This window comes from Acidovorax sp. MR-S7 (assembly GCF_000400995.2).
Classification (GTDB): domain Bacteria; phylum Pseudomonadota; class Gammaproteobacteria; order Burkholderiales; family Burkholderiaceae_C; genus MR-S7.
Window position 1 is genome coordinate 1 of record NZ_DF238896.1, and the last position, 43,861, is coordinate 43,861.

Annotated in this window: 40 protein-coding genes; 19 read left to right on the forward strand and 21 right to left on the reverse strand. The window is 66.9% G+C overall.

Annotation, left to right across the window (positions count from 1 at the left end; translation table 11 throughout):
* From gspD to gspG, 9 genes are all read right to left on the reverse strand, one after another.
* Positions 1-2,275, reverse strand: a 2,275-nt coding sequence (gene gspD / locus AVS7_RS02035; protein ID WP_034689765.1) for a type II secretion system secretin GspD, incomplete at its 3' end; no start/stop codon positions are given.
* Positions 2,276-2,280: 5 nt separating this feature from the next.
* Positions 2,281-3,081 (reverse strand): type II secretion system protein N, encoded by an 801-nt coding sequence (locus AVS7_RS02040; RefSeq protein ID WP_020226845.1) that lies wholly within the window; start codon positions 3,079-3,081, stop codon positions 2,281-2,283.
* Between the two features lie 12 nt (positions 3,082-3,093).
* Positions 3,094-3,597: a type II secretion system protein GspM gene (gspM, locus tag AVS7_RS02045; protein WP_020226846.1), complete on the reverse strand. Its 504-nt coding sequence runs from the start codon at positions 3,595-3,597 to the stop codon at positions 3,094-3,096.
* Positions 3,594-4,826, reverse strand: a complete 1,233-nt coding sequence (gene gspL, locus AVS7_RS02050) for a type II secretion system protein GspL (protein ID WP_020226847.1) — start codon at positions 4,824-4,826, stop codon at positions 3,594-3,596. The genes gspM and gspL overlap by 4 nt, the downstream gene beginning before the upstream one ends.
* Positions 4,827-4,868: 42 nt before the next feature.
* Positions 4,869-5,828, reverse strand: a complete 960-nt coding sequence (gene gspK / locus AVS7_RS02055) for a type II secretion system minor pseudopilin GspK (RefSeq protein ID WP_020226848.1) — start codon at positions 5,826-5,828, stop codon at positions 4,869-4,871.
* Positions 5,829-5,971: 143 nt separating this feature from the next.
* Entirely contained in the window at positions 5,972-6,646 is a 675-nt protein-coding gene (locus AVS7_RS02060; RefSeq protein ID WP_020226849.1) for a type II secretion system protein J, read from the reverse strand.
* Position 6,647: 1 nt separating this feature from the next.
* Positions 6,648-7,004, reverse strand: a complete 357-nt coding sequence (gene gspI / locus AVS7_RS02065) for a type II secretion system minor pseudopilin GspI (protein ID WP_024000804.1) — start codon at positions 7,002-7,004, stop codon at positions 6,648-6,650.
* On the reverse strand, positions 7,001-7,441 hold the full coding sequence (locus AVS7_RS02070) for a prepilin-type N-terminal cleavage/methylation domain-containing protein (RefSeq protein ID WP_020226851.1): 441 nt from the start codon (positions 7,439-7,441) through the stop codon (positions 7,001-7,003). The genes gspI and AVS7_RS02070 overlap by 4 nt, the downstream gene beginning before the upstream one ends.
* Entirely contained in the window at positions 7,416-7,862 is a 447-nt protein-coding gene (gspG, locus tag AVS7_RS02075) for a type II secretion system major pseudopilin GspG (protein WP_020226852.1), read from the reverse strand. The genes AVS7_RS02070 and gspG overlap by 26 nt, the downstream gene beginning before the upstream one ends.
* 23 nt (positions 7,863-7,885) lie before the next feature.
* On the opposite strand from gspG, the gene AVS7_RS02080 reads away from it, so the two are divergent.
* The gene (locus tag AVS7_RS02080; RefSeq protein ID WP_020226853.1) at positions 7,886-8,332 is read left to right on the forward strand and encodes a type II secretion system protein N; all 447 of its coding nucleotides are present in this window, start codon (positions 7,886-7,888) and stop codon (positions 8,330-8,332) included.
* 11 nt (positions 8,333-8,343) lie between these two features.
* On the opposite strand, the gene AVS7_RS02085 is transcribed toward AVS7_RS02080, so the two are convergent.
* The 3 genes from AVS7_RS02085 to ilvA form a co-directional block, all read right to left on the reverse strand.
* Positions 8,344-8,898: a histidine phosphatase family protein gene (locus AVS7_RS02085; protein ID WP_020226854.1), complete on the reverse strand. Its 555-nt coding sequence runs from the start codon at positions 8,896-8,898 to the stop codon at positions 8,344-8,346.
* Complete coding sequence (locus AVS7_RS02090) at positions 8,895-9,698, reverse strand: adenosylcobinamide-GDP ribazoletransferase (RefSeq protein ID WP_020226855.1); 804 nt, start codon at positions 9,696-9,698, stop codon at positions 8,895-8,897. The genes AVS7_RS02085 and AVS7_RS02090 overlap by 4 nt, the downstream gene beginning before the upstream one ends.
* 68 nt (positions 9,699-9,766) lie before the next feature.
* Positions 9,767-11,332, reverse strand: coding sequence for a threonine ammonia-lyase, biosynthetic (gene ilvA, locus AVS7_RS02095; RefSeq protein WP_020226856.1), 1,566 nt, complete (start codon positions 11,330-11,332; stop codon positions 9,767-9,769).
* A 212-nt stretch (positions 11,333-11,544) separates the two neighbouring features.
* Between ilvA and AVS7_RS02100 the strand changes: the two genes are divergently transcribed.
* The gene (locus tag AVS7_RS02100) at positions 11,545-11,994 is read left to right on the forward strand and encodes an OsmC family protein (protein ID WP_020226857.1); all 450 of its coding nucleotides are present in this window, start codon (positions 11,545-11,547) and stop codon (positions 11,992-11,994) included.
* Positions 11,995-12,000: 6 nt separating this feature from the next.
* Here the strand turns inward: AVS7_RS02100 and coq7 are convergent, their stop codons facing one another.
* The gene (coq7, locus tag AVS7_RS02105; RefSeq protein ID WP_020226858.1) at positions 12,001-12,618 is read right to left on the reverse strand and encodes a 2-polyprenyl-3-methyl-6-methoxy-1,4-benzoquinone monooxygenase; all 618 of its coding nucleotides are present in this window, start codon (positions 12,616-12,618) and stop codon (positions 12,001-12,003) included.
* A gap of 309 nt (positions 12,619-12,927) precedes the next feature.
* Here coq7 and AVS7_RS02110 point away from each other — a divergent pair, with 309 nt between their 5' ends.
* From AVS7_RS02110 to AVS7_RS02150, 9 genes are all read left to right on the forward strand, one after another.
* Positions 12,928-14,010 (forward strand): porin, encoded by a 1,083-nt coding sequence (locus AVS7_RS02110; protein WP_024000805.1) that lies wholly within the window; start codon positions 12,928-12,930, stop codon positions 14,008-14,010.
* Between the two features lie 223 nt (positions 14,011-14,233).
* A complete protein-coding gene (locus tag AVS7_RS02115; RefSeq protein ID WP_034689754.1) occupies positions 14,234-15,466 on the forward strand; it encodes a porin in 1,233 nt (410 codons plus the stop codon).
* Positions 15,467-15,569: 103 nt separating this feature from the next.
* The gene (locus AVS7_RS02120) at positions 15,570-16,553 is read left to right on the forward strand and encodes an ABC transporter permease (RefSeq protein ID WP_020226861.1); all 984 of its coding nucleotides are present in this window, start codon (positions 15,570-15,572) and stop codon (positions 16,551-16,553) included.
* A 2-nt stretch (positions 16,554-16,555) separates the two neighbouring features.
* Positions 16,556-17,776 carry a M20 aminoacylase family protein gene (locus AVS7_RS02125; protein WP_024000807.1) on the forward strand — a complete coding sequence of 407 codons (1,221 nt, stop codon included), beginning with the start codon at positions 16,556-16,558 and terminating at the stop codon, positions 17,774-17,776.
* Between the two features lie 37 nt (positions 17,777-17,813).
* Positions 17,814-19,352 (forward strand): ABC transporter substrate-binding protein, encoded by a 1,539-nt coding sequence (locus AVS7_RS02130; protein ID WP_034689769.1) that lies wholly within the window; start codon positions 17,814-17,816, stop codon positions 19,350-19,352.
* A gap of 19 nt (positions 19,353-19,371) precedes the next feature.
* Positions 19,372-20,292: an ABC transporter permease gene (locus AVS7_RS02135; RefSeq protein ID WP_034689756.1), complete on the forward strand. Its 921-nt coding sequence runs from the start codon at positions 19,372-19,374 to the stop codon at positions 20,290-20,292.
* Between the two features lies 1 nt (position 20,293).
* Positions 20,294-21,262, forward strand: coding sequence for an ABC transporter ATP-binding protein (locus AVS7_RS02140; RefSeq protein WP_024000809.1), 969 nt, complete (start codon positions 20,294-20,296; stop codon positions 21,260-21,262).
* Positions 21,259-22,275, forward strand: a complete 1,017-nt coding sequence (locus tag AVS7_RS02145) for an ABC transporter ATP-binding protein (protein WP_024000810.1) — start codon at positions 21,259-21,261, stop codon at positions 22,273-22,275. The genes AVS7_RS02140 and AVS7_RS02145 overlap by 4 nt, the downstream gene beginning before the upstream one ends.
* A gap of 18 nt (positions 22,276-22,293) precedes the next feature.
* Positions 22,294-22,785: a YbhB/YbcL family Raf kinase inhibitor-like protein gene (locus tag AVS7_RS02150; RefSeq protein WP_020226867.1), complete on the forward strand. Its 492-nt coding sequence runs from the start codon at positions 22,294-22,296 to the stop codon at positions 22,783-22,785.
* Between the two features lie 52 nt (positions 22,786-22,837).
* Here the strand turns inward: AVS7_RS02150 and AVS7_RS02155 are convergent, their stop codons facing one another.
* Positions 22,838-23,683 carry a MurR/RpiR family transcriptional regulator gene (locus AVS7_RS02155; RefSeq protein WP_020226868.1) on the reverse strand — a complete coding sequence of 282 codons (846 nt, stop codon included), beginning with the start codon at positions 23,681-23,683 and terminating at the stop codon, positions 22,838-22,840.
* Complete coding sequence (gene zwf, locus AVS7_RS02160) at positions 23,677-25,143, reverse strand: glucose-6-phosphate dehydrogenase (RefSeq protein WP_024000811.1); 1,467 nt, start codon at positions 25,141-25,143, stop codon at positions 23,677-23,679. The genes AVS7_RS02155 and zwf overlap by 7 nt, the downstream gene beginning before the upstream one ends.
* A 106-nt stretch (positions 25,144-25,249) precedes the next feature.
* On the opposite strand from zwf, the gene tal reads away from it, so the two are divergent.
* Together tal and pgi are read left to right on the forward strand one after the other, a co-directional pair.
* Positions 25,250-26,200 carry a transaldolase gene (tal, locus tag AVS7_RS02165; RefSeq protein WP_020226870.1) on the forward strand — a complete coding sequence of 317 codons (951 nt, stop codon included), beginning with the start codon at positions 25,250-25,252 and terminating at the stop codon, positions 26,198-26,200.
* A complete protein-coding gene (gene pgi, locus AVS7_RS02170; protein ID WP_020226871.1) occupies positions 26,197-27,780 on the forward strand; it encodes a glucose-6-phosphate isomerase in 1,584 nt (527 codons plus the stop codon). Before tal ends, pgi begins: the two co-directional genes overlap by 4 nt.
* A gap of 92 nt (positions 27,781-27,872) precedes the next feature.
* Here the strand turns inward: pgi and AVS7_RS02175 are convergent, their stop codons facing one another.
* From AVS7_RS02175 to groES, 6 genes are all read right to left on the reverse strand, one after another.
* Positions 27,873-30,005 carry a TonB-dependent siderophore receptor gene (locus tag AVS7_RS02175; protein WP_020226872.1) on the reverse strand — a complete coding sequence of 711 codons (2,133 nt, stop codon included), beginning with the start codon at positions 30,003-30,005 and terminating at the stop codon, positions 27,873-27,875.
* A 76-nt stretch (positions 30,006-30,081) separates the two neighbouring features.
* Positions 30,082-31,581: a PepSY domain-containing protein gene (locus AVS7_RS02180; protein ID WP_020226873.1), complete on the reverse strand. Its 1,500-nt coding sequence runs from the start codon at positions 31,579-31,581 to the stop codon at positions 30,082-30,084.
* Entirely contained in the window at positions 31,578-31,868 is a 291-nt protein-coding gene (locus tag AVS7_RS02185) for a hypothetical protein (protein ID WP_020226874.1), read from the reverse strand. The genes AVS7_RS02180 and AVS7_RS02185 overlap by 4 nt, the downstream gene beginning before the upstream one ends.
* Positions 31,865-32,128, reverse strand: a complete 264-nt coding sequence (locus AVS7_RS02190; RefSeq protein ID WP_020226875.1) for a hypothetical protein — start codon at positions 32,126-32,128, stop codon at positions 31,865-31,867. Before AVS7_RS02190 ends, AVS7_RS02185 begins: the two co-directional genes overlap by 4 nt.
* A gap of 191 nt (positions 32,129-32,319) precedes the next feature.
* A complete protein-coding gene (gene groL / locus AVS7_RS02195; RefSeq protein WP_024000812.1) occupies positions 32,320-33,960 on the reverse strand; it encodes a chaperonin GroEL in 1,641 nt (546 codons plus the stop codon).
* Between the two features lie 88 nt (positions 33,961-34,048).
* Entirely contained in the window at positions 34,049-34,339 is a 291-nt protein-coding gene (gene groES / locus AVS7_RS02200) for a co-chaperone GroES (protein WP_020226877.1), read from the reverse strand.
* A gap of 282 nt (positions 34,340-34,621) precedes the next feature.
* Between groES and AVS7_RS02205 the strand changes: the two genes are divergently transcribed.
* The 6 genes from AVS7_RS02205 to AVS7_RS25000 form a co-directional block, all read left to right on the forward strand.
* Complete coding sequence (locus AVS7_RS02205; protein ID WP_024000814.1) at positions 34,622-35,002, forward strand: DUF2304 domain-containing protein; 381 nt, start codon at positions 34,622-34,624, stop codon at positions 35,000-35,002.
* 36 nt (positions 35,003-35,038) lie between these two features.
* Positions 35,039-36,151: a glycosyltransferase family 2 protein gene (locus AVS7_RS02210; protein WP_024000815.1), complete on the forward strand. Its 1,113-nt coding sequence runs from the start codon at positions 35,039-35,041 to the stop codon at positions 36,149-36,151.
* A gap of 55 nt (positions 36,152-36,206) precedes the next feature.
* Entirely contained in the window at positions 36,207-37,025 is an 819-nt protein-coding gene (locus AVS7_RS02215) for an ABC transporter permease (protein ID WP_034689761.1), read from the forward strand.
* Positions 37,015-38,352: an ABC transporter ATP-binding protein gene (locus tag AVS7_RS02220; RefSeq protein ID WP_034689763.1), complete on the forward strand. Its 1,338-nt coding sequence runs from the start codon at positions 37,015-37,017 to the stop codon at positions 38,350-38,352. The genes AVS7_RS02215 and AVS7_RS02220 overlap by 11 nt, the downstream gene beginning before the upstream one ends.
* A complete protein-coding gene (locus tag AVS7_RS02225) occupies positions 38,352-43,634 on the forward strand; it encodes a glycoside hydrolase family 99-like domain-containing protein (RefSeq protein ID WP_020226882.1) in 5,283 nt (1,760 codons plus the stop codon). Before AVS7_RS02220 ends, AVS7_RS02225 begins: the two co-directional genes overlap by 1 nt.
* A 23-nt stretch (positions 43,635-43,657) precedes the next feature.
* Positions 43,658-43,861 (forward strand): hypothetical protein (locus AVS7_RS25000; RefSeq protein ID WP_234449960.1); only part of this gene is annotated, 204 nt, incomplete at its 3' end.

Genomic DNA, 43,861 nt, shown 5'->3' on the forward strand with positions numbered 1-43,861 from the left:
CGGCGGGGCGGGGCGGGGCGGGCGGGGGCGCGGGCACCACGGGGGCCAGCGGCGCGGGCCCGGCGCCCGGGCGCAGCGGCGGCAGCACGGGCGCGTCGGACACCGCGCGCATGACGGCGCTGGGCGCCGGTTGGGTGCCTTGCTGCAGCGCGCGGATGGCCTCGTAGCGGTCCATCACCAGCGCCTCGCTGGTGGCGGCGTCGCGGATCACCATGGGGCGCAGGAAGACCATCAGGTTGGTCTTCTTGCGCGAGCGGTTCTCGTTGCGGAACAGCGCGCCCACCACCGGCAGGTCGCCCATCACGGGCACCTTGTCCTGGCCCAGGGCGTAGCTGTCTTCCAGCAGGCCGCCGAGCACGATGACGTTGCCGTCGTCCACCATCACCGTGGACTCGATGGAGCGCTTGCTGGTGGTGGGGCCGTTGGTGTCCTTGAGCGTGCCCTCGTTGACCTTGGAGACTTCCTGGTACAGCGTGAGCTTGACGGTGCCGTTCTCGTTGATCGTGGGGCGCACGCGCAGCATCAGGCCCACGTCCTTGCGCTCCACGGTGGTGAAGGGGTTCACCGCGCCGTTGTTGCCGCCGGTGTTGGCGTAGGAGCCCGTGGGGAAGGGCACGTTGTTGCCGATGATGATCTGCGCTTCCTCGTTGTCCAGCGTCAGCAGGTTGGGGGTGGACAGCACGTTGGCGTCGCCCGTGTTCTCCAGGAAGTTGGCCAGCGCGCCCAGGTAGTACTTGCCGTTGATGCGCGGGGCGATGGCCACGTTCATGCCGTTGCCGAGCGTCTGGCTGGAAATCCCCGCGGCGTTGCCCGTGGCGGCGGCCACCGCCAGGTCGATGATGTTGCCGCCGGTGACGCTGGAGTTGGTGCCGATCACGCCCACGGCGCCGCTGCCGTAGTTGCCGAAGGCGGTCTGCCACTGGATGCCGAACTCGGCCACCTTGTTGGCGCTCACCTCCACGATCAGGCTCTCGATGAGCACCTGCGCGCGGCGGCCGTCGAGCTTGTCGATCACCGCGCGGATCTGGCGGTACTGCGGTTCGGGCGCGGTGATGATGAGCGAGTTGGTGGTCGGGTCCGCCTGGATCATGCCGCCCGTGGAGGGCTGGTTGGCGTTGCCGCCGTTCAGGCCGCCGCTGCCGGTGCCCGTGCCCAGGCCGCCGCTGGTGCTGCCCGCGCCCAGGCCGCCGCTTTGCCCCAGCGTGGAGCCGCCGCCGGTCTGCGTGAGTCCGCCGGACAGACCGGTGCCGAGCCCGCCGCCCACGCCCGTGGCACCGCCGGCGGCGGAGGCGCCGCCCGAGGCGGCCGCCAGCGCGGCGCGCAGCGTGGTGGCGAGCTTCACCGCGTCGGCGTTCTTCAGGTAGACCACGTGGATGTTGCCGCTGGCCGCGCTGCTGCCCGGCAGGGCCGGCTGGTCCAGCTTGGCCACCAGCGAGCGCACCAGCGCCACGCGCGCCGGGTTGGCCGCGCGCACGATCAGCGCGTTGCTGCGCGGCTCGGCCAGCAGGGTGGTCTTGAACGCGGTGTCCGCCTGGCCCTGCGCGCCGGCCGGCGGCACGCCAGCGGTGGCGGCGGTGCCGGCGCCTTCGACCAGGCGGGAGAGCAGCGGCGCCAGGTCGGCGGCGACGGCGTGCTGCAGCGGGATCACCTCCACGTCGCTCGCGTTGGAGACGTCCATCGCCGCCACGATGCGCGCCAGGCGCTGCAGGTTGTCGGCGTAGTCGGTGATCACCAGCGAGTTGTTGCCGGGGTTCACGTTGATGGTGTTGTTCGGGCTGATGAGCGGGCGCAGCACAGGCACGAGGTTGGCCGCGTTCTCGAAGTTCAGCTTGAAGATCTGCGTGACGATCTGCCCGCCCGAGGGCGTGCCGCCCACGCCGCCCTGCGACACGCTCACGCTGCCGGTCTGCAGCTTGGCGTCGGCCTCGGGCACCACCTTGTACAGGCCCGCCGACTCCACCACCGTGAAGCCCTGCAGCCGCAGCGCTGCCAGGAACTGCTGGAACGCCGCCTGGGGCGGCACGGCCTTTTCCGTCACCAGCGAGAGCTGGCCCTTCACGCGCGGGTCCACCACCACGTTCTTGCCGGTGATGGTGGCCATGGTGCGTGCCACGGCCTCGATGTCGGCGCCAGCGAAGTTGAGCGTCACCGGCTCGCCCGGCTGCACACTGCCGGTTTGCGCATGAATTGTGCCGCTAGTGCTTACCAGGCAAGCGCAAGCAGCTATGAGATTGAGAGCGAACCGCAGGGAATGGGGGCGGGGTGGAAGATGCATAGGGGTCAGCCCACGGTGATGACGGAGCGCGCGCCGCTGCGCCGCCCGATGATATTCAGAAGATTGGCGAGCGCGGCCTCGCGCCCCGGCGCGGCGCTGGCCTCGCCGGTGAAGCGCAGGCGCTGCCCCACCCATTGGCCGCTGCCCGACAGTAGCAGCGCGCCGTCCAGCGTCGAGAGCTGCAGCGTGGGCGCTTCGCCGCCCGCGAGCTGCAGCCGGTAGCTGCCCATGGGGCGCAGCGTGGACAGGCGCGAGGACATGTCCAGCGCATCCAGCCGCACCTGCCCCTGCAGGCGCATGCGGCCGGCCGACCACTCCAGCGCCAGGCCCTGCGTGCCCAGCTGCAGGCGGCCCTGGGGCTGCACCGTGTTCCAGGGCGTGCCCAGGCCGCTGAGCACCGCCGCCGGCCAGCGGCTGTCGCCGTCGGCCACGGCCAGGTGCAGCCGGCCCCAGCCGGGCGTGGCGCGCAGGTGCAGCGGCGCGGGGGTGCAGCAGTCGGCCGACAGCTGCGCCTGCGCGCCGGTCCAGGCCGGGCGCAGCCGCCAGTGCAGCCGCCCGGGCAGCGCCGTGTGGTCGCGGCTGTCGGCGCCGCCGGTCAGCACCAGCTGGGCGGAGCCGTTCCACACCGTGCCGCGCGCCTGCTGCAGCAGCACCTGCCCGCCGCTGGCGCGCGCGACGCCCGCGGCCAGCCAGTGCGCGGGCGCGCACAGCAGCAGCGTGGCCAGCGCGCCCAGGCCCAGCCCGGCCACGGCCCAGGGCCACGGGGCGCGCGGCGGGGCGGAGGAGGGGGCGGAGCGGCGGAACATGATGGGTCGTGGCTATTCGGCGGGCAGGGCCAGCACCAGCGTGCCGTCCCAGCGCGCGGGCGTGTCCGGCGCGCCGGCGGTGCGCACCAGGCGCGCCTCCAGCGGCACGGCGCGCGCGCCGGCGCGCGCCTGAGCCAGCCAGTGCGCCAGCGCCTCGGCGGGCACGCCCTTGAGCGTGACGGTGGCGCGGTCGCCGGCCACGGACAGCTGCGCTGCTGCGCCGAGCTGCTGGGTGAGCGTGCCGCGCAGCGTGCGCAGCGCCTCGCCGCCCTGGGCGCGGGGCGCGTCCTTGAGCTGCAGCGCCTCGGCCTGCAGCGCGTGCATGCGCTGCAGTTGCGCGTCCAGCGCGGCATGGCGGGCGGGGGCCTCGCGCAGCGTGTGCAGCGCGGGCGCCAGCAGCAGCCACCACAGCACGGCCAGGCCGACGACGGCGGCGGCGGCCAGTACCAGCGCCTGCTCGCGCGGTGCGAGCGTGGCCCAGTGCGTGCGCAGCCGCGTGGTCAGCGGAGATGTCATGGCTGTCCCTCCGCGCGCACCAGCAGCGCTTCGTCCTGCATGCGGGCCGAGAAGCCTTGGGCGGCCAAGGCCTGGTTCAGTGCCGTGAGTTCTTCGGGCGCCAGCGCCATGCCGCGCAGGCGCAGCTCGCCGCTGGCGTATTCGATCTGCGCGGGCATGCGCGATGCGGGCAGGGCGCCGGCCGCGGCGGCCATCAGCGGCTCCAGGTCGCGTGGCGCCATGCTGCCGGCGGCCTGGCGCAGTTGGGCCAGCTCGCGCTCCATCTGCACCGGCGCGTCCACCACCACCTTCACGTGCGCAAAGGTCTGGGTGAGCGCGCCGCGCACGCCGGCCTGCTTGGCCGCGAGCGCCTGGCGCTCCTGCCAGGCCCAGGCGTTGAGGCCCACCACCTGCACCGCCACGGCCAGGCCCAGGGCCCAGCGCGCGGCGCGCCACTGCGGCGCGCGCAGGAAGGCGTTGGCGGCGCTGCCCAGCTTGCGCAGCGCGCGGGTGCGGCCGCTGCTGGCCAGGTCGAACTGGGCCAGGTCCCAGTCGCCGCGCGCCGCATCGAGCATGCGCTGGCTGGCCGTCTGGATCTGCACGGGGCGGCCCAGCACGCGCTCGGCCAGTGCGGCCACGGCGGGTTCGGCGCGCACGGGCGCAGGATCGGCATCGCCGCCAGCGGGCGGCAGCAGCGCGGGGGCCGAGGCGAGCGGCAGCACGGCCACGGCCTGGTGCGGACCGTGGCCGCAGAGCACGGCCAGCGCGTCCTCGGGCGTGCCGAGCACGGTGCATTCCACCTGGCCGCTGGCCGTGGGGCCGGGGGCGGCTTCGGGCACCACGCGGTCCACGGGGCGGCCGGCCGCCTCTAGCGCCTGCAGTGCGCCGCGCAGCCAGGCGCGGTCGCACACGGCGACCCAGGCTGGCGTGCCGTTGCTGGCGCCGGGCTGCAACGCGAAGTGCAGCAGCGCGGGATCGTCGAGCAGGCGCTCTTCCAGCAGCCCTTCGAGGATGGCGCGCAGGCGCGGCGCCTGGGATAGCGCGCCCTGGGGCAGCGTCACGCGCTGCCACGACAGCGCGTGCGCAGGCACCACGGCCACGGTCTCGCCGGCCCGGCCCGGGTCGGGCAGCAGGGCCGCGGGGGCGCTGGCATGGCGGGTGGCGGTGTGGCCGTCGGCCGTGAGCGTGTAGCCGTACTCGGCGGCGGGCTCCGGCGAGCCCAGGGGCAGGGTGAGGACGAGGGTGCTCATGGATGGATTTCGCGGGGCATTGTAGGGGGCCGGGGTGACGCCTCAGCGCGCCGGCGCCGTGGCGGCCTGCAGCAGGTTGCCGCGCTCGCGCCACAGCGTGCGCACCTCCCCGCGCTGCTTGAGGACGAGCGAGCGCTCCTCCACCACGGCCGTGTCCAGCCGCAGGCGCCCGCGCACCTCGAAATAGCTGGACGCCACGGTGTGCGTAGCGGTGCCGATGCGCGCGCCGTCGCCGCCGCTGCCCTCGCCGATGAGGCGCGCTGCGTCCGATTCGCTGCGGAAGTGCTGCGCGTCGCGCGCCTGCACGAGGCGCTGCGCGTCGGCCATGTCCAGCCCGTCGGCGCTGGCCCACAGCACGATGGCGCTGGCGGTGTTCAGGTTGACCTTGGTGGCCACGGGCAGCAGCGTGACGTGGGGGGCCAGGGCGGCCACGGTGTCCTGCGGCAGGCCCAGCCAGCCGAGCTGCTCCACGCTCTGCGGCAGCAGCGGCGCGGTGCGCGCGTCGCCGCCCTCGGCCAGCGCGCGCTGCAGCTGCACGGCCAGGGCGGCGAGCTGCTGCTGGGGCAGGCCCAGATAGTCGAACAGGCGCGCGAACTGGCGCCGCGCCACGGCGTTGACCTGGCCGCCGCCGGCCGCGCCGGTGTCCACCAGGTTGCGCAGGTTCAGCCGGGCCTGCATGTCGGCGATGCTGCCGGCCAGGAAGGCGTTGGTCGTGTCGGTGCTCGCGTCCTGCACCTGGGCCACGCCGCGTTCGGCGGCCAGGAAGGTGGACAGGCGCGCTTCCTCCAGCGGCACGGACCAGGGCTCGGTGAGGTTGTCGGTGCCGTCGCCGCCGCGCGCGAGCGAGTCCTCGCGCAGGATCAGGCGCGCCCAGTCCAGCGCGCCCACGAGGATCCAGGCCGACTGCACGCGCGCGCGCTCGGCCGTCTCCACCTCGATGGCGCGCCACTGCCGCCACATGGCGGACGCGGCGAAGGCGGCCACCAGCGTCACCGTCAGCATGGCCGCGAGTAGAGCAGCACCCCCCTGAGCGGCTGCGCCGCTTCCCCCCAGGGGGACGCCGCCAGTGCCGCGGGGCGGCCCTTGCACGGCGGCCCTCGCATGGGGCGCGCCAGTTGCATGGGCCGTGGGCGATGGCGGCGTCGTCATGACTTGCCTCCGCCCTGCAGCGGGCTGATCCAGTCGCGTGTGACCACGCCCGCCACCGCGCCGCCCGGCGGCAGCGTGAGCTGCACGCGCACGCCTTCGGGAATGCTCGCGGCCGCCTCGGTGAGTCCGCCCGCCGTGCGCGGCGTGCCGGCGCTGGCCGCGCTGGACAGGGCGTTGGCCCAGGCGCCGCCGCGGTAGTAGAAAAGCTGCCAGTTCTGCAGAGGCATCAGCACGGTTTCCAGGCGGCGCTCGGCTTCGCCCGGGGTGCGCGCCCACTGGGCAGCGCGCTGCCAGGCCTCCTGCCATTCGGCGCGGGTGCGCACGGGCAGCGACTGCCAGCGCAGCCATTGGCCCGAGCGCAAGGCCCAGGCGACGACGACGGCGCCCTCCTGCGGAGCGCGTGTGCCGCGGCGCGTGAGGCGCAGCGCCTGCCCGTCCCAGGCGAGCGGCTCCGTGTGATCGATGGCCTGCAGCGCGTCCAGGTCGGCGGCCCACTGCGCCAGCACGGTCTGCAGCGCCAGCACTTCGTCGGCATGCGCGCGCGTGCGCTCCTGCGAGCGCACCATGCCGTCCAGGCCGCGCCAGCTCACCAGGGCCAGCAGCGCCATGACGGAGATGGCCACGAGCAATTCGACGAGCGTGAAGCCGCGTGGGCGGGGGCTGCTGCGCATGTCAGTAGCGGCCCACGATGGTGGAGAGTTTCAGCACCGGGAGCTGCTGCGCGTCGAACACCTGCGCGTCCACGCGGCGGAACTGCGGGTTGGGCGTGGGCGAGACGGTCACCGCCACCTGGTAGGCCTGCCCGGCCTGCTCGCAGCCCAGGCGGGCATCGCCGATGGAGGGCATCTGGCTGGACAGGCGCACCTTGGCCAGCTCGTTCTCGGCGCACAGGTGGGCCAGTACCACGTCGGTCTGGCGCACGGCGTTGCGCGTGAGCGCCGACGTGGCCTGCAGCCCCGCCATGAGCGCGATGGCGACGATGGCCAGCGCCACCAGCACTTCGACCAGCGTGAATCCCCGGGCCCTCACTGCAGCGCCTCCGCCGCGAAGGGGTGGAGCCCGTCGGTGGCCACGCGCACGGCGCGCTGCGGGTAGGACGGGCTCACGATCACGACTTGCTGCGGGCCGATCAGCGGCTCGGGCCCCAGCCACAGCACGCCCGGGCCGCGCACACCCGTGGCGCTGTCGAGCCAGCGGCTGGGCAGGGCCAGGGAGGGCAGCCCTTCGAAGCGGAAGCCCTGCGCATCGGCGCGCCAGCGCACGGCAGCGCCGGAGGCGCGCGACTGGGCGCGGGCCGACTCCAGCAGCGCGGCCAGGCGTTCGCCCTCGCGCTGCAGCTGGGTGGCACCGCTGTCGCGCAGGGCCAAGCCCACGCCGGCGGTGGCGAGGGCCATGATGGCGATGACGACCAGCAGCTCCAGCAGCGTGAAGCCGCCGGCCCTACTGCCAGCTGCCGATGTCGGCATCCTTGCCCTCGCCCCCCGACTGGCCGTCCGCGCCGAAGGACATCACGTCCACCTCGCCCTTGATACCGGGGCTCAGGTACTGGTAGGGGCGGCCCCAGGGGTCGCCCGGCAGCTTTTCCAGGTAGGGGCGCCAGTTGCCGGGCACGGGGCCGGAAGAGGGCTTGGCGATGAGCGCCTGCAGGCCCTGCTCGGCCGTGGGGTAGCGCTGGTTGTCCAGCCGGTAGAGCTTGAGCGCCTGCATGATGTTGGTGACGTCCGTGCGTGCGGCAGTGCTGCGCGCGTCGTCGGCGCGGTCAAGCACGTTGGGCACGATGAGCGCGGCCAGCACGCCGATGATGACCAGCACCACCATCAGCTCGATCAAGGTGAAGCCGGCGGCGGCGCGGCGCATGAGGGGGGTGAAGCGGCTCTGGATGGACATAGCCGGTCAATGATAATCGCGCGATGGTGACGAACATACACAGCCCATGGGGTCTGCGCCTGGCGACGCTGGCGCTCTGGGCGCTGGCCGGTGCCAGCGCGGTCTATTGGGGGCTGCGGCTGTCGGCGCCCGCCGCCGGCCCGGCCTTCGCCCCGCCGGCGTCCGCGCCCGTGGCGGCCGATCCGCAGGCCCTGGCGCGGCTGCTGGGCGCGAACCCCGTGGTGGCGGCGGCCAGCGCGGCGCCCGCGGCAGCCAGCCGTTTCGTGCTGCTGGGCGTGCTGTCCGGCACGGCCAGCGGCGGCGGCGCGGCCTTGATCGCCGTGGACGGCAAGCCTGCCAAGCCCTACCGCGTGGGCGCCACGGTGGAGCCGGGCCTGGTGCTGCAGTCGCTGGGCAGGCGCGAGGCGCGGCTGGGCGCCTCCATGGACGGCGCGGCCACGCTGGCGCTGGAAGTGGCGCGCAAGAAATAGCTTCAGTAGCTTCAGGCGAGCAGTACGGTGGCCCAGGCGCCGAAGGCGGGCGCCTCCTTCGGCCATTCGTGGGACTGGGGCATGCGCTGCGTGCCATGCGCCTGGAGCCACCGCACGCAGCGCGCCACGCCGGCGTGCGTGATCCAGACCACGTCGCGCTCCAGCGCGGCGGCGTCCCGCAGTGCGGCGTCCACGCGCGCCAGCATGGCGGCCAGCGGCTCGCCGCCGCCCGGGGCGTGCTCGCAGAACCGGGCGGTCCAGGCGTCGATGTCGGTGCGGGCGATGGCGCTCCAGGCGCGTCCCTCCCAGGTGCCAAAGTCCATCTCGGCGATGCGCGGCTCCGGGTTCAGTGCCAAATCGGGCCGCAGCGCTTGCAGGGAAAGTGCGAGCAGCTCACATCTTTGTAGCGGAGAATGCTGCACCCACACACCGTTGGGCAGGGCGCGGGCCAGCGCGGCGGCGGCATCGCGCGTGGCCTGGGTGTCGGCGGGCATATCCAGTTGGCCGTAGCAGATGCCGGCCCCCACGAGGGGGCGCGCATGGCGCACCAGCCACAGCGTGCTCATCGTGCCAGGGCGAGGGCCGCGCCCAGGTAGAAACCGATCTCTGCGACCTGCTGCGCCGCTCCCAGGCAGTCGCCCGTGAAGCCCTGCAGCCGCCGCGCGAAGCGCCAGCCCATCCAGGCTGCGCCCAGCGCGCTGCAGGCCATGGATGCTATCAGTGCAGGAGCGCCTAGCGCTTGCTGGGCAAGCGCCAGAGGCACAAGACACCACAAGGCTGCCACGGCCAGCGCGCGGGCGGAGATCTGGTCGGCCAGCGGCTTGCTCTTGGACGTGGCGGTGTCGCCCACGTGGGGCAGCGTGCGCACGATGCACAGCGGCCACAGGCGCGAGAGCACGTGCGCGCCCACGATCGCGCCCAGCGCGGCGGCCAGCCCGTGGCTGCCCAGGTGCGCGAGCAGCGCCACCTTGGCCAGCAGCGCCAGCACCAGCGCCATCGCGCCGAAGGCGCCGATGCGCGAGTCCTTCATGATCTCCAGCGCGCGCTCGCGCTGGTAGGCGCCGCCCAGGCCGTCGGCCACGTCGGCGAGGCCGTCTTCATGGAAGCCGCCGGTCATGAGCACGGTGGCGGCGGTGGAGAGCACGGCCGCCACGGCCGGGGCGAACGGGCCCGGCCCCAGCGCCAGCAGCAGCGCGCCGTACACCAGTGCCGCCAGCGCCGCCGCGAGCCAGCCCACGCCGGGAAAATGCGCGCTGGCCGCGCGCAGCATGGCGGGGCTGTAGCCCACCCACGCGGCCAGCCGCCCGGTGACGGGGATGCGCGTGAAGAACTGCACGGCCAGCAGGTAGTGGCGCAGGGCTTGCACTGGTTGCTACTTAAGTAATAGCTGATTGCGCTTGATGGGCGGGCGCTGGAGGCCGGTTCGGCTTGAAATCAGCCGCCGCCCGCCTGCAGGAACAGGCGGTACGCGGGGTTCTGCGTTTCCTCGACGTAGGGGTAGTCCAGCGCCTGCAGGAAGGCGTCGAACGCGGCCGTGTCGTCCGGCGGCACCTGCATGCCCACGAGGATGCGGCCGTAGTCCGCGCCCTGGTTGCGGTAGTGGAACAGCGAGATGTTCCAGGTGGGCTGCATCAGGCTCAGGAACTTGAACAGCGCGCCGGGCCGCTCGGGAAAGGTGAAGCGCATCAGGCGCTCGTCCTGCGCCAGGGCCGAGTGGCCGCCCACGAGGTGGCGCAGGTGTTCCTTGGCGAGTTCGTCGTGCGTGAGGTCCAGCGACTCGAAGCCGTTCCTCTGGAAGTTCCTGGCGATCTTTTCCGACTCGCCCCGCCCATGGGTGGACAGGCCCACGAAGACGTGGGCGCGTCGCGCGTCGCTGATGCGGTAGTTGAACTCGGTCACGCTGCGCGGGCCGCCGGGCAGGGCGCCCACCACCTCGCAGAAGCGCCGGAACGAGCCGCGCTCCTCGGGGATGGTGACGGCGAACAGCGCCTCGCGCTCCTCGCCCACCTCGGCGCGCTCGGCCACGAAGCGCAGGCGGTCGAAGTTCATGTTGGCGCCGCAGAGGATGGCGGCGTAGGTCTCGCCCTTGGTCTTGTGCTGGGCGACGTACTGCTTGATGGCCGCCACGGCCAGCGCGCCCGCGGGCTCGACGATGCTGCGGGTGTCCACGAAGATGTCTTTGATCGCGGCGCAGACGGCGTCGGTGTCGACGATCACGAAATCGTCCACCAGGCCGCTGGTGACCCGGAAGGTCTCCTCGCCCACCAGCTTGACGGCCGTGCCGTCGGAGAACAGGCCCACGTCGGGCAGTTGCACACGCCCCTGCGCGCGCACCGACTGGGCCATGGCGTCGGAGTCGTTCATCTGCACGCCGATGACCTTGATCTCCGGCCGCACGGCCTTGATGTAGTTCGCCACGCCGGAAATCAGTCCGCCGCCGCCGATGGCGACGAACACCGCGTCGAGCCGGTTGCTGCCCAGCGCCTGGAGCTGGCGCAGCATCTCCATGGCGATGGTGCCCTGGCCGGCGATCACGTCCGGGTCGTCGAAGGGGTGCACGAAGGTCAGGCCCTCGTCCTGCTGAAGGCGGGCGGCGTGCTCGTAGGCGTCGGAATAGCTCTCGCCGGCCAGCACCACCTCGCCGCCGAGGGTCTTCACCGCGTCGATCTTGAGCTGCGGCGTGGTCGTGGGCATCACGATCACGGCGCGCGTGCCCAGCTTGCTGGCGCTCATCGCCACGCCCTGCGCGTGGTTGCCGGCCGAGGCGCAGATCACCCCGCGCGCGAGCTGCTCGGGCGAGAGCTGCGCCATCTTGTTGTAGGCGCCGCGCAGCTTGAAGCTGAACACCGGCTGCTGGTCCTCGCGCTTGAGCAGCACCTTGTTGTGCAGGCGGCGCGAGAGTGCCTTGGCGGGCTGCAGCTCGGACTCCACCGCCACGTCGTAGACGCGGGCCGTGAGGATCTTCTTCAGGTAGTCGAAGGGGGTGAGGGGCTGGGTCATGGGGCGCACATCATAGAACCGACCCACCGGGGGGCTGTTCGGGCGAAAAAAAAGCCCCGGGCCGGAGGCCTGGGGCTTAATCCATCCTTTTGAGGAGATGGAGGAGACAATCGGTGCGAAGCATCGAGCAACGCATGGCCGCATTGTAGCGCGTTGGTTGTTGCGTTGCAGCAAAATCGCACATTCGTTCTATTCTTTGGAGAAAAAACAACATGGAATGCACCGTCACCTGGACCGGCGCCGCCGGTACGCGCTCCGGCATGGGCTTCATCGCCGAAACCGGCAGCGGCCACGTGCTGGCCATGGATGGCGCGCCGGATGCCGTGCGCCCCGAGAACGGCGGCCAGAACCTGGCGCCGCGCCCCATGGAAACCGTGCTCGCGGGCACGGGCGGCTGCACCGCCTACGACGTGGTGCTGATCCTCAAGCGCGGCCGGCACGACGTGCGCGGCTGCAGCGTGCGGCTCACCTCCGAGCGTGCCGAGACCGATCCCAAGGTATTCACCCAGATCCACATGCACTTCACGGTGACAGGCCGGGGCCTGCCGGCCGAGGCCGTGGAGCGCGCCATCGCCATGAGCCACGACAAGTACTGCTCGGCCAGCATCATGCTGGGCAAGACGGCGCAGATCACCACGGGGTTCGAGATCGTCGAGGGCTGAGCCCCCCTATATGTAGTGCGCCGTCGTCGTCATGAACTTGGCGGCAGCCCGCATCAGCCACTGCGCCGGTGCGGGCAGCGGCGCTGCCCCGGCGGCCAGCGCCTGAGTGGCGTGGCGCTCCTCGTCCTCCTGCATGCGCGCGACGATGGCGCGCGAGGGCGCATCCTCCTCGGGCAGGCGGTGCAGATGGCTTTGCAGATGTGCAGACACCTGCTTTTCCGTCTCCACGACGAAACCCAGGCTGGCGCGGTCGCTCACGCCGGCTGCCGCCAGGCCGATGCAGAAGGCGCCGGTGAACCAGAGCGGGTTCAGCAGGCTGGGGCGGCTGTGCAGGATGTCGAGGCGCTCGCGGGTCCAGGCGAGATGGTCCGTCTCCTCCTTGGCCGCCACCAGCAGGTCCTGGCGAAGAGCTTCATCGCGCGTCACGCAGGCCTGGGCCATGTACAGGGCCTGGGCACACACTTCGCCGACATGGTTGACGCGCATCAGCGCGCCTGACAGGCGCGCCTGTGGTGCAGCGAGCTGGACAGGGGGCAGGGCGGCGGCGGGCGACGGCTGCGAGGCCTGCGGCGTTGCGAACAGGGTTCTCAAGGCGCTGTCGGCAGCGATCAGGAAGCGGTCCATAAAAGCACAATGTTGGTCAAAACGCACAAAGTGCGGCGTACTGGCGCAAAAAACAGCACATCGCTGCCTGCGCGGAGCAACAATAAGCCAGTTTTGCCGCGCCTCTGGGCATGTTGCGGTACAGCAACGAAAACCCGCTTTTCGCCCGATTGTGCGGGAATTCCTTTGCGAAACCCGGCGGCGTCTGTTGCAATAGGAGGAACTTCCCCACCAGGAGGTTGGCCCGGGGAACCGGCGGGGCTGTGCGTGAGCTGCACCCCATAGTCCTCTCGATCCGGGGCCCTCTGTTTAACCTTGGAGTAACTCGCAATGAAAAAATCCCTGATTGCCCTGGCAGTGCTGGCCGCTTCTGGCGCCGCAATGGCCCAGTCCTCCGTGACCCTGTACGGCGTGGCTGACGCCGGCGTGACCTTCATCAACGGCAAGGACAACTGGTCTGGCCTGACCTCCGGCAATAACCTGACCAGCCGTATCGGTTTCCGCGGCGTGGAAGATCTGGGTGGCGGCCTGAAGGCCAACTTCCGCCTGGAAGGCGGCGTGAACCTGGACAGCGGCGACGGCGCTTCCGGCTATGCAGGTGCCAAGGCTGGCGAAGGCTTCGTGTTCAAGCGTAACGCGACCGTGGGCCTGGAAGGTGGTTTCGGTGAAGTGCGTCTGGGTCGCGAACTGACCGCAGCCTACAACGCCACCGCTCGTTACGACGTGTTCGGCAGCGTGGGTCTGGCACAGTCCCGCCTGTGGGCTGACGGTGGTGTGGTCGACGCAACGGGCAACCCCGCTGCTGTGACGACGAACCAGCGCGTGAGCAACGCCATCACCTACGTGTCCCCCAACATCGCTGGTTTCAAGGCTGCCGTGAACTACGGCTTCGGCGAAGTGGCTGGCAAGAACGGCGACAGCCGTTACCTGGGCGCTGGCCTGACCTATGACAACGGCCCCCTGAGCCTGGGTCTGGGTCTGGAGCGTCTGAGCAAGGGCGTGAACTCCTCCGTGAACGGCGACATCGACGCCTGGAGCCTGGGCGGTTCGTTCGACCTCGGCGTGGCCAAGCTGCTGGGTGGCTATCGTCAGTCCACCTCCGACAACTACGCCGCTTCCGGCAACGACAACAAGCGCAAGGGCTACATGCTGGCTGTGACCGCTCCCGTGGGCCCCGGCCTGGTGCGTGCTGCCTACGACCGTTACGAAAACAACTTCAACGGCAACAAGGCCAAGGCTGACCAGTTCGGCATCGGCTACGTGTACAGCCTGTCCAAGCGCACTTCCGTGTACGGCACCTACGCCTACCTGAAGAACAAGGACGGCGCCAACCTGTACACCCTGGGTTCCGGTGGCCTGAAGGACAACGGTTCGCAGCAAGGTCTGCAAGTCGGCATCAGCCACACGTTCTAATGCCCGGCTGGCGTATGCCAGCTTTGCATGAACGGCAAAAACCGCTGCCTTCGGGCAGCGGTTTTTTTTTCGTCTGTCCTATGAAGCCCGCACGGGCCAGCGTCACGCACGCAACAAAGAACTAGGGAAAACGCCTGTGGCTGGGAGGTGATACGGGCTTGTCCCCCAAGGGGCTATTTCTAAGAATGCAAGTTCCATCATCCTTAGAAGAGAGAGAGCACCTATGCATTTGTTTGCAAAGAAAAATATCGTCCTGGCTGCCATGGCCGTGTGTAGCGCGGGTGCTTCCATGGCCCAGACTGCCAATACCAGCAAGGTCCAGCTGTGGGGCATCGTGGACGTCGCCGTGCGCCACACCAACAACGAAGGTGCGGCGAAGGGGAGCAAGACGCAAATGATGGGCGGCGGCATGTCGCAAAGCCGCTGGGGCATCAAGGTCGAGGAAGACCTGGGCGGAGGCAGCAAGGCGCTGGTGGAGCTGGAAAACCGCTTCGACGCCGATGCGGGCAATGCCGCAGTCAACGCGCCGTTCTTCCAGCTGGCCAACGTCGGTCTGCAGGGTGCCTATGGCCGCCTGACGGCGGGTCGCCAGTGGAACGTGCTGTTCGACGTGGTGACCAGCACCTACGCCTCGTTCCCCTACTCACCGTACATGGAGGCCTACAAGCCCGAGCTGGGCATGGCCGTGGGCGCGCGCAACAGCAATTCGCTGAAGTACATGTTCGCCACGCCGGACCGCAGCTTCGTCGGTGGTCTGCAATACTCGTTCGACGAGAACAACGACACATCGGCCATTGAAGCGGGCTTCCCCGGCAATGCCGCCAGCCTGCCGGCCCTCGTAGGAGCGCAGGCGCTGAGCACGGTCAATGGCGGTGCATGGAAAACCCTCGGTGGCTATCTGCGCTACTCCACCGGAGGCCTCGCAGTCGGCGGTGGCTTCCTGCGCACCGAACTGCCTGGCGGCACCGACGTGGATGCCTGGACGGTGGGCGGCTCCTACCGTACCGGCCCCTGGTATTTCATGACGGGCTATGCACAGAACAAGGCCAAGTTCGCCACGCCGGGCAGCGCCCTCGATCCAGTGAATATCCGCAATGCGGTGGACAAGGCGATCCTGGGCGCGTTCTGGGCCGGCCAGACCAATGGCGGCTTCCAGCCGGGCGATGCCAACAAGCGCCAGCTGGTAAAGCTGGGCGTGGGCTACCAGCTCACCTCCCAGTTGAACCTGGGCATGCACTACTACCGCGGCAAGCAGTCCGGCTCGGCCTCGGGCCTGTCCAACGGCAATTCCGACTTCCTGGTGGCCGTGGCGGACTACGCCTTCAGCAAGCGCACCGACGCCTACTTCGGCGTGGACCACACCAAGATCAGCGGCGGCAGCGCCGTGGTGCTGGATGCGGCCAGCGGTGCACGCAAGCGCACGGGCATCACCGTCGGCCTGCGCCACCGCTTCTGACACCTTTTGCGCCGGCTTCGCAAGAACCTCCCTCGGGAGGTTTTTGTGTTTTGGGCCGGGCGCTTCCTGCTAGCATGGCCCGACTATTGCGTGGTTTATCCGAATGCTTGCCTTCATCCTGCGCCGACTCCTCCAGGCCGTGATCGTGATGGTCACCGTGGCCTTCATCGCGTTCATGCTGTTCCAGTTCGTGGGCGACCCGGTGGCCATCCTGCTGGGGCAGGATGCGACGCCCGAGCAGATCGCGGAGATGCGTGCCGCGCTGGGGCTGGACAAGCCGTTCTTCGTGCAGTTCTGGCACTTCCTCGTGAATGCCGCGCAGGGCGAGTTCGGCCTCTCCCTGCGCCAGGGCGCGAAGGTGTCGCGGCTGATCGCGGAACGCTTTCCCGCCACGCTGGAGCTGGCGCTGGTGGCCGCCGTCATCGCGCTGGTCGTTGGCGTGCCCATGGGCGTGTATGCGGCGCTGCGGCGCGGCACCTTTACCAGCCAGGTGTTCATGACGCTGTCGCTGCTGGGCGTGTCGCTGCCCACGTTCCTCATCGGCATCCTGCTGATCCTGGTGTTCTCGGTCACGCTGGGCTGGTTTCCCAGCTTCGGCCGCGGCGAGGTGGTGCAACTGGGCTGGTGGAGCACGGGGCTGCTCACGGCCAAGGGCTGGCACCACATGGTGCTGCCGGCGGTGACACTGGCGATCTTCCAGCTCACGCTCATCATGCGCCTGGTGCGCGCCGAGATGCTGGAGGTGCTGCGCACCGACTACATCAAGTTCGCCCGCGCGCGCGGCCTGACGGACCGGGCCATCCACTTCGGCCATGCGCTCAAGAACACGCTGGTGCCGGTGATGACCATCACCGGCCTGCAGCTCGGCGGCCTGATCGCCTTCGCCATCATCACGGAGACGGTGTTCCAGTGGCCCGGCATGGGCCTGCTGTTCATTCAGGCCGTCACCTTCGCCGACATTCCCGTGATGGCCGCCTACCTGTGCCTGATCGCGCTGATCTTCGTGGTCATCAACCTGGTGGTGGATCTGCTCTATTTCGCCGTCGACCCGCGCCTGCGCATCGGCGGCAAGGCCGGGGGGCATTGACCATGCAGCCCCCGCGGTTCAAGGCGGGCGGACGCGCCTTCGCGCACATCGCCCAGTACCACCCGGAACTCACGGCGCTGCGGCGCGACCTGCACGCGCACCCCGAGCTGGGCTTCGAGGAGGTCTACACCGCCGCCCGCGTGCGCGAGGCGCTGCGCGCCTGCGGCGTGGACGAGGTGCACGAGGGCATCGGCCGCACCGGAGTCGTGGGCGTGATCCATGGGCAGGGGCGCGGCAGCGGCGCCATGATCGGCCTGCGCGCCGACATGGACGCGCTGCCCATGGCCGAGCACAACGACTTCGCCTGGAAGTCCTGCAAGAGCGGCCTCATGCACGGCTGCGGCCACGACGGGCACACCGCCATGCTGGTGGGCGCGGCGCGCTACCTGGCGGCCACGCGCCACTTCGACGGCACGGCGGTGCTGATCTTCCAGCCGGGCGAAGAAGGCCTGGGCGGCGCGCGTGTGATGATCGAGGACGGCCTGTTCGAGCGCTTCCCAGTCCAGTCGGTCTACGCCATGCACAACTGGCCGGCCATGAAGCCGGGCACGGTGGGCATCAACGACGGCGCCATGATGGCCGCGGCCGACCGCGTGACCATCGAGATCACCGGTCGGGGCGGCCACGGCGCGCATGCCTACCAGACGGTGGACGTGGTGCTGGTGGCCGCGCACATCATCACGGCGGTGCAGGGCATCGTCTCGCGCAACGTGCGGCCGCTGGACAGCGCCGTCCTCAGCCTGTGCGCCGTGCAGGCGGGCGACCTGGGCGCGTTCAGCGTGCTGCCGGGCACGGCCACGCTGGTGGGTACGGTGCGCGCGTTCGACCCCTCCGTGCAGGACATGGTCGAGCGCCGCATCCAGGAGCTGTGCAACGCCGTCGCCCTGGGCTTCGGCGCCACGGCCAACGTGCGCTACGAGCGCATCTACCCCGCCACCATCAACACCGAGGCCGAGGCCCGCTTCGCCGGCGACGTGGCCGAGGCGCTGGTGGGCGCCGAGAACCTGGTGCGCGACCTGGAGCCGAGCATGGGCGCGGAGGATTTCTCCTTCATGCTGCAGGCCAAGCCGGGCGCCTACCTGCGCCTGGGGCAGGGCATGGGTGCGGGCAACAGCACGCTGCACAACAGCCGCTACGACTTCAACGACGACATCCTGCCCCTGGGGGCGGCGCTGCATGCCGGTCTGGTCGAGCAGGCGATGTCGCTGGCGGCGGCGCAATGAGGCCGTGAAGATGCCGTCGCTGCGATTCAAGCAAAAAATGGCTCTAGCGCTTGCCGGGCAAGCGCTGGCAGCTATTTTTACGGTAGCAAGCGCGCAGACCATCCGCGTGGCCAACCAGGGCGATGCGCCGTCGATGGACCCGCACGTGCTCAACGAATCGCTGCAGCTCAGCCTCACGGGCAACGTGTACGAGCCCCTGGTGGGCCGCAACAAGGACCTGCGCCTGGCGCCGGCGCTGGCCGTGGCCTGGCGCATGCAGGCGCCCACCGTCTGGCGCTTCGAGCTGCGCCGGGGCGTGCGCTTCCACGACGGCACGCCCTTCACCGCCGACGACGCGGTGTTCTCCCTGCACCGCGCGCAGGGAGAGGGCTCGGGCCTGAAGAACTACCTGAGCGACGTGCGGCAGGTGCGCAAGATCGACGCGCACACCATCGAGGTGGAAACCCGCGCGCCCTCCCTGCTGCTGCCCGATGCGCTGTCGCACGTCTACATGGTGAGTCGGCGCTGGAGCGAATCCCTCGGCGCCGCCCGGCCCGACGCGGCCCTGCAGCGCGCCAACGGCACTGGCCCCTTCCGCCTGCAGGAGCGCCAGCCCAACCAGCGCACCGTGTTCGCGCGCCATGACGGCTACTGGGGGCGCATGGAAAGCAACGCGCAGCAGATCGTCTTCACGCCCCTGCCCGACGACGCCGAGCGCGTGCAGGCCCTGCTCGACGGGCGCGTGGACGTGGCCGAGCCCGTGCCCGTGCAGGAGATCGACCGCGTGAACGCCGCGGGCGGCGCGCGCGTGGTGACCGGGGCGGAGCTGCGCACGCTGTTCCTGGGCATGGACCAGCGCAGCGACGAGCTGCCGTATTCCAGCGTCCGGGGCGCCAACCCCTTCAAGGACAAGCGCGTGCGCCAGGCCTTCTACCAGGCCATCGACATCGACGCGATCCGCAAGGACGTGATGGGCGGCGCATCCACGCCCGCGGCCCTGATCGTGGGGCCCGGCATCAACGGCTTCCAGCCCGACGCCAAGCGCCTGCCCGCCGACGTGGCCGCTGCGCGCGCCCTCATGGCGCAGGCGGGCTATGCCGATGGCTTCGACCTCACCCTGCACTGCCCCGCGGGCCGCTACGTGCGGGACGCCGCCGTCTGCGCCGCGGTGGCCGAGCAGCTCGCCGCCCTCCAGGTGCGCGTGACGGTGCAGGCCGAGCCCAAGGAAGCCTATTTCCCGCGCATCCTGCGGCGCGACACGGCCTTCTACCTGCTCGGCTGGACACCCTCCACCTACGATGCGCAGAGCGCCTTGCACGCGCTCGCCGCCTGCCCGGACGGGCAGGGCGCAGGCCAGTTCAACCTGGGGGGCTATTGCAACCCGGCGCTGGACGCGCTGGTGCACAAGGCCCAGATGGAAACCGACCGCACCCGCCGCAATGCGCTGCTGCGCGAGGCCGTGCTGCTGCTGGCCGCCGACATCGCCTACCTCCCGCTGCACCAGCAGGCGCTGGCCTGGGGCGTGTCCCGCAAGGTCCGGCTGGTGCAGCTGCCCGACAACTCCATGCCCTTCAAATGGATGGGCGTGGCACCCTGACGATAAGAACCACAGCCCCATGAAACAAATGCTCTTGCGCTGGTACGACAGCGACGTGGCCCACAGCTTCCGCACCTCGCCGGTGGCCGTCATCGCGGCGGTGATCGCCGCCGTGTGCGTGTTTTGCGCGGTGTTCGCCGGCTGGGTCGCGCCGCACAACCCGTTCGACCTCTCCACGCTCGAGTTGTCGGACTCGCGCCTGCCGCCCGCATGGAGCGCGGAGGGCACCTCCAAATACCTGCTGGGCACCGACGACCAGGGGCGCGACATCCTCTCCGCGCTGATCTACGGCACCCGCATCTCGCTGATCGTGGGTCTGGCCGCCGTGGCGCTGTCGCTGCTGATCGGCGTGGGGCTGGGCCTGCTGGCCGGGGCCACCGGCGGCTGGGTGGACGGCCTGCTGATGCGTGTGTGCGACGTGGTGTCGTCCTTCCCCGCCATCCTGGTGGCGCTGCTCATCGCCGGCGTGGCGCGCGCCATGTACCCGGACGCCTCCGAAGGCATGGCCTTCGGCGTGCTCATCCTGGCCATCGCTTTCGCGGGCAGCAACGGCTGGGTGCAGTACGCGCGCACCGTGCGCGCCAGCACCATGGTGGAGCGCAGCAAGGAATACGTGCAGGCCGCCCGGGTGACGGGCGTGCCGCCCGCGCGCATCATGGTCAAGCACATCCTGCCCAACGTTACCGGCCCGGTCACGGTGCTGGCCACCATCCAGGTCGCCACGGCCATCATCACCGAGGCGACGCTGTCGTTCCTCGGCGTGGGCGCGCCGCCCACCTCGCCGTCGCTGGGCACGCTGATCCGCGTGGGCAACGACTACCTGTTCTCGGGCGAATGGTGGATCACCGTCTTCCCCGGCATCATGCTGGTGCTGATCGCGCTGTCGGTGAACCTGCTGGGCGACTGGCTGCGCGATGCGCTGAACCCACGACTGCGCTGATATGTCATTACTAGAAGTCCAAAACCTCGTCGTCGAATTCCCCGGCCGCCGCGGCACGCTGCGCGCTTTGGACGACGTGTCCTTCTCCATCGCGCCGGGCGAGATCCTCGGCGTGGTGGGCGAGTCGGGCGCGGGCAAGTCGCTCACGGGCGCGTCCATCATCGGCCTGCTGGAGCCGCCGGGGCGCGTGGCGTCCGGTCGCATCCTGCTGGAAGGCCAGCGCATCGACAACCTGCCGCACGAGCAGATGCGCCATATCCGGGGCCGGCGCATCGGCGCCATCTTCCAGGACCCGCTCACCTCGCTGAACCCGCTGTACACCGTGGGCCAGCAGCTCGTCGAGACCATCCGCACGCACCTGCCGGTGAACGCCGCCGAGGCGCGCCAGCGCGCTGTGCAGCTGCTCAAGGACACGGGCATCCCGGCAGCCGAGCAGCGTGTGGACCACTACCCGCACCAGTTCTCCGGCGGCATGCGCCAGCGCGTGGTGATCGCCCTGGCGCTGGCGGCCGAACCGCAGCTCATCGTGGCCGACGAACCCACCACGGCGCTGGACGTGTCCATCCAGGCGCAGATCATCCAGCTGCTCAAGCACATCTGCACAACGCGCGGCGCGGCCGTGATGCTCATCACGCACGACATGGGCGTGATCGCCGAAACCTGCGACCGCGTGGCCGTCATGTACGCGGGCCGCGTGGCCGAGATCGGCCCCGTGCACGAGGTCATCAACCATCCCGCGCACCCCTACACCGCCGGCCTCATGGCCTCCATCCCCGACATGGAGCACGACCGCGAGCGCCTGAACCAGATCGACGGAGCCATGCCGCGCCTGACCGCCATCCCCGAGGGCTGCGCCTTCAACCCGCGCTGCCCGCGCGCCTTCGCCCGCTGCCGCGTGGCGCGGCCCGACCTGATGCCCGCCGGCCCCACCCAGGCCGCCTGCTGGCTGCACGCGGAGGTGGCCGCATGAGCACGGCAACGCAACAACCCCGGGCATCGCTCGTGCGCGCGCACGACCTGGCCAAGACCTTCGACGTCTCCGCCCCCTGGCTCAACCGCGTGATCGAGCGCAAGCCGCGCGCGCTGCTGCACGCCGTGGACGGCGTGAGCTTCGAGATCGAGAAGGGCCGCACACTGGCCCTGGTGGGAGAATCGGGCTGCGGCAAGAGCACCGTGGCGCGCCTGCTCGTGGGCCTGTACGAGCCCACGCGCGGCGGCTTCGACTTCGACGGGCAGGACGCGCATGCCGCCTTCCAGGGCAAGGATGCGCGCGCCATGCGCCGCCGCATCCAGATGATCTTCCAGGACCCGTATGCCAGCCTGAACCCGCGCTGGCTGGTGGAGGACATCGTCGGCGAGCCGCTGCGCGAGCATGGCCTCATCACCGGCAAGGCCGAACTCAAGACCCGCGTGGGCGAGCTGCTGCAGTCGGTGGGCCTGTCCGCGCAGGACATGGCCAAGTACCCGCACCAGTTCTCGGGCGGGCAGCGCCAGCGCATCTCCATCGCCCGCGCGCTCGCCACCGAGCCAGAGTTCCTCGTGTGCGACGAGCCCACCAGCGCGCTCGACGTGTCGGTGCAGGCCCAGGTGCTCAACATCATGAAGGACCTGCAGCGCCAGCGGCACCTGACGTACCTCTTCATCAGCCACAACCTCGCCGTGGTGCGCCACGTGAGCGACCAGGTCGGCGTGATGTACCTGGGCCGCCTGGTGGAGCTGGCGGACAAACAGGAGCTGTTCAGCCGCCCGCGCCACCCCTACACGCGCATGCTGCTCGATGCCATTCCCAAGATGCACGACACCGGCCGCGCGCGCACGCCCGTGCAGGGCGAGGTGCCCAACCCGCTCAATCCGCCGCCCGGCTGCGCATTCAACCCGCGCTGCCCGCACGCCAACGACCGCTGCCGCACCGAGCGGCCGCAGATGCTGGAGGCGGGCGGCGCCCGCGTGGCCTGCCATGCCGTGCAGGAAGGCCGCCTGTAAACCCGAAAGGAGAACGCCATGACCTTCACTCTCACCAGCCCCGACATCGCCGACGGCAGCACCATTGCCCAGAGCTTCGAGTTCGACTCCTTCGGCTGCACCGGTGCCAACCAGTCGCCCGTGCTGCGCTGGAGCGGCGCACCCGAGGGCACCAAGAGCTTCGCCGTGAACGTCTACGACCCCGACGCGCCCACGGGCTCGGGTTTCTGGCACTGGTACGTGATCGACATTCCCACCAGCGTGGCCGAACTGGGCGGCAATGCGGGTGCCAAGGGTGGCGCCCACCTGCCCGCGGGCGCGCGCCAGATCCGCAACGACTACGGCATCTACGCCTGGGGCGGCATGTGCCCGCCGCCCGGCGACAAGCCGCACCGCTACATCTTCACGGTGCATGCGCTGTCGGTGGAGCGCATCGACGTGCCCGACGACGCGCCTGCCGCGCTCACGGGCTTCATGGTCAACGCCAACACGATCGCCAAGGCGAGCTTCACCGCGACCTACGGACGTTGAGGGTCAAATCGGGCTCCAGCGCTTATCCATCAAGCGATGGCAGCTATCATTTTTAAGTGTAGCGCTTGGCCCGCAGGTTGTTCTTCATCTGCTGCAGCACCGGCTGCAGCGGCTCGCCGATGCGCAGCGCCACGCAGGTGGCGAGCACGTCGATGACCAGCAGGTGCAGCAGGCGCGACACCATGGGGCTGTAGCGGTCGTAGCCTTCGGGATGGTCGGCGGCCAGGTGGATCTCGCAGGTGTGGGCCAGGGGCGAGCCGCTGGCGGTGATCGCGATGGTCGTGGCGCCGTTCTTGCGCGCGATGTCGGCGGCGTCCATCAGGTCGCGCGTGCGGCCCGAGTTGCTGATGATGACCGCGCAGTCGCCGGGCCCGAGCAGCGTGGCGCTCATCACCTGCATGTGGCCGTCGCTGGTGCTGATGCTGGTGATCCCCAGGCGGAAGAACTTGTGCTGCCCGTCCTGCGCCACGATGCCGGAATTGCCAGCGCCGTAGAACTCGATGCGCCGCCCCGTCTGCCATGTGGCGGCGATGGCGCTCGCCGCCTGCTCCAGCGCGGCGGTGCTGGCGGCGTTGCGGTACTGCAGGAAGGCGGCGACGGCGTTGTCCACCACCTTCACCAGCACGTCGCCGGTCTTGTCGTCGGCGTCCACGCTGCGGTGGATGAAGGGCACGCCCTCGCTCACGCTGCCCATGAGCTTGAGCTTGAAGTCCGCCAGCCCGTCGTAGCCCATGCTGCGGCAAAAGCGCACCACGGTGGGCTTGCTCACGTGTGCACGCGCGGCCAGTTCGCGCACGGGCAGGTGCGCGAAGGCGCGCGCGTCCTGCAGCACGAGCTGGGCGACGCGCTGCTCGGCGGGCGCGAGCGAAGGCAGCGATGCGGTGATGCGGTCTAGCATTCTTCGATCCAGGTGTTGCCGTCGCGCGCGACGAGCGTGCTGGCGGCGCTCGGCCCCCAGCTTCCGGCCGCGTAGGGGCGCGGGCCTTCGCCACGCTCGTCCTGCTCGCGCCAGGTTTGCATGATGGGCTCCACCCAGCGCCAGGCGGCCTCCTGCTCGTCGGCGCGCACGAAGAGGTTCAGCCGCCCGGCGATCACGTCGAGCAGCAGCCGCTCGTAGGCGCCCACGCGCTCGGCGCCGAAGCGCTGCTCGAAGTCCAGGTCGAGCTGCACCGGCGCCAGCGCCTGCACGGCCGCCGCGCCGCGCTTTTCCTGCGCGGCGAACAGGTGCAGCGCCACGCCGTCGCGCGGCTGCAGGCGGATCACCAGGCGGTTGGCGGAACCCAGCGGCGTGCGGTAGATGGGATGTGGCGTCGGGCGGAAATTGATGGCGATGTGCGCCTCGCGCGCCGCCAGGCGCTTGCCGGTGCGGATGTAGAAGGGCACGCCGGCCCAGCGCCAGTTGGCGATCTCGGTGCGCAAGGCGACGAAGGTCTCGGTGGTGCTGCCGGGGGCGACCCCGTCCTCCTCGCCATAGGCGCGCACGTGGCCGCCCGCGAGTTGGCCGGCCGTGTACTGGCCGCGCACCACGCCCTGGGCCAGCGTGGCGGGCGTCCAGGGCGAGAGCGAACGCAGCACCTTGAGCTTCTCGTCGCGGATCGCGTCGGCGTGGGCGTTGATAGGTGGCTCCATGGCGATCGCGCACAGCAGCTGCAGCGCGTGGTTCTGCACCATGTCGCGCAGCGCACCCGTGCCGTCGTAGAAGGCGCCGCGCTTTTCCACGCCGAGCTGCTCGGCCATGGTGATCTCGATGCTGGCCACCGTCTCGCGGCGCCACAGCGGCTCGAACAGCGCGTTGCCGAAGCGCAGCGCCAGCAGGTTCTGCACCGAGGGCTTGCCCAGGTAGTGGTCGATGCGGAACACCTGCCGCTCGTCGAACACGCCGCGCACGGCGGCGTTGATGGCGCGGTTGGATTCCAGGTCGTGCCCCAGCGGCTTTTCCAGCACCACGCGCGTGGCGGGCGTGGCCAGGCCCGCAGCGCCGATCTGCTCGCAGGCGGTGGTGAACAGGCCCGGCGCGGTGGCAAGGTACATCACCACCGTCTCGGCGCTGCGCGCCTCCAGCTTGTCCTTGAGCAGCTGGTAGTCGGCGGGCGCCGAGAGATCCATGCGCTGGTATTCGAGCAGTGCGGCGAAGCGCTCGAACTCCTGCGCGCTCGGGCGTTTCTCGCCCTCCACGACGGCCAGGCGGCTGCCGATGAGCGCGCGGTAGTCGGCATCGGTCAGCGCGTCGCGCGCCACGCCGACGATGCGTCCGCCTGGCGGCAGCGAGCCGTGGCGCCAGGCCTGGAACAGGGCGGGAAGCAGCTTGCGCCAGGCCAGATCGCCCGTGCCGCCGAAAAGTACGAGGTCGAAGCTCATGGCGAACAATGTTACCGAGTTTCATCCGCGGCCCCGGCCGACAGGGACCATGCTGCTCCCGCGCATACACTCCGGCTATTGGCCTGCATTTTGAGAGGACTTTTCCTTGAACCAACTCGACGCGCTCAAACAGTTCACCACCGTAGTGGCCGATACCGGCGATTTCAAGCAGCTGGCCCAGTTCCAGCCGCAGGACGCGACCACCAACCCGTCGCTGATCCTCAAGGCCGTGCAGAAGCCCGAGTACGCGCCGCTGCTCCAGGACTGCGTGACGCGCTTTCACGGCCGCGACATCGGCGAGCTGATGGACCGGCTCATCGTGCGCTTCGGCTGCGAGATCCTCTCCATCATCCCGGGCCGCGTGTCCACCGAGGTCGACGCGCGCCTGTCGTTCGACACCGCCGCCACCGTGGCGCGCGCCGAGCGCATCGTGGAGCTGTACCAGGCCGAGGGCATCCATATCGACCGCGTGCTCATCAAGATCGCCTCCACCTGGGAGGGCATCGAGGCCGCGCGGCTGCTGGAGGCCAGGGGCATCCACACCAACCTCACGCTGCTGTTCTCGTTCGCCCAGGCCGTGGCCTGCGGGCAGGCCAAGGTGCAGCTCATCTCGCCCTTCGTCGGCCGCATCTACGACTGGTACAAGAAGCAGGCCGGCAGCAGCTGGGACGACGCTGCGATGGCCGGCGCCAACGACCCCGGCGTGCAGTCCGTGCGCGCCATCTACAACCACTACAAGCACTTCGGCATCGCCACCGAGGTGATGGGCGCGAGCTTCCGCAACACGGGCCAGATCGTGGCGCTGGCGGGCTGCGACCTGCTGACCATCGCGCCCGAGCTGCTGACCCAGCTCGCCGCTAGCGAGGCGCCCGTCGCGCGCGTGCTCGACCCCGAGGCCGCGCGCCGCGTGGCCATCGAGCCCGTGCAGTACGACGAGGCGGGCTTCCGCTACGCGCTCAACGCCGATGCCATGGCCACAGAAAAGCTCGCCGAGGGCATCCGCGCCTTCGCGGCCGATGCGGCCAAGCTCGAACAGCTGATGCAAGCCGCCACATGAGCTACACGGACCCGCGCACGCGCTGCGACCGCACGGATGCCTGGGGCCAGCTGCGCGCGCACTACGAGCGCGCAGGCCGGGACTTCGACGTGCGCGACGCCTTCGCCGAAGACCCGCAGCGCGTGGAGCGCTTCAGCCAGCAGGCGCCCCACGTGTTCGCGGACCTGTCCAAGAACCGCATCGACGCACCCACCGAGGCGCTGCTGGTGCAACTGGCGCGCGAGTGCGGCTTGCCGGCCTACCGCGACGCCATGTTCGCGGGCGCGCCCATCAACAACACCGAGCAGCGCGCGGCGATGCACTGGTTGTTGCGAAAGCCGGCTCCAGCGCAGGCAGGGCAAGCGCAGGCAGCTACGGATGTAGTAGCGGAGGGCCTGCGCGACGTGCACGCCACGCTGGACGCCATGCTGCGCATCGCCGAGCAGGTGCGCCAGGACGATGCCATCACCGACATCGTGAACATCGGCATCGGCGGCTCCGACCTCGGGCCCGCGATGGCGGTGAAGGGGCTCGACGACCTGCGCCACCCGGCCAAGCGCCTGCACTTCATCTCCAACGTGGACGGCATGGAGCTGGGCAGCCTGCTGCGCACGCTGCGTCCCGAGAGCACGCTGTTCCTCATCGCCTCCAAGACCTTCACCACGCTGGAGACGATGACCAACGCGCAGTCCGCGCGCGACTGGTTCACGGCCCAGGGCGGCACCGACGTGGCGCGGCACTTCTACGCGCTCACCACCCACCTGGAGGCGGCGGCGCAGTTCGGCATCACCACCACGCTGGGTTTCTGGGACTGGGTGGGCGGGCGCTACTCGCTGTGGTCGGCCATCGGCCTGCCGATCGCCATCGCCATCGGCGCGCCGGCCTTCCGCGAGCTGCTGGCGGGCGCGCACGCGATGGACGAGCACTTCCGCACCGCGCCGCTCGAAGCCAACCTGCCCGTGCGCCTGGGCCTGCTGGACGTGTGGTACCGCAACTTCCACGGCTTCACCAGCCGCAGCGTGGCGCCCTACAGCCATGGCCTGCGCCGCCTGCCCGCGTACCTGCAGCAACTGGAGATGGAGAGCAACGGCAAGGGCGTGGACGCGCAGGGCGCCGCGCTGCCCTATGCCACCGCGCCCGCCATTTGGGGCGAGCCGGGCACCAACGGGCAGCACGCGTTCTTCCAGATGATCCACCAGGGGCCGGACGTGATCCCCGTGGACTTCATCGCGCTGCGCAAGCCCGGGCGCGATCTGCCCGGCCAGCACCCGCGCCTGGTGGCCAACGCGCTCGCGCAGGCGCGCGCGCTCATGGTGGGCCGCGCCGACGCGGGCGGCCACCGCGCATTCTCCGGCAACCGGCCCAGTACCTTCCTGGTGCTGGAGCGGCTGGATCCGGCCAGCCTGGGGGCGCTGATCGCGCTGTACGAGCACCGTGTGTTCGTGGCCGGCGCCCTCTGGGGCATCAACAGCTTCGACCAGTGGGGCGTGGAACTGGGCAAGGTGGTGGCCAAGGACATCGAGCCGCGCCTGGGCCATGGCGACGTGGAGGGACTGGATCCGTCCACCGCCGCGCTGGTGCAGAAACTGCAAGCCAAATAGGCCTCCAGCGCTTGCTGGTGAAGCGCTGGCAGCTATCGATACAGAAGCAAAAAGGCCGGTCGCAAGACCGGCTTTTTTTGCAGTGCTGCAGGTCAGAACGACACAGTGGCCGACAGCTTGAAGGTGCGCGGCGCGCCGGGCATCACGAAGCCGTCGCCGAAGGTGCCGATCCAGTACTTCTTGTCGGACACGTTTTCCACGCTGGCGTTGAAGCGCACGGGCGTGGCGCCGAGCTGGGTGGCGTAGCTGGCGTTCAGGTCCAGGCGGTTCCAGGACGGCATGCGCAGGCGGTTGCCCGAGTCGGACCACTGCGAGCCGGTGTGGATCACGCGGCCGCCTACCTTCAGGCCCTGCACGGGCGTCTGCCAGTCCATGCCGATGCGCACGCGCCATTCGGGTGTGCCGAAGGTGTCCTTGCCGGTGTTGCGCTGCTCGGACTTGATGTGGGTGATGCCGCCCAGCAGCGACACGGTTTGCGCCACCTGTCCGTACATGCTCCACTCCAGGCCGCGCAGGCGCTGCTCGCCGTCGTCCACCAGGGTGGGCAGGGGGGCCCCGTTGTTGCTGATGAACAAGGGCCGCTTGATCTCGAAGGCGCTGACGGTGTGTGTGAGCGCGCCGGTCTGCACCTTCACGCCCAGCTCCATCTGCTTGGTCTGCTTCGGCGGCAGGGCCTCGCCCGTGTTGGTGTAGCCCACGCCCACGATCTGGCCCGGCTCCAGCCCTTCTGTATAGTTGCCGAACAGCGAGAGGTCGTCGCCCCAGGGACGCACGACGGCGGCGATCATCGGCGAGAAGCGGCTTTCGCTGTAGTTCGACAACGGCATCTTCACGGTCTGTTGGCGGCCGCCCACGGTCAGCAGCACCTTCTCGTCGGCGAAGCCCATGGTGTCGGCCACGGCCAGCGAGCGGTATTCATTCTGGGTGGTGTAGCCGTTCCATTTCGGCGCGCCCGGGAAGGTCGGGACCACCGGGTCGTACATGTTGGTGGTGTAGCAGTAGTTGCAGGCCGTGTTCACGGTCCCTTCCTTGTGCTTGAGGATGTTGGCCGACACCTGCAGGCGGTGGCGGACAGCGCCCGTGTCGAACTTGCCGATCATGCCGGCCTCGGCCGTGCGGCGCTCGGACTTGGTGTGCACGTTGTAGATGGCGCCGCGCGTGGTGCCGTCCGCGCCGGTGACGAAGGCGCGGGTGCCGAACAGCAGGCCCTGGCCCTCGGCCTCGGAGCCGCCCACCGCGAAGTAGCCCTGCCAGTCCTGCGTGAAGTCGAACTCGGCGCGGGCCAGCGCGCCGCTGTTCTCGTACTCGCCGTGCGTGCCGCGGAACATGTTGGTGTCGCCCTCGGGCGGGGCCAGCAGGCGGCCCACGCCGGGGATGGCTGCGTTGCCCAGGAAGTTGAACATGCCAGGGCTGCCGTTGTCGATCTTGTTGACGCTGTTGTACAGGTCGAGCGAGAAGCGGGCGCGGTCGCCCACGTAGTCCAGCGCCAGCGCGCCGACGCGGCGGGACTGTTCCTCGTCCTTGGCGCCCATGTCGCCGGAGCCGTAGACGCCGTTGAAGCGGATGCCCAGGCGCTTTTCCTCGCCGAAGCGCTTGCCCACGTCGGCATGGGCCTGGAAGTAGGACTTCGATCCGTAGGTCACGGTCAGGTCGGCGATGGGCTGCGCCAGGGCGCGCTTGGTCACCATGTTGACGGTGCCCGCCACGCTGGACAGGGGCGGCATGCCCGAGAGCAGCACGTTGGGGCCGCGCAGCACCTCGATGCGCTCGAACATCTCGACCGGCACCGAGTTGGCCGGGGCGATGCCGTACAGGCCGTTGGTGGCGATGTCCATCGCCGTCATGTCCAGGCCGCGCAGGTTGAAGTTCTGCAGCAGGTGGTTCTTGTTGGTGGTGAAGACGACGGCGGAGTCGTTCTCCAGCACGTCCTGCAGCGTGAGGGCCGACCAGTCCTCGGCCAGCTCGCGCGTGTAGGCGTTGACGTGCACCGGCGCTTCCATGATGGACGTGGCGCCCAGGATGCCCAGGCGCGCACCTGATGCGGCCTTGTTGCCGGGCGCGCGTACGGGCAGGTCTTCGCGCTCGTACTTGCTGCGCACGGTGACCGTGGGCAGCGTGGTCTCGCCTTGCGCGGGGGCGGTCTGGGCGGCGGCGCCGGCGCTGATGGCGATCAGCGCCAGGGCAATCGGAGTGCGCCGCAGCGTGCGGCAGGTGATGGCGGGCATGGATGCTTCCTGTTGTGAATGATGGTGTTGCAAATGAAAATAGCTCGCATTCTAATGGTGTTGCAACAGGTAACCGCTACCGTTGCCGCCAGCCCACCCATGCGAAGAACAGCGCCAGCAGCGCGCACACCGCGCCCAGCAATACGCCGTCGGGCCCGGGGCGCAGCACGGCGGCCAGCGGCACCAGCGCGTTGCACAGCGCCGTGAACCACAGCAGGCCGCGCGCAGCCTGCGCCGTGCCGCGCCAGAGGGCCCAGGCGATGCAGGCGCTGAACAGGCCGTAGAACGCGCCCTGGTGCAGCGTGTCCAGGTCGCCGACCACGGGCGCCAGCCAGTGCGCCAGTGCCAGCGTGGCGGGCAGGGCGGCGGCGCAGCCCAGGCTCACGCCCAGCGTGAGGGCGGAGACGACGCGCACGTGGCGCGGGCGCTCCATGGCCGGCCCATCCTGCGGCTTGCGCGCGCGCTTGGTGCGCGTCTCGATCCACAGCAGGTTGCCGGTGTAGAACAGCAGCGCGCCCGACAGGCCCAGCAGCACGTAGAGGATGCGCACCGTGTCCCCGCCGTAGCTGCCGAAGTGCAGCGAGAACAGGCTGCTGAGCAGCGCGCTCGACGCGTGGCCGCTTTCGCCCGGCACGTAGGTGCGGTCGTAGATCTCGCCCGTGCGCAGGTTCACGAAGGCCAGGCCGTAGCGCGAAGCGCGCTGGAAGTTCCGCTCGTCGATACCGCCCACGGCGGCCACGGCCCCGCCGGGCTGGACCACGTAGTCCAGGCCCAGGGGCTGGAGGTGCGGGGCCTGCTCCTGCACGCGGCGCCTGATCTCGCTGGGCGGCAGCCAGTCGGCGCGGGCCGCCAGCGGCCGGGGCACGCTGTCGCGCGCCACCGTGGCGCTCAGGCCTTCCCGGTAGATGAACTTGTCCTGCGCGAGGTAGACCATGTCGTGCAGGCCGAACACGGCGGCGCTGAAAGCGATGACCAGGTGGAACGGCAGGCTGGCCACGCCCAGCAGGTTGTGAACGTCCAGCCACATGCGCTTGAGGTTGGCGCCCAGGCGCAGGTAGAACAGATCCTTCACCAGCGACGGCAGCAGCACCACGATGCCCGACACCAGCGCCAGCCCGTAGGCCAGCGAGACGAGGCCGATGACCGGCTCGGCCACCTCCAGCGGAATCGGCAGGCCGCCCTTGCGGTGCAGGTAGTCGACGAAGTTGCCGCTGGTGTCGTCCTCGCGCGGCGCATCCATGCGGCGCAGCTGGCCGTCGCTGCCCAGCTGCCACCACACCGCGTCCTGGCCGCGCTCGAGCTGCGCCAGCGCGGGCTGGGCGTTGTCGGGGCCGGGAAAGCGCAGGCGCACGCGGCCCTTCGCGCCGGGGTGGGCGTCGAAGAAGGCGGCGGCCAGCGCGTCGCCGTCGTCGCTCACCGCGCTGGATGCGGGCGCGGGTGGCTGCGTCCAGCGGGTGATCTCGGCCTCCAGCATGGAGAAGGCGCCCGCGTAGAAGGCGATGTACAGCACCAACCCGCAGAGAATGCCGACCCAGGTGTGGACGGCCAGGTAGTCCTTGACGGTCTGCGCCTTCATTGCAGCACCTTCCAGGCGGCGAAGGCCGCCACGTTGGCCAGCAGGAAAGCGGCCGCGCACTGCTTGCGGCTTTGCGCCAGGAAGGCCACGCACGGCGCGGCGGACCACAGCAGCACCGCCAGCCACATGGCGATCTGGTCGCGCACCGGCAGATAGGCGGGCAGCAGGCCACCGTACATCAGCAGCCAGCTCAGCCACAGCGCCAGCGGAAAGCCGAGGAGAAAGCCCGTGAAACCCTTGAACAGCAGGTGGCGCGGCGCGGCTTTGTCTTGGACGCCGCGGCTCATCGGGCGGCCGCCTTGGCGGTGCGGCGGCGCGCGGCCTGCCACCAGCTCAGGCAGGGCAGGACCAGCATGGCCACGCCCAGCACCAGGGCAGTGGAGGTCGCCAGGCCCAGGCCGCCGGCCTGCGTCTGCCACACGGCCAGCAGCAGCACCATCAGCCCCAGCACCGTGCCGCGCCAGCCCTGGAGCGGCCCCTCAACGCGGGGCGTGGCGCACAGAAACAGCCCGCCGCAGACGGCGGCCAGCAAGATACCGATCCACATGGAAGCAATCCAGAACAATAATGAGAATGGATATCAATTTTACATGCAAATCATTACTGGCCGATGTGGAGGTCGTGGGCGAAAAGAGCCATCAGCGCTTGTCCAACAAGCGCTGGCAGCTATCAAAACCATAGAAAAAGCCCCGCAGGCTTGCGCACTGCGGGGCTGGTTTGCCCGGGCGAGCGGGAGGCTTACATGCCCATGCCGCCCATGCCGCCCATGTCGGGCATGCCGCCGGCAGCGGGGGCTTCGTCCTTCGGAGCCTCAGCCACCATGGCTTCGGTCGTCAGCAGCAGCGAGGCCACGGAAGCGGCGTTCTGCAGGGCCGTGCGGGTCACCTTGGTCGGGTCCAAGATACCCATTTCCAGCATGTCGCCGTAGGTGTCGTTGGCGGCGTTGAAGCCGTAGTTGCCCTTGCCGTTCAGCACGGCATTGACCACCACCGAGGGCTCGCCACCGGCGTTGGCCACGATCTCGCGCAGGGGCGCTTCGATGGCCTTGAGCACCAGCTTGATGCCGGCATCCTGCTCGGCGTTGTCGCCCTTCAGCTCGCCGATGGCTTGCTTGGCGCGCAGGAAGGCCACGCCGCCGCCGGCCACGATGCCTTCTTCCACTGCAGCGCGGGTGGCGTGCAGGGCGTCTTCCACGCGGGCCTTCTTTTCCTTCATCTCGACTTCGGTAGCAGCGCCTACCTTGATGACGGCCACGCCGCCGGCCAGCTTGGCCACGCGCTCTTGCAGCTTCTCGCGGTCGTAGTCGCTGGTGGCTTCCTCGATCTGGATGCGGATCTGCTTGACGCGCGCCTCGATGTCAGCGGCAGCGCCGGCGCCGTCGATGATCGTGGTGTTTTCCTTGCCGATCTCGATCGTCTTGGCCTGGCCCAGGTCGGCCAGCGTCACCTTCTCGAGCGACAGGCCCACCTCCTCGGCGATCACCTTGCCGCCCGTCAGGATGGCGATGTCTTCCAGCATGGCCTTGCGGCGGTCGCCGAAGCCAGGCGCCTTCACGGCCACGACCTTCAGGATGCCGCGGATCGTGTTCACCACCAGCGTCGCCAGGGCTTCGCCTTCGACTTCTTCAGCGATGATCAGCAGCGGGCGGCCGGCCTTGGCGACTTGCTCCAGCGTGGGCAGCAGGTCGCGGATGTTGGACACCTTCTTGTCGTACAGCAGCACGAAGGGGTTGTCCAGCGTGGCGGACTGCTTCTCGGGCTGGTTGATGAAGTAGGGCGACAGGTAGCCGCGGTCGAACTGCATGCCTTCCACGACGTCCAGCTCATTGTCCAGCGACTTGCCGTCTTCGACGGTGATCACGCCTTCCTTGCCCACCTTGTCCATCGCGTCGGCGATGATCTTGCCCACGGACTCGTCGGAGTTCGCGGAGATGGAGCCGACCTGGGCGATTTCCTTGGAGGTGGTCGTGGCCTTGGAAGCCTTCTTCAGCTCTTCCACCAGGGCCACCACGGCCTTGTCGATGCCGCGCTTGAGGTCCATGGGGTTCAGGCCGGCGGCCACGTACTTGGAGCCTTCGCGCACGATGGCCTGGGCCAGCACGGTGGCGGTGGTGGTGCCGTCACCGGCGATATCGTTGGTCTTGGAGGCCACTTCCTTCACGAGCTGGGCGCCCATGTTCTGCAGCTTGTCCTTCAGTTCGATTTCCTTGGCCACGGACACGCCGTCCTTGGTCACCGTGGGGGCGCCGAACGAGCGCTCCAGTACCACGTTGCGGCCCTTGGGGCCCAGGGTCACCTTGACCGCATTGGCCAGGATGTTCACGCCTTCGACCATGCGGGCGCGGGCTTCGCCGCCGAAAACTACGTCTTTTGCTGCCATTTTGAGGCTCCTACAAAAATTGAATCAAACCGGCTTCCAGCACAGGCGCACCAAGCGCTGGAAGCTATGAAAAATGAAGCGGATGGGGTTACTTCTCGACAACCGCGAACAGGTCGTCTTCCTTCATCACCAGCAGCTCGTCGCCATCGACCTTCACGGTCTGGCCGCTGTACTTGCCGAACAGCACGCGGTCGCCAACCTTCACGTTCGGGGCAATCAGGTCGCCCTTGTCGTTCTTGCGGCCGGGGCCCACGGCCAGCACTTCGCCTTGATCGGGCTTCTCGGCAGCGTTGTCGGGGATCACGATGCCCGAGGCGGTCTTGGTTTCGTTTTCCAGGCGCTTGACGATCACGCGATCGTGCAGGGGGCGAAGGTTCATTTGCATCTCTCCTAGAGGACAAAAAAGGATTGCGACTATCGACAATGCGCCCGCAGGGGCAGGCGCTTCGGAAACCCGGCAGACGAGGTGTTAGCACTCATCTGTGGCGAGTGCTAATGATACGGGCGTTTGGGACGATTTCAAGCCGTCACCTGGCGAAAAGCCCACCTGGGGCGACGTTCTACAATCACCTGTTCGGAGAAAAGCATCAGGGAACCCCTGGACATTTGATCGAATTCGGTGGCCAAGAGGCGCTGCCCTGCACCAAACGGAGGAAGAACAGTGGGCTTCACGGCATCTTTGCAAGCAACCACGGCACTGATGGGCGTCAGCTTGGCCGTGCTGATCCTCTATCTGGTACGCCGCGACCACCTGTATCTCATGCATGGCCTGTTTTGGGTCGTGGTGGCTATCGTTGCTGCCGTGCTGGGCACGTGGCCGGGGCTTTTTGACCGCCTTGCTGTCATGATGGGGGTTAGCTACCCGCCTGCGCTGATGCTGCTGTTGACCTGCATGGTGTTGTTTGTCAAAGCGCTGCATGCCGACATGGTCAACACTCGCATTGAGCGGGATGTGCGGCGACTGAACCAGAGGCTGGCCTTGATGGAGGCCGATATGCAGACGATGCGCCAGTCGAATCCGACGGGTTCTACGACTGCGTAATTGCGATGGCGCTGTCCATCCTGCAGGCTGACGGTCATGGCTGCTGCACAAGCCTGGGCTGATCCGCCAGCAGTCGCGCAGGCGCTGTGTTTGGCGGCCACCCAAACCCCGGGGCAGGGGATTGGCGTGCTCGTCATCAACTACAACACTGCCTGTCAAACACTGCGCTGCTTGGAGTCCATTCAGCAGTCCAGCGTATTGCCGGATTGGGTGCTGGTGTTGGATAACGCTTCGGCCCTAAGTGACTACGAGCAGTTGCTCCAAGGCGCCAAGGCGCCGAACGCGGGCGTTCTGCATATCTACCGCTCAGAACAAAACCTTGGGTTTGCTGAGGGTAGTAATGTTTTGATTGATCTGCTGTTGCAGCAGCCCGAGTGCCAGTACGTCATGCTGCTCAACAGCGATGCGGTGGCACACAAGGACATGTTGGTCACGCTGCAAGGTGCATTGAAGTCCGCAGGCGCGGAGGCCGGCCTTGCGGGAGGGCGCATGCATAAACTTGCAGACCCCGCTCAGGTGGATACGCTGGGCCTTGCGCTTTATGCCAGCTTGATGCCCACGGATCGTAAAGCGCTGGACGATATCTATCTTGGGCCCACAGGCGGCTGCTGCATGCTCACCAGGGCTCTGGTGGATCGGTTGAAGGTTGTTTCAGGTTACTGCTTTGATCCTCGTTTTTTTTGCTATTGCGAGGATGCAGATCTGGTGATGCGAGCAGTGCTGCTGGGCTATCGCCCGCTTTATCTGAATCAATTGTTAGCGTTACATGAAGGCCAGGCCAGCAGCGGTGGAGGATATAACGCCTTCATTGCTTATCATGGGTTGCGCAATACTTTGTGGATGCATATCAAGCTCGTGCCTGCTGAGATTTTTTGGCGGCATGGATTGCTTTTATTGCTCGCGCATGGATTGATGGTCGGGCGGCACCTTATGTCAGGGCGATTTTCTCTGGTGCTGCGGGTGTATCGTGATGCTTTGCGGCGATCTTCAGAGTTTATGGTTGAGCGCAAAAAGTTTCAATGCCACATAAAAAATAATGTCAGCATGTTGGGGAGTCGTATAACCAGAAAATTTTACCGCAAAGGCTACCTACGATTGCTTCTGAGGCAATGCTCCATTATTAGTAATTTTCTTGGAAAAAGGGTATGAATTCTCTGGTTTTTGGTAATGTTGGATTGCTGGAAAAAATCAAAGGCGGTATTTGATGCGATCCTTTTCAACCAGCCCCAAGGAGATGCTGCTCACACTATGGCGCCACCGCGATCTAATAGGGGTATCTGCAAAGCGTGAAATTCAAGGGCGTTATAAAGGGGCGATAATGGGATCATTGTGGTCCCTCTTTAATCCTGTTTTCATGCTTGTGATATATACCTTTGTATTTAGTGTTGTATTTAAGGCGCGCTGGGGTATGAATGGGGAGTCGAAAACAGAATTTGCATTGATGTTGTTTGCCGGATTGATTGTTTTCAATCTGTTCTCGGATTGTATTGTTCGCGCACCAGGACTGATTGTTTCTAACGTCAATTATGTCAAAAAGGTGGTTTTTCCATTAGAGGTGCTGCCTGTTATTAGTATGTTCTCGGCGCTGTTTCATGGTGCTGTCAGTCTTGCGGTGTGGTTTCTGGCTTATGTGGTGTTGTTTGGTGCTCCAAATATCACTGTACTTTATTTGCCATTGATTATTTTTCCGTATATTCTTGTCATCATGGGTCTTAGCTGGATCTTGTCGGCGCTGGGGGTTTATTTGCGTGATGTAGGGCAGATGGTGAGTATATTGACGGCTGTGCTCATGTTTATGAGTCCTGTTTTTTATCCCGTCACGGCGCTGCCAGAAGGCTATCGTCAGTTTTTGTATCTGAATCCGATTACCGTGGTGATTGAGCAAGTGCGTGCTGTCATCTATGTTGGGAATTCGCCCAATTTTTATTTGCTTGCTATGTATTGGGTTATGGCATTCGTGATCGCCTGGCTGGGTTTTGCGTGGTTCCAGAAGACACGCAAGGGGTTTGCTGATGTCCTCTGATGTTGTCATTAAGGTCGAGCGCCTGAGTAAGTGCTTTCATATTTATGACAGGCCGCAGGATCGGCTCAAACAGTTCATGCTGCCGAAGATCTGGAAAGCAGTCGGAATGGAGTATGGGCAGTATTATCGGGAGTTTTGGGCGCTGCAGGGGATTGACTTTGAAGTCCGCAAGGGTGAAACTGTCGGTATCATCGGTCGAAATGGCAGTGGAAAATCAACCCTCTTGCAAATTATTTGTGGAACCTTGAGCCCAACGAATGGTGATGTGAAAACGCATGGTCGTGTCGCTGCCTTGCTTGAGCTGGGTTCGGGCTTCAATCCTGAATTTACAGGGCGGGAAAATATTTATTTGAATGCTACGGTGCTGGGTCTTGATCAGCAGGAGATAGAGAGTCGTCTGGCTGATATAATCGAATTTGCGGATATCGGTCAATTTATCGATCAACCTGTAAAATCATATTCCAGCGGCATGGTCGTGCGCTTGGCGTTTGCCGTTCAATCTCAGATCGAGCCAGATATATTGATTGTCGATGAGGCATTATCAGTAGGGGATGCAAAGTTCCAGGCCAAGTGCTTCGATCGGCTCAAGAAGCTCAAGGAGCGCGGCACTAGCATCCTGCTGGTCACGCATTCGAGCGAGCAAATCGTCACGCACTGCAATCGTGCCGTCTTGCTGCATGACGGCGCCATGCTGGAAATTGGCGAACCCAGGCGCATCGTCAACCGCTACCTCGACCTGCTTTTCGGGCGCGAACGCAAGGCCGTGGAGCCGAAGGACGCCGATCCGACACTTTCACCCCCAGTGCAGGCGGTTGTCCAGCCTAGGTACCCATTGAGCCTGACCGAAGACGTATTCGCTGCCCACCTGGGCTACAACCCGCATGAATACCGCTGGGGCGATGGCTCGGCGCACATTCTCGATTTCTTCCTGGCGGCGGATGGCGAGCCATACCCACCCGTTATCACCAGCGGGCAGCAACTGGTGATTGCCGTGGCAATCCGGTTTGCAACCCATCTGGTTCGCCCCATTCTTGGCGTCACCATCAAAACCAAGGAGGGCGTCACGGTGTACGGAGTCAATTCCGAAACCCTGGAGGTCGATGCTTTCGACTCCCTAGGACAGGCGGGCACCGTCGTGGTTCCGGAACTGACATTCCGTTGCCAGCTTGCGCCGGGCGACTACTTCGTTTCCCTGGGGCTGGCCAGCCGCCAGGGCTCCGATGTCATTCCGCATGACCGCCGCTATGACTCCATCCACCTGCAGGTATCCCCAGACACCAGCTTTCATGGCCTTGTCAACCTTGAAGCGCAACTCCGTGTGAACTGATGACGATGAAGAATCTTTTGGAACAGGCTGGTTATGTGCTGAACCCGCAGTCCGGTATCTGGGCAAGTCCTGATTTCACCGGCATCGCTTACAGCGATGGGGATGACGTGGAACAGCGGCTGGCGCGCCTGATTGCCGCAACCGAGGATCGGAGCGTGCTGTCGGATGAATTGAAGCAGCACATTACCGACTGGCCGTCGCTGTATCACCTGAGCAGCAGTCGCGCCAATATCCTGCGGCCATTCGAGCAGCGGCTGTCGGGCGCGCAAGTCCTGGAAATCGGGGCGGGCTGCGGCGCCATCACCCGCTACCTGGGGGAGTGCGGGGCGTGCGTGTTGGCGCTGGAAGGCTCTCCGCGGCGGGCTGGAATCGCGCGCATGCGCACGCGCGACCTGTCCGGGGTGGAGGTTCTTTCCGAGAGCTTCGACCAATTCCGCTGCAGCGCGCAATTCGACGTCATCACGCTGATAGGCGTGCTGGAGTATGCGAACCAGTTCGTGCCCGGCGCGAACCCCACCCTGGTGATGCTGGAGCGTGCGCGCGCACTACTCAAGCCGGGCGGCCTGTTGCTGATCGCCATCGAAAACCAACTGGGCCTCAAATACTGGGCTGGCGCGCCGGAGGACCATCTGGGCATACCGATGTACGGTATCGAAGGCCGTTACCGCGCAGATCAGCCGCAGACCCATGGGCGCAAGGTGTTGGCGGATCTGTTGGCCACTGCCGGTTTCCGGCATACAGATTTTCTTTCGGCATTGCCGGATTACAAGCTGCCGGTCTCGATTGTGACCTCCAGCGGCCTAAGCAGTCCCGACTTTGATGCCGCCGCGCTGGCATCCCAAAGCGTGCACCGCGACCCGCAATTGCCGAAGCAACTGGCCTTCTCACTGGAACTCGCATGGCCCGCAGTCATGGATAACGGCCTGGGCGCGGATCTTGCCAACTCCTTCCTGATCGCCGCCAGCATGTCGGGAGCGGCTGCGCTGGACCCGGCCGTGCTGGCCTACCACTACAGCACCGAGCGCATGCGGGATTTTTGCAAGCAGACCGTGTTTAGGCGCGCCGCCGGCGGCGTCATCGGGGTGCACTGCGCGTTGCTCGCGCAGAGCGATTCGGCTGTGCACGGGTCACTACTGGCCTTGCACATCCCGGCGCACACCCCTTATTTCAGGGGGCATACGCTGGCAAGCGAATTCATACAACTGGTTTCGAGAGACGGTTGGTCGATGGATTCGGTGGGCGGGTTCTTGCAACGCTACCTGCAGATCGCCGGTTCACTGGCGTTTGACGGCCAACCCTTGCCCGCCCTGGCATCGGCACAGTCGTTTCTGCCGGGGGCCTACTTCGATTTGGTACCGCAGAACATCATTCGTGATGCGCAGGGCGTGCACCACCCCATCGACCTTGAATGGAAACTGGTGTCGGATATGCCCGTGGGCTGGCTGCTGTTCCGTACCCTGCTTCTGCTGGTGCAAGGCGTTACCCGTTTTGGCAGACCTACCAGCAGCTTCGACATGACGCGGCGGGGCTTCTTCCTGGAGGCGTTCCGCAGCGCCGGATACGCCATCGACAACGCCACCTTGGAGTCCTTTGCCGCCATGGAAGCTGCGGTGCAGGCCGAGGCCCTCCGACGGCCGGTGGATCAGTTGTCCAACTGGTGGGCCGATGCAATGCTTCCGGTCGACACGGCCGACACGGCCGACACGGCCGACACTTCGCTCATTGCAACCATCATGCAGATTGGACGCTTGCAGCAGGAAAGAAAGGAGTTGAACCAGCAGCTCGCTTCACGCGACCAGTACATTGCCTCCCTGCAAGGGGCCCTGCATGACATGCGCAGCAGCAATAGTTGGAAGTTTACGGCGCCCTTGCGCACCGCGGTTGATATGGCTGCTGGTTTGCCGAGCAAAGTGAAGCTCGTATCCACTGCCATTGAAATTGGCGGTGGATTTTTACCTACGTTGCGCACAACTTTGCAGGTATTGAGAGCAGAGGGGTTGGATGGCATTCGCTGGCGTCTATCGAGGGCGCCTGCATTGCGGCGCGATGTGTCACAGAAAGAACTGGCAGTACGGACTTTGGGTCAGGTAAATCAAAGAGTGCGTTACTACCCCAATCCATTGTGGGATCGTGAGCCACCAGTCATTGCAAGCGGAGAGAGGCGATTTGCTGTGCATTGCCACTTGGTCGTGCAGGCAGATGCAATTGAATGCCTGCATTGGTTAAGCGCAATTGTGATCCCGTTCGATCTATACATTTCTGTAGCGGGTGACCAAGGTGAGTTGTGGGCAACTTGGGAAAAGGCGTTGCCTCGTGTCGGGCATATGCAGATCCAAGTGATGCCACAGCATATACAACCCCTCACCGCGTTGATGAAGTGTTTTGGTGAGGTGCTTGTGGACTACCCGGCATTTGTACATATCAGTACAGGTGTCGCGGATACTGCTCAGGCCGTGCAGAGCTTGGTGGGGCCGCAGGGCAGTAGCGGGGGCCGACTGCCGCAATTGCTCGCTCTGATGGATGAATCGGTGGCTCTTGTGTTGGGTGCCGACTCCAACGAGCCCAGCGTGCGGGACGTATCCACTGCGGATGCATCGTGGGTGGAGCGCATAGGAGCTGCTTGCGGCCTACCGCTCGACAAGTCATGCACCCAATGGCCGGTGCACGGCACGACAGCTTTCCTGGCGCGCGGAGCCATCCTGCGACATGCGCTGCCAGTGCTGTCGCTGTTGAGTGAAGACGGCTACGGTGCAGCGCGCGAGCGTCTTTTGTCCGATGCATTGGCGGCCCTGTTGCCTACCTTCGCTTCGTCGGAGAAGGCAAAAACCCTGCAAATCCAGCAAGGCGACAGCACTGACGACTTCCGCCATTACGAGACCCAGCGCGACTATTCGGCTTCCATCGTGCATCGTGATGTGAAGGTCTTGTCGTACTACCTGCCCCAATTCCATCCCACGCCCGAGAACGACGAATGGCATGGAAAGGGGTTCACCGAGTGGACCAAGGTCAGCGCGGCCAATCCCCTGTTCGAGGGCCACTACCAGCAGCATATTCCGCATCCGGACATCGGCTACTACCTGCTCGACTCGCCCGATATCCTGCGGCTGCAAGCCGAGCAGATGCGCCAGGGGGGCGTGCACGGCCAAGTTTTTTATCACTATTGGTTCTCGGGCCGCATGATCCTGGAGAAGCCAGCGCAGATGCTGCTGGCCCACGCAGACATCGCCATGCCCTTCTGCTTTTGCTGGGCCAACGAAAACTGGACGCGCCGCTGGGATGGCAACGAGCGCGAGATCCTGCTCGGCCAGACCTATTCGGCCGACGATGCACGCGCCTTCATCCGCTACCTGATCCCGTTTTTCCGCGATCCCCGCTACATCCGTGTCGGCACGCGCCCGGTGCTGATGGTGTATCGCCCATCGTCCATGCCCGATCCGGCCGAATACCTGCACATATGGATAGAGGAGTGCGCGCAGGCCGGTATCGATGCGCCCTACGTCGCGGCAGTCCTCACACGGGGCGCGGCCAGCCCCGCGGACTTCCAGATGGACGCAGGCGTCGAGCGACCCCTGCACGACTGGACCGATGGTGCAGTGCCTGACCTGTGCTCGTCGTTGCAGACATACTGGCCCATGAGCGGCAGTGCCCTGTCGTATGACCAAGTGCGCGATTTCTACATGGCGCAAAACGATCGCAAGCCCTTCGACTATTTCCGCTCGAACGTACCGATATGGGACAACACGGCGCGCTATGGCCAGGGAGCGTTGCTGCTGCATGGCAGCACGCCGCAGAGCTTTCAGCAGTGGATGGAGCATTCCATCGCCGACGCGCAGGCGAATTTACCGCCAGACCGGCGCTTCGTTGTCGTGAATGCATGGAACGAATGGGCGGAAGGCGCTCACTTGGAGCCGGACACGCGGTACGGCTATAGCTACCTGAACAGCGTTGGCCGTGCCTTGTCGGGCCTGCAATATGCGCACGGATTCAATGCAGGAAGCGAGTTGCCTGATGGACTGCAGTTGGCGGTGCATTTCTCCCCCGATCTGGTCGAGCAACTGGCCGCAGATGATGGTGTGCGCGACCGCTTCTTTCGCTGCTTGGCGCAGTCTAGGGTTCTGAAAGAGCGCGCAGTCTGCGTGGACTACTTCGATCACTCAGAGGCGTTGCCGCTGGCCCGTGCCGACGCGGCCAGCGCGCGCGGCGATCTGCATATCGAGTTTCGGCGCGCGGTGCACTTTGCGCCTGATGTCATCGAGCACATGGTGAAAACCGCCCTGACAACCCACGCCGCCGTCATCTGCAACGACTATGGCCGCCGCCTTGGCGCGCAGAGCCTGCAGGCCAACGGCGCGGTTCACGCTGGCGAGGACGAGCACGCATCGCTGCTCGTTCAGCCTGCCACCATCCATGATCCTCTGAAGCGCGAATGCCGCATGCGGTCGGATGCGTGGTGCTTTGAATTGTGCCCACACACCGCCCAGCGTCACGAATTGCCACAGGTCACCACGATCGTGCGTTTCCACAAGCGCGGGCGGCTGGATGACTTGATGCGGGCCATCTCCTGCCTGTATGTGATGCAGGACTGCATCGTCATACCGCTGATCGCCGCCCAGGATCTGGATGCAGCACAGACTGCGGAACTGACACGGATGCTGCAAACGTTCGACTGGCTACCGGGCTGCGAGCCGATCGTCGATCACTACACGTCGCCAGCGGGGCAGGGGGATCTGCGATCCACCATGCTGAACGAATCCCTGCGCAAGGTAGCGACGAAATACGCTGCCTTCCTGGACTATGACGATCTGCTGTTTCCCGATGCCTACGCATGGCTCATCCAACGCTTGCACTCAACGGGCAAGGCCGTCGCGTTCGGCCGCGTCTATTGGACGGATTACCGCTCCCAGTGGCACGCGCTGCTGCAACGGCACAAGGTATTCGAGTCTGGGGGGGGGTATTTTGATTTTATTCAAAATAACCATGCACCGCTTCACAGCATATTGCTGGATGTGGAGCAAATTGATCGTTCTGCGCTGATCTACTACCCCGATCAGCGATTCATGGAAGATTACTTGCTGACGCTGCAGATCCTGAAAGAAGACAATTCGGACTGGGATGGATTGTCCGAGAATTATTATATCGGCGACTATATCCACAGCACCGACAGGGTACATACGCTGGCGCTCATTGGCGATCAGGTGCGCCGCGATCTTTTGAATGATCCTGAATATTTGCTCTGTCAGAAAAGGATTGATGAAGTGCGCAAGCCGTTGCTGAATCGTTGAGGGCTGGTGTTATGAAATTTGGCTTGGGATCGAAGTTCTTTAAACAGAGTTTATTGCTGTTTTTCGCATCATTTTTCTTGATGATCTTTTATGCGCATTGGGTTGGGCAGGTTGATTTTTTGGGTGATGCCAAGGAGGTGTGGGACTTATCCTCTAGAGCGTGTTATGAACTTATTCCGGAGCCCAGGACAGGCGCAGCCTTGGGCAACATGAGGATCACGAAGATC

Bases quoted from the DNA above. Each gene is read 5' to 3' on its own strand.
- AVS7_RS02190 (WP_020226875.1), bottom strand. From the start codon at position 32,128: ATGTGGATCGGTATCTTGCTGGCCGCCGTCTGCGGCGGGCTGTTTCTG.
- AVS7_RS02135 (WP_034689756.1), top strand. From the start codon at position 19,372: ATGAAACAAATGCTCTTGCGCTGGTACGACAGCGACGTGGCCCACAGC.
- groES (WP_020226877.1), bottom strand. From the start codon at position 34,339: ATGAACCTTCGCCCCCTGCACGATCGCGTGATCGTCAAGCGCCTGGAA.
- gspL (WP_020226847.1), bottom strand. From the start codon at position 4,826: ATGAGCACCCTCGTCCTCACCCTGCCCCTGGGCTCGCCGGAGCCCGCC.
- AVS7_RS02145 (WP_024000810.1), top strand. From the start codon at position 21,259: ATGAGCACGGCAACGCAACAACCCCGGGCATCGCTCGTGCGCGCGCAC.
- AVS7_RS02085 (WP_020226854.1), bottom strand. From the start codon at position 8,898: ATGAGCACGCTGTGGCTGGTGCGCCATGCGCGCCCCCTCGTGGGGGCC.
- AVS7_RS02220 (WP_034689763.1), top strand. From the start codon at position 37,015: ATGTCCTCTGATGTTGTCATTAAGGTCGAGCGCCTGAGTAAGTGCTTT.
- AVS7_RS02110 (WP_024000805.1), top strand. From the start codon at position 12,928: ATGAAAAAATCCCTGATTGCCCTGGCAGTGCTGGCCGCTTCTGGCGCC.
- AVS7_RS02155 (WP_020226868.1), bottom strand. From the start codon at position 23,683: ATGCTAGACCGCATCACCGCATCGCTGCCTTCGCTCGCGCCCGCCGAG.
- AVS7_RS02100 (WP_020226857.1), top strand. From the start codon at position 11,545: ATGGAATGCACCGTCACCTGGACCGGCGCCGCCGGTACGCGCTCCGGC.
- AVS7_RS02175 (WP_020226872.1), bottom strand. From the start codon at position 30,005: ATGCCCGCCATCACCTGCCGCACGCTGCGGCGCACTCCGATTGCCCTG.
- gspK (WP_020226848.1), bottom strand. From the start codon at position 5,828: ATGCTGACGGTGACGCTGGTGGCCGCCTTCGCCGCGTCCGCCATGTGG.
- gspG (WP_020226852.1), bottom strand. From the start codon at position 7,862: ATGTCCATCCAGAGCCGCTTCACCCCCCTCATGCGCCGCGCCGCCGCC.
- AVS7_RS02070 (WP_020226851.1), bottom strand. From the start codon at position 7,441: ATGCCGACATCGGCAGCTGGCAGTAGGGCCGGCGGCTTCACGCTGCTG.
- AVS7_RS02185 (WP_020226874.1), bottom strand. From the start codon at position 31,868: ATGAGCCGCGGCGTCCAAGACAAAGCCGCGCCGCGCCACCTGCTGTTC.
- AVS7_RS02120 (WP_020226861.1), top strand. From the start codon at position 15,570: ATGCTTGCCTTCATCCTGCGCCGACTCCTCCAGGCCGTGATCGTGATG.
- AVS7_RS02040 (WP_020226845.1), bottom strand. From the start codon at position 3,081: ATGTTCCGCCGCTCCGCCCCCTCCTCCGCCCCGCCGCGCGCCCCGTGG.
- ilvA (WP_020226856.1), bottom strand. From the start codon at position 11,332: ATGACCCAGCCCCTCACCCCCTTCGACTACCTGAAGAAGATCCTCACG.
- AVS7_RS02060 (WP_020226849.1), bottom strand. From the start codon at position 6,646: ATGCGCAGCAGCCCCCGCCCACGCGGCTTCACGCTCGTCGAATTGCTC.
- AVS7_RS02180 (WP_020226873.1), bottom strand. From the start codon at position 31,581: ATGAAGGCGCAGACCGTCAAGGACTACCTGGCCGTCCACACCTGGGTC.
- groL (WP_024000812.1), bottom strand. From the start codon at position 33,960: ATGGCAGCAAAAGACGTAGTTTTCGGCGGCGAAGCCCGCGCCCGCATG.
- AVS7_RS02140 (WP_024000809.1), top strand. From the start codon at position 20,294: ATGTCATTACTAGAAGTCCAAAACCTCGTCGTCGAATTCCCCGGCCGC.
- AVS7_RS02080 (WP_020226853.1), top strand. From the start codon at position 7,886: ATGGTGACGAACATACACAGCCCATGGGGTCTGCGCCTGGCGACGCTG.
- zwf (WP_024000811.1), bottom strand. From the start codon at position 25,143: ATGAGCTTCGACCTCGTACTTTTCGGCGGCACGGGCGATCTGGCCTGG.
- AVS7_RS02115 (WP_034689754.1), top strand. From the start codon at position 14,234: ATGCATTTGTTTGCAAAGAAAAATATCGTCCTGGCTGCCATGGCCGTG.
- AVS7_RS02210 (WP_024000815.1), top strand. From the start codon at position 35,039: ATGGCTGCTGCACAAGCCTGGGCTGATCCGCCAGCAGTCGCGCAGGCG.
- AVS7_RS02225 (WP_020226882.1), top strand. From the start codon at position 38,352: ATGACGATGAAGAATCTTTTGGAACAGGCTGGTTATGTGCTGAACCCG.
- AVS7_RS02150 (WP_020226867.1), top strand. From the start codon at position 22,294: ATGACCTTCACTCTCACCAGCCCCGACATCGCCGACGGCAGCACCATT.
- AVS7_RS02215 (WP_034689761.1), top strand. From the start codon at position 36,207: ATGCGATCCTTTTCAACCAGCCCCAAGGAGATGCTGCTCACACTATGG.
- AVS7_RS02125 (WP_024000807.1), top strand. From the start codon at position 16,556: ATGCAGCCCCCGCGGTTCAAGGCGGGCGGACGCGCCTTCGCGCACATC.
- pgi (WP_020226871.1), top strand. From the start codon at position 26,197: ATGAGCTACACGGACCCGCGCACGCGCTGCGACCGCACGGATGCCTGG.
- AVS7_RS02130 (WP_034689769.1), top strand. From the start codon at position 17,814: ATGGCTCTAGCGCTTGCCGGGCAAGCGCTGGCAGCTATTTTTACGGTA.
- coq7 (WP_020226858.1), bottom strand. From the start codon at position 12,618: ATGGACCGCTTCCTGATCGCTGCCGACAGCGCCTTGAGAACCCTGTTC.
- gspM (WP_020226846.1), bottom strand. From the start codon at position 3,597: ATGACATCTCCGCTGACCACGCGGCTGCGCACGCACTGGGCCACGCTC.